Origin of the sequence: Vibrio ostreicida (genome assembly GCF_013074385.2) — a bacterium.
In the GTDB taxonomy this organism is placed as follows: Bacteria; Pseudomonadota; Gammaproteobacteria; order Enterobacterales; family Vibrionaceae; genus Vibrio; species Vibrio ostreicida.
Window position 1 is genome coordinate 139267 of the sequence record NZ_JABEYA020000004.1, and the last position, 57671, is coordinate 196937.

Sequence of the window (57671 nt, forward strand, 5' to 3'; positions counted from 1 at the left end):
GAGTCAGTGGCGGCCGATGGCGTCGCGACGTACACCGCGTCCAGCGACGACGGTGAGGTGTTTGTGTTGACCCTGCGCCCCGACGGCAGCTACACCTTTGCCTTGAGCGCGCCGATTGACCATGCTCCCAACCGCGACAGTCAACGCCTTGATTTTAGCGTGGTGGCCAGTGATCAAGACGGTGACACCAGCCGCATCACGCTGCCCGTCACGATTGGTGACGACGGCCCCACCATTCTCTCTATCGCACCATCGAGCACTTTTGTTGTTGATGAAGATGACACCGCGGTAGGCTCCGATCACTCCGGCGTGGTCGCGGTCGCTTCCGGCAGCTTTGAAAGCGCACAAGGTGCTGATGGTGTGGTGGCTTATGAATTAGTCAATATCTCTGACACTCAAGTGGGCCTAACCTCCAATGGTCAGACAATCATTATCTCGGAAGTCAATGGCGTTGCAGGGGCGACGACCTATCAGGGGAGGGCAGGAGGAGAATTGGTGTTTACTTTAGTCCTTTCTGATAAAGGTGAGTATACCTATACCCAAATCCAAGCCCTCGACCACGCGCTAAATAGTGATACGTTAACGATTCCGTTTGACGTCGTCGCGATTGATAGTGATAACGACGCCTCTCCAGCCTTTCGGTTGCCGATTGAAGTTATTGATGATCAGCCAACACTGAGCGGCACGTCCGGTGAAACCTCAGTGGATGAAGACGACCTCGCAGGCATAGGTTCAGACCGTTCAGAAGACACCTTCATCAGTGGAGACTTTGTTATTACCGAAGGGGCCGACGGAGTTGCTGAATATCGACTGACTGACGTAAACGACATACTCGATGGCCTGTCTGCAAATGGAGAATCTTTAGAGTGGGCAGGGGTGCAAACGAATGGTGCGTTACTGACTTACACAGCGATGACCGAGGGTGGCCATGAAGCCGTGTTCAAGATCACGTTCGATTCCCATGAAAATCGTTATCACTTTGAATTACTGAAGCCTTTAGATCACCCTGACGGTGCGAAAGATAACAGTGTCCAGATTGACTTCACGATTAAAGCCACTGATTACGACGGTGATGAATCAGACGTCATTACGTTGCCAATCACGGTTGTTGATGATGTCCCTCTGCTGACTGATCGCGCCATAACACGAGTAGAAGGCTCTGGTTTCAAGAAAGTTAATATGTTTGATACCGCCACCGACAAAGGCGCGGATGGCGCAGTGATAACCGAAATCTCAGGGACCACCAATGGAACGTCGGTGATTAAATTTGGCGGTGAAGGTGGCCAATATCTTGATAGTGTTTCGATCCAGTCAGGGAGTCAGACGATAACGGTTTATGAGGAATATGATGCAGGTAACGGTCATCGTGATAGTCGGGAGCTGGGTGAACTAAAAGTCCATTCAAATGGAGCGATACGTTTTAAAGCGGTTGATAATCTTGAACATGATGGTGACCAGTTTGAATTCAGCGTTGATGTCACAGCAACGGACAGTGATAAAGACACCTCAATGGCCAAGGTCGATTTGACCATAACCGATAAAAAAGCCACGGCAATCAGCCTCAAGGTGACGACATTCGAGGATGCTGGGCGAGATCCTTCGATAGATTATTCTCCTGACAACCCGAATGTGGTGAATGTGGTTAATGCGCACGACAACCAGAGTGGGATTGCTGATCTTGATCACCCCGCGCAGGTCTTGTTGCAAGTCAATCTGCATGATGCGGATAACAATGAGTCCATTGGCGGAATGACCATTAAAGCGGGCGAACATCACGGCACATTCTATTACTTTGACGGGCGTCAATATGTCGAGTTAGAGCCAAACAACCGAGGAAAAATATACTTTGATGGTGCGTTGATCGAACAGTCATCGATCATCGATGCCAATGGTGATCAGATCTCAACCATCAGTAACCTGTATTTTGTCCCCGATAGAAACTACGCGACGAACCAATCAGGTATCCAAGTTAACTACCAATTGGAAGTGGATAATAATGGTGTGCTCGACCACAAGATCAATTCGAGTTTTAATATTGAAGTTGAAAGTGTGGCAGATATTGCTAGTTGGGATGATGCTCATAGTACATATGAGTATGATTTGACTGAGGATGGCAGTAACCAGACGTTACAGCTTAGGGCCATGACACAAGACAACAGTAGCCCTGAAACACTCGTGTATCAGTTGACAGTGACACAAGGTTCAGGGGAATTTGACCTCCTTGATGCGGAAGGCAATGTCATCGCTCAGGCAGGGCCGGGTGTGTATCTTATAAGAGCGGAAGAGATCAATAGTGTTCAGCTGGATCCTAGGGATAATTTCTCTGGCTCAATCAAACTGGATGCCAGCGTCTACAGCTACGAAATGAACAACGCGCTCAGTGGTAAACAATCGGTAGTTTCCGAGACTCAGGCGTTGGTTTTTAATGTCACCCCGAGTGCCGATGACAGCCACTTTTCAGTCAATCGAATTGCCATTTTTGAAGATAATGCGGCGAGCCAAAACACCTTAGACCCAGAGACTGACCATCAGGTATTTAGTCTGGATAAAGTGATTACGCTTAATTCGACGCAAGACATAGACACGCCAGACGATACCTCGGAAACGTTATATATTCGTTTGTCAGATTTTACGGGCGAAAACGGGCAGGCTCTAACAGGCTTTGAAGTGCGCTGGGTGAGCACGGGTAACCCGCTTCCTGTGATCACCGATGATAACGGTCATCGTTATTATGAAATCGCCCAATCCGACTTGAATAAAGTTGAGATTCAACCGCCACTTCACTCAAATGAAAACTTTACGTTTGAAGCGACTGGTGTGGTCAAAGATAGCGCGATACTGGGGGATGGCTCTCAGGTGACGGACGTACGCGAAATGGGACCGAGCAAAACCGTTAATGTGTCGGTAAAAGGAGTCGCAGACAGCCCTTACATTCATGATGTCCCTGAAGTGCCTGACACGGGCGCGGAGATGGACACTTGGTACCGTCACACTGACGATAATGGTCATGCTGGTGTGCAGGCTATCATCAATGAAAACTCAAGCATTGAGCTGAGTTTTGCCGTTCTTTCTGGTGAAATAAAAGACGGCATTAACGATGATTCTGAATCCCTCACGGTCTTGCTCTCGGATATTCCCGAAGGTGTTGACGTTTACGACAGCAATGGGGGTGTGATTGATTTAGTGTACGTAGGCAGTGATGCTAATGGGCCCATTTATCAGGCGAACATTACTCAGGCGCAATATCGTTCAGGGATTACCCTAGAACCCTCTAAATATTCAACGGAAGACATTCGTATCTCAACCAAAATCATCGTGACAGAAAGTGATGGCCATGTCAGGGAGGTGGACGGTAGTCTCTTTATCAAAGTGTTGCCAGTCATTGATGGAGGGGGTGAGGACAATGCATATCACCGCACGGCTTCAGGCAATGAAGACAGTTTTATACTGGTTCCTTGGAGCTTGCCAAAGGCAGAGCATCCCGATAGCGCCGAGGACACCAATGGCCGTGATCATGAGTTTGTCTCTGCCATTACGATTTCAGGTTTCCCCGAAGATGTTGAGATTTTAATTGATGGTGTCGCTATTGCTGATTATACCGGTGGTAATGCGGTTTACAGTACGTCGACGAACACCTTATCCATTACAGGCCTAGATGAGAACACCAATCCGCCAGAGATTCGTGTGAAACCACCTGAAGACGCCAGCGTGGATATGAATTTAAACAGCCAATTAGTGTTACAAGAACAGGATGCGGACGGCAACGATGGCAGTGTCTATTCAAAAGAAGTCTCGGGGACGTTAACGCTTGTGGTGAAACCCATTGTTGAAAGTGACGGTACACTGCACGTCAAAGCCAATGGTGCCGCGGTCGCCTCGATTGATAATGCGGATGATGGCCGTATCGACTTTACCATTAACGACCCCAAGGGTGATGCGAATGTGATTGTTTTTGACGATTTGGATCCAAGCTCAGAGGAAGTGGTAACAAAGGTTGTGGTCCGTTTTATTGGTCTATCAGACGATGAACTGGATCAGCTTTTCGTTTCAGGAGCGCTTAATAATGGTGATGGCTCTTGGACCGTAACCGAGACCGAACAATTCAGTATTGTCGCTCCTGCAGGTTTAAAATATATCGATGAAAGTGGTCAGCAAAGCAGTACGTTAACCGTGGAATTTGTTGCTCAGGTTTATGACAAGGGTGATGAATTGGAGGGGGGCCCTGTTAGCCAGAAGTCGACACGTGTTGATTTGTCATTCCCAAGCGATCTGGCGGACCAACAGAGTAAAGCGGCAGTGATAGAGCAGGTATTGACACCAGAAGCGGTGATCACTGGCGTTGAAGATAATCATGTTGAGTTGAGTCAGCAGATAAACGGCGTGCTTAAGGTAAGTCTCGATGAGAATCATATCAGCAGCGCCGATCATGTTGTTGATCAGCTGACTCTGGTGATTGATCCGAACGATATTCCCTCTGAGGTGAGCGGACTCAAAGTGATTGGAGCGCAATATGATTTTGCCAATAACCTTTACTTGTTTGAGGCGACGGTAAACTCAGATGGAAGTCTTTCCATTCCTCATGGACTGAAGTTAGAACTTCCAGAAGATTACGCAGGTGATTTTCATTTGCCGGTCACTGTCGTCACGACCGATCAAAGATCTGGCGATGAGAATCGCGTTGAAGTGATGATTCCTGTCGCGGTAACACCCGTCGTTGATGTGGCACCAGATACAGGCGAACAAGGTCAGCCTCTTGATAGCAATGTCCAACCAGATGTGTCATTAAGCGCAACGACTGTTGAAAAAGGAACAGGCAAACCGCTGGATACACAAGGACTCGAAGATCAATTGATCAAGTTGGCGTTTGATATTGATTTGGCGGATGTTCGGAATCAGAGCGAGCAAGGTCAGGAAATACTCACTAAAGTTGAAATTTCGCTGTCCGATCCGAGTGAAGGGTATTTTGCTGATATTAACGGTGACCCCATTCAACCAGACAGCAGTGTGTTGGTGTTTGATTCCACCGATCCTGCGGCGATTCAGGCCGCCTTGGAGAGTGTGTATTTTGTTGCTAAGGAGAACTACCCTAGCGACAGCATTGGTAATGCCATCTCGTTTGTGGTTAAGGGCACCGTGGTTGATCAAACCGTGTTTGATAATACCGGTACCGACCAAGTGTCTAACACTGGCAGTGAGCGAACATTTAGCCACAATGTGGACGTCGACATCATACCAGTCTTGGATCCTGTCTCTATGCCGACAGAAACAGACAACATCGTGGTCGTGGGTGACGAGGACACCGCGATTTCGCTGACGTCTGCTGGGCATGGTTTGTCGATTGCGCTCAATGATACCGATGGCTCGGAGCAGTTCATTTCTGCACAACTGACTGGAGTGCCAGAAGATTTTGTCGTCACCAGTACCTCACTTGATTTTGTCGTCAAGAATAATGGCGGTGGTGATTGGGTCATTCAGTTGACAAATCCAAGTGTGAACTCGATAGATTTGTCGGCGATTGCAATTCGGCCTGCGGAACATTTTAGTGGTCGTGTGGATATCGGTATTACCGTATTCACGCAAGAGCAGATCCTGCAACAGCCAACCGCGCACCATGGTCAGTTCATTCTTGATGTCACACCGGTGGGCGATGTCGTTGATATTAATCCTAGTGATACGGCATCAGGCCTTGAAGGGGAGAATATTGATCTTGTAATAGAAGCGAGTGTTGTCGATAAAACGAGCCTTGTATCAGGCGATTCCGAGCAAGACCAACCAGAAACCTTGCTGATTACGGTAGACAAAGTGCCTGACGGTGCGATGATTTTCTATCCGGATGGTGCCACTTTGGCCACTAATATGGGCAATGGTAAATGGCAACTCAGAGTGGATGCTCAGGAATTGGATAAGATCGTCTTTAATTCCGGCGACCACAACAAAGGGACTTGGAATGAAAACAGCCTGACGATTACCGTGCAGTCAGTGGACAAAGATGCGGAGGGTAATGAATATTTGGGGCCAACGACGAATCAGAGCTTTGATGTGGCGATTGACGTCGAGGCAGTCAATGACCGTCCTGAATTTCATCATCTTGCTGATCTGCAAACGGCAGAAGGGACGAATGCGGTGATAAAAGGCTTCACGGTATCGGATGTCGATTCAAGCTTGGATGATCCAGAGGCAATATATACCCTGACCCTCACGGTCGACAGCGGCCAGATTTGGCAAAATACACTTATCGCTGCCAACCACTCGTTGAATGTTTCAGTGGACGGCTTGAGTCAATCGATCACTATCTCGGGCAAGGTCACTGATATCAACGCTGCTATTGCTCAGGACTTAGTCACCTTTAGGCCAGAAGAAAACAGCAATGATTTGATCGATACCGATGGTGTCAAAGTCACGGTTCATATTGATGACAAAGGCAATGTTGGTGTGACCGATGCGGCGAATCTGGACACAGCGAATACGAATGAATCATCGTTTGTTATTCATGTCTCAGAAGTCAACGACAAACCGGAAGCTGGCCATCTGGATTTGGGACAGCTTGAAGAAGAAGGCAGTCTGCAAATTACGGCGGCTCAGTTAATTGGGGCAAGCAAAGATATTGATGGAGATCAACTGACGATCACCGCCATCTCTGTTCCAGAAGAACAGGGTACGTTGACGCTCAACCTAGACGGGGTTTCTTGGACGTTTAAAGCGGCGGATGACTTCAATGGTGATGTGGCAATGAGCTACACAATTGAAGACCAAGGCACCACCAATGGTGAGAATGATTTCCTTGAGGATTCTGGTACGGTTTCCCTGAAAGTGGTCGGGGTTAATGACAAGCCAGATATTGACGTGGATGCCATCACATCTGAGATCAGTGAGTCGTCTGGACAACGCATCAGTGGCATTACGGTCAGTGATGTGGACTATGTTAATGCGTTAGCAAATGATTCGATGACAGTGATGTTGAGTGTCGACTTTGGCCAGCTTAATGTGATGTTGCCACAAGACTCATTAATCACTGCCTATCCGTCTTCAGGCGAGATCATTACATTAGTTGGTCCGCTCGGCGAACTGAATGCCTTACTCGACTCACCGTCGGCAGGGACTGGGGTCACCTTTGATGCTACACATGCAACATCAGATAACGTTATGTTAACCATAACAGCAACAGACTCAGGTAACCCTTCGGGTATGGTGATGTCTGAAACAACACAAAAATCCATTGCGATTACGCCTATCGCGAATACGCCAAGCCTTTCCTTGGCGCCGGATCATCACTTCGTGAAAAACATTAATGCTAGCCTAAGCGCGAGCAACAATGGTATTGCTCTCATGGGGGTGATCGCAGCCTTGACCGACATTAATGAAGTGTTGACGTTAGAGCTAACTGGCTTGCCAGCGGGTGCCTTGGTGAACACGTCTTCGGGAACTCTATCGCCTATCGATGGCAAGGTTGTTGTGCCTAGTGATGATATTGATAGCGTCTCTATCGTAGGCGCTCCAGAAGGTGCCCATACCATTCAAATGATCGCGGTATCCACCGAGACAGACAGCACATCCGCAAGTTCAGAACCGATTGATATTCGTCTGAATATTGCCAATGATCATAGTGATATTGATGTTGCTGCGTCGACGGAAGATCAGTGGTTGCTAGGCAGCGATCAAGGGGTTGAGCTTACTACAGGCGAGGGAGATGACCGGATTGAAGGGGGGAAAAGCGATGATACCCTGATGGGTGGCGCCGGCGACGATACTTTGATTGGAGGTCAGGGCAACGACATTTTGCAAGGGGGATTAGGGTCCGATATTTTAACGGGTGGAACGGGAGAAGATACGTTTGTCTGGCATGAAATCGAGGTGGGAGCAAAAGATACCATTACCGATTTTAGCATCGATGAAGGCGATAAAATTGACTTGCGTGAGGTACTCCCTGAGCTGAAAGACGCTAACGTCGACATGGAAACCCTGCTATCTCATCTTGACGCTAAACTGGTTGATGGCAATGATATCGAACTCAATATACATCCGAGTGGCGATGGAAATGGAGAGCAAACGATAGTGGTTGAAGATCTTGGCCAGCAGCTCGACTTCCATAGTATGGATTCTTCACAGATTATATCGACCCTGCTGGATCAGCATATTATCGTGCACGATCAATAATCGAGTGGGCTTATCAGTGACTACCCCGCCTTAGGAGGGGTGGTCACTTAATAGGCTGATATACCGAACTCTCTGAGTTTGCTCGGCAGGACTTCGTCGAGTTTTTCAATATCCTCCGCCTCAATTTCGATTAAGTCGAAGTTGTGGTCGTGATACACAGATTTCAGTGCTCGTTTCTCTTGTTCAGTGAAGTCTCCGTTGTCCTTTCCCCAGTAGTGTAGATAGACTTTGCCACTGGGAAGGTAAAAATCACTCAAGATGTTCTCTTCGATTGGCAGTTGCCGAGTATAAGCATGGGCAATATTGTTCATGTACAGCCAGTTATCGATTTTCAGTTCACCGACGGAACGTACATAATGGCCATCCAGTGTTCGATGCTTGGCTTCAAACTTCTGGCGAAAATTCGAAATAGAACGATCCGTTGCGTGAGAGTGAGCCTCTTGGCCAGTAAATTCCTTTACTGACTGTTTGAGGTGTTTGTTTCGGACAACAGAATCATGCCAGACAACAAAATGTTTGCCACTTTGCTTATCCAGTCGTTGAGAGCCTCCTGCTTTCAACCCATGGTAGCTGACTTTCCAACCCGAATGGGCTTTTTCTATCCAGCCTAATTCTTGAAACAATTGGTTGATTTTTTTTGCGTTCAGTTTGAAGCGTTCGCCGAGTTGGGTTGCGCTAAGTGGTAACGCACCGAGCGCACCAGCCTCAATATGAAGCTGTTCCGGCCAGACAATGAATTGCCCATATTGGTGATGCTGGGCATATTCGCCGCCACAACGTTCCCCTAGATCGGTTAAGATCCATGCCTCTTCCATGCGTTTGATATAGCCTGCCCGTTTTAAATCTTGAAAGAGTTGTTTAGCCTCCAGACCACGTAAGCGAGCCAACGCCGTTGTTGACAGTTTATCGGTCATCTTACTTCCTTTGATTGGCTTGTTTACCCCTAGTGATGATGACGCGACTCATGACATGCTGTCAATCATGCGCCATCACTCCAAAAGTCATCAGTTAGCAATGTGAGTGAAATATAGCCATGGAACAAGGGGCGATAAGGACTTGCTTTTGATCAATGGTTTGATGGAGTTTGTGATTGTCAGTATTACATATCATGACCCACTGCTGCTGGTTTTCACTGGGTAGGGAGAAACGAGCGGGGGCATTGGTTTGATTGATGCAATAAAAGAGCGAATCGCCTTGTTTGCCAATCCCTAATTGCAGAGCGACGGAACTCAGCCGATTCCAGTCATCATGTTCCATAAATGTACCGTCGACACGATGCCACGAAATTCGATTATCGTTTCGGCTGTCGCCACTGAATGCTTTTATAAATGGAACCATATAGGTTTGGCGAGCGTTTACCATATCCGCCAACCACGTTTTGAAGGCCACTTTTTGCGAGGACATTTGCCAACTCAACCAGCTCAATTCATTGTCCTGACAGTAAGCATTATTGTTACCCTTCTGACTATGTGAGAGGACATCTGCGGTTAAAATGTGTGGTATTCCGAACGCAAACAGTAGGCTTGCGATAAAATTTCTCTTTTGTTTTTCGCGCTTTTCGATAATGGTAGTGTGTTCAGTCTCACCTTCAACACCATAGTTATCTGAGCGATTGTCACCATGCCCGTCTCTGTTTTGCTCACCGTTAGCCTGATTATGTTTTTGTCGGTACGACACTAAATCCTGTAAGGTGAACCCATCATGATAAGTCACATAATTGACCGTCAGTTTAAACGGCCAATTGGCCGCACTGTAAAGATCACGAGACCCCATTATTCGTGTGGCAAACTCTTTTAGATACCCATGATCTCCGCGCCAGAAGCTACGAGTGACGTCTCTAAGTCTGTCATTACATTCATTCCAACCCCATGGGAAATTACCGACTTGATACCCATCTGGGCCGATGTCCCATGGTTCAGCGATCAGTTTCACTGTCTTGAGTATTGGGTCCTGAGCGGCCACTTTGAAAAAAGCGGCGTTGGGGTTGAAGTGACTGCCTTCGCGACCTAAGGTGGCAGCCAAGTCAAAACGAAAACCATCGATATGATACTCTTCCACCCAGTACCTGAGGCTATCCATCACCAGATTTAAGCTGGGCTGATGGGTTAAATCCAGTGTGTTGCCGCAGCCAGTATAGTTGGCATAGTGTTGTTCTTGCTTAAAGTAGTAGTGCTCGTCAAGTGCTTTGAAGTTAAAAATAGGCCCTTGTTCACCGCCTTCGGCGGTGTGGTTAAATACGACATCAAGAATGACCTCAATACCATTGCGATGCAGTTCACGAATGGCGGTTTTAAGTTCAGTCACTGCGTCTGATTCTGCGTATCTGGGATCTGGAGCCATAAAGACATAAGGGTTGTAACCCCAGTAATTGACCATATCCATACTCAGAAGATGAGGTTCGTGCATGCAAGCCGCGACGGGCAAAAGTTGTAACGTATTGATATGTTGTTCACGATAAAATGCCAGCATTGGCTCACTGGCCAAACCTAAATAGCGCCCTTTGAGATCACTTTCCACATCTGGGTTCAGCATAGAGACGCCTTTGACATGGGTTTCGAACAGGATCATTTCTTCACGCGGCCGATTGGGTTTTTCAACCTCTTGCCAATCGAAGTAGGTGTCTATGACGACGGATTTTGCTAATTCAAAACTCTGCTCTGGGCTAAAGGGGGGAGTGTAGATCAGCGACGTGTCTAATGACTTTGCGTAGGGGTCCGAGATCAAATAGGGTGTTTGGTTATCTTCAATTAAGTAGGCGTATTTTTGTCCTGCTTTAACCCCTTCAATGTGCGTGTGTCTGATGTCGCCGTATTCGCTCTCCATAGGAAAAGTGTCATATCCCCCCTCTTGATCAAACAGCACAAGTTGGATGTTTTTATTCGCAGGAGAATGGATCGAGAAGCAACAACCTTGGTGATTAAGGTTTGCGCCAAGCGGATAGGGGCATGAGGGTAGCATCGTCATTAATATTCTGCATGTGATTGAATGGCCTACACCTAAGTAAATATCTTTGCATCAAGAAGATCAAGCGCCTTTGAGTGAAATTAAAGTGTAATTTTTTTTCATAAATCGCTTAAGGTTGACCATGAAATTTGATCTTAGCGGTTTTTTTTACCCCCTTTTAGAATTATATTTCGCGCCCTCCGCCCAATATGTGTGACGTCATCTTCATTTATCGAATGCCACCAATTTTCTCATCCTTTCTCATCCCCCCAGAATAAGTGTTGGGTGGAGGACGTCAGCCTTTCCCCTTATCGGTAATCTTGTCATCAAATGAAACTGGCGATATCCAATGATTGCCTCGAGTTCAGCCTTTCTCACTTTTTGAAGACGTCGTTTACTGCCTTCTCATTCGACCCAAAGAGCGAGACACAATAAGAATAACCCCCTCAATGGAGTGAATGATGAAAAAAATGAGCGCAATTGCAGTTGCGGTGGCTGCGACAATGGCAGCGGGTTCGGTTTATGCCGTCGATTTTAATGGGTACTTTCGTGCGGGCACTGGAATCAGTGATAACACTGGCGGTGATGTCTCAGTCAATAAAAATGGCATTGGGCGTTTGGGTAATGAAAATGACAATTACTATGAGTTTGGCTTTTCTGAAGAGTTGGAAGCGGGTGAACAGACTTGGGCTGTCGAATCTATGCTGGCGAAAGGGGATGATAAAGGGTCATCTGGCTGGGAAGCCGGGGACATAAACGTTGCTCAGTTCGCCGTAAAAGCAAAAGGGTTGATTGCTTCAGATAAGGAAGCGACGATGTGGGCGGGTAAAACCTATTACCAAAGAAGAGATATTCATATCACGGACTTCTATTACCTGAACACGTCAGGGACAGGTGGGGGTATTGAAAACCTTTCTATTGGCAATCAAAAGCTTTCTGTCGCCTTGGTTCAGGACGGTGAGGTGACATCCAACAATGTAAAACAATCTGCGGGTTACATATTAGATACGCGTTTAGCCAATATTGGTCTCTGGTCTGATGCGTCTCTAGAGTTGGCCTTAGCCTACAATTTCGCAACAGAAACCGCCGATGGGACAGAAACCGCCGATGACGGCATGCTTGTTTCAGCTATTGTGCATCAGAACATGTCGCAAGGCTTCAACCAAACCGTATTGCAATTCGGGACCAATGGGTACGGTGTACAAGCCGCCAATTTTTGGGGGGCGGGTACTTATTATGCACGGGGCAATGAAACTTATAATGATGCGTCAGGCTTTCGATTGATTAACTGGGGGGTGATTAACCTTGGTGAACATTGGGAAATGGGGCATCAGCTCGCCTACTTAGGGGGTTCTGATATTGGAGGAACAGACTCGGACAGTAATTTCACGAATAACACGTTTGACATCGATCAGTTCTCCGTCGTGGTACGCCCAATGTACAAATGGAATGATACCATGCGAACCACCTTTGAGGTCGGAGTCAACCAAGGTGAGAAAATCAATGCCTCTGGCACGGCAACAGAAGATTTCGGCAACACCAAGCTAACCGTTGCACAAGGCTGGGCAATGGGTGACAGTTTTTGGGCACGTCCCGAATTAAGAGTTTATGGTTCGTACATTACCGATACAGAGAATGACAGTGCCTTTGGTACAGGGGAAGATTCAGAGTATGTAGTGGGTGTTCAAGTTGAGGCTTGGTGGTAAGTCATTCCAGCCTATTTCTGTCAGCTGAAAAGGGTCGGCTGACAGAAAAATAGTGGTTGTGAGTATCGAGCAAACGTTGTGAATATCTAGAAAACCATAGTTAAGGAAAGCAATATGTACTTTCGAACCCTTGTTTTGAGCGGTTGTGCCGTTTTGGTGGGTTGTCAGTCCGCCGAGCCAATTGAACAGGTTCAGACCACCCAGACAAAGCAGGTTAATTCGATTGCGGCATTGCAATCGATTAAAATGACGTTGCCCAGTCGAGTCAAGGTGGATGTTACACCTCAATCGCAGTCATTGAAATTGGATGGGATCAATGGCCCGGTCGCCGTGTTCGAGCTGCCAACCAATCGCGGAGAATTTTCACTGACCATTACCAGCTTTATCAAAGAAACGGCTTTTGTCCCTCGTGCCGTTGTGTTCGATAGAGAAGGTCGTGAGATAGAGCGTTATGGTGCGGAAATGTTCCAGTATAAAAAGCCTCGTTTTCACTTGGGGAATCGTTTAATGGCGGAGATAGATTTTTTCCCTCCGGTGGACTTAGATATGGCTTACCTCGTTATTTATGCGGATAAGGAGCAATTGAATGAGTCAACGTTTGTTATCCATCCAGCACGATTGGATGCTCAAGGTCGAGGCAATTATTTACCAGAGATGAAAGATATCGCTTTGCGCAACTCACCGTATGGCCAAATTGAAGTGGCCATGGATAGGAGCGCCCTTTTCAATCAGACGAACTCTGCCGATTCCAGTGCCGCTATACTCAAACCGGAGGACGCCAATATTCGTCAAGCACCACAGCTCCAAACTCAGCATTACTATCACACAGCGATAAAAGCGGCTGTAGAGTCCAATGACCTGAACAAAGCCATCGGTCTTTTGGATGAAGCCAAAACGCTTGGTGTCTCAGGGGCACAAGAGGTGTTTATCAAGGCGGTGAACTCAAACCATTAATTCTTTATTTACAAAAGCCACCGCTGGCCATCATCGTGAGCGGTGGCCTTTGGTATAAACGGCCGCTGAGCCTTGAGATCCTCGGTGGTGTTGATGATAAACAGACGGTCTTGATCTAATGAGTGGGCGTGTGCAGAACCCCATTCGCGGCCGACGAATAGCAACCCCAGTTTCATTCCTTTCTGTTGCCACTTTGCTCTGTTGTTCAGAGGTGGGTAACTTTGTGGTTATATCATTGGTTATCTGCCTGCGCGCAACAATCACTTTGAATAGAGTGTGACTTTCCAGTGAAGTACAGGCACTGATGTCCACTTTTTTATGGCGCGTTCTCATCGGCGATAACCGTAAAAACGCCTTTTCCCCTTTTCTTCGTTATTCACCCATACGGTGTTAGTTTTGATATCCAGAGCCAATGCGTTGGCGTCTTCTCACACCACGCCCTAACCCTTCATGGAATGATCCCTTTAGCCTTGTTGCATATTTAGGTGTTGATATGACTCATGCTCGAAAAGCTTTTTCCCTTAAAGAGTGTCATTTGTGCCTGAAAATCAGAGAATATCGCGGCCTTTTGTTGTTTAAATGTTGCTCTTTTTTGGGTTTTGTTAATATTACTACCACAATCTATTAATAAACTTGTATATTAGGTGGGCATCTAGCTCAAGTTACAATCTTGGCTGTTGCCATTGCTGTCGTTGAATAAGTCATTATCTAAAGGGACAAGAGAGATGAGAAATTTGGGTTTTAAGAAGTTATTGCTCATGTCGATTATCGCGCTGGTGGTGGTATCAGTGTCGGTGTCTAGCTACATAGCTTACGTCAAGCAAGAACAGACCTTGGTGGATTTAATTACTGTCTCAAATCAGAGCTATGTAAAAGGTCAGGCGCAAAAAATTTCTGGTCAGTTAGCGGAAAAAGTGGGTGGATTAGAAAAATTGGGCCAGTACTACTCTGATAAAGAAATCACAGGTTCGCGAGATGACTTTGTCGCTTTTACTCACATGGTGGCCAATGCGGCAAACCTCAACAGTTCAGTTTTGGCGTTTTCAAATGGTGATGCTTACTGGAACCAGACGGCCAAAACTTGGCCCAATCATAAATTTGATGGTGATGTCACAACCAGAGGGTGGTACAAACTCGCAAGGCAAAACGCGACGACGGTCATTACCGAGCCTTATGCTGGAAGTGAAGAAGGGGATTATTGGGTTTCCATCGTACGTAAAACACTGAGTGGGATGATTTCTGTTGACATGAAATTGGACTTTCTTAATGAGATTGTCAAAAGCACCAATGATATACCTGGTACTGTTGCGGTCATTTTAAACAACGATACCACCATTCTTGCTTCCTCGATGACGGACGTGAAAGCAGGCCATAAAACGTCTCAGTACCCGTGGCTAAATCGGGTGGGACAGGAAGCGATTGGTCAACATGATATTGTCTATGATGGCCAAGAGAATAACGTTGATAAACTGTTTTTCTCTCACGAAATCAATGTCGCTGGGAAAAAGTGGTACTTTGTATTGGGTATTGAGAAAGACATTGCGTTTGCTAACCTTACTTCGGCCAAGCAAGCCGCTATTGTAACGGCGGTCGTTGCAACTTTGGTCAGTATTATGATCGCCTTAGTGGTGATTCAGGTTTTGTATCGGCCCATTCTAGCGCTTAAAGAAACCATTGCAGGATTGAGTGAAGGCAATGGGGATTTGACACAGCGTATCACGGTGACCACCAATGATGATCTTGGACAAATATCGGAAGGCGTCAATAAGTTCATTGCTAGCCTTCAATCTATGATGTTGGAGATCAGCGAATCCGCCAATCAATTGAATGGCAGCGTGGCACGAATGAAAGAGCAGAGTGAGCGTAATTCGTCGATTTTACAGCACCATGTTCAGGAGACCGAACAAGTGGTAACCGCGATAGAAGAAATGAACTCTACTGCGGATGCCATGGCGACGGATGCGGCGAATACCGCTCAGTTGACACAGAAAGCCAACGATGCGGGCTCGGCATCAAAGCAGACCGTCACACAGGCACAGAATAATGTGCAGGATTTGGTCAATGATGTGAGCCAAGCGTCAGATTACGTCAATAAGATGGCCGCTGAGACCGATGGGATTAATACCATTCTCGGTGTGATTGGCGACATTGCAGAGCAGACCAATCTGTTAGCCCTCAATGCCGCGATTGAGGCCGCGCGGGCTGGTGAACAAGGTCGCGGTTTTGCCGTTGTCGCTGATGAAGTCCGTAATCTTGCTAGTCGAACCAAAGACAGTACCGAAGAAATTGAATCAGCCTTGGCAAGTTTGCTAAGAGGAAGCCAGTCGGTGGTAGATTCTATGGATTCAACCAAAGTCAAATGTGGTCAGACAGCCGATGGGGCCGGAGAAGTGGCGCAAAGCCTTGACGTAATGACGGATTTTGTGACCGATATCAATGATCTGAGTACCCAAATAGCCACTGCGGCTGATGAACAAAGTAGTGTGACACAGGAACTGAGCCGTAATATGAGCGCAATAAACGATATTGTTGGTGAACTGGATACTAACGGCCAGCAAGCACTGCAAGATGCACAAAGCATTGCGGATATTAATACCAATCTGACCACGATAGTGAATCGATTTAAGCTCTCCTAGCAAGAGGGTCGGAATACGATGCAAGTATGCACACGAGGTCGTCGTGTGCATTGACGACTGCGGTAAAAGATTAGGGTATGTAAGGGGCGTTGTTGATCAAATCAGCTTGAAGATCAACGACGCCATATATGACCAGCCATTCGCTTCTGACGGGCATACTTAGCCCTATGACTTTGTATATAGCGTTGACATGCGCCATGATTTCACCCACATGAGCGTTGTAGCCCCTCAAGCTCAGTGTACCGTTTGTTAGTCCTTTGTATCGCGGGATTTGCAAAAGGTTCAACTCACTTAGGCAACAACGCCACCCTAAAGTATAAAATTATCAAATACGGCAGTGACCTGTGTAAATAAATGGATGTTAATTAGTGCGTGAAATTCACTGCCGAGTGTAAATAATGAAGCATGTAAACTCAGTTATAGTAGACTCGCCTAAACAATGGTTTAGGACGTAAATATGATACTGACAGCGTTGATTGATAATACTCGATTAGATGAGAGAACAGATCTTAAGGTTGAAAGAGGCTTATCCTTTCATATAAAAACGATGGGGCAACAAATTCTTTTTGATGCGGGTAGCAGCAGTGCTTTTTGTGATAATGCCATTCTATTAAATATTAAAATAGAAGAGGTAGATGCCGCAATTATTTCGCACCGTCATCATGATCACTGTAATGGCGTCACTCATTTCCTTGATCGAAATTGTAAGGCACCGGTCTATTTCCGTGAATGTACGGAAACTGATTATAGGTTCAAGGCGTTTGGTTTCAAAAGTAACGTAGGCCTTGACAAAACACTATTAAAAAAATCGGGTGATCGCTTCATCTTCATTAATAAAATGACTGAGATACGACCCAATGTTTTTATTATTACAAGCTTGAGCCGTAAGTATGAACAGCCCAAAGGTAATAAATATCTCTTTACTGATTCAGGTGATGGCTGTAAACCCGACACCTTTGATCATGAATTACTTTTAGTCATCAAAGAAGAGGATGGTCTTATCATATTTACTGGTTGTGCTCATAGCGGAGTGCTCAATATGATTGAAACGGCGACTGAACAGTTCCCAAACACTAGAATTAAGGCTGTCGTCGGTGGGTTTCATTTGGTCGGATTACCTTTATTTAATAGCATTGGTGGAACAAAGAAAGACATTGAGTCAATGGGTGAAACCATGCTCACTTATCCCATCGATAAGTTCTATACTGGGCATTGTACAGGTATGAAAGCCTATCAAATATTAAAAGGCGTACTCGGTGATTCTCTTGAACACTTTCCAACAGGGCGCAGTGTGGTCATTTGATGATAAACAGGCTTACCGTGTTGAACCTAGCGATAAGGCTTAAATTTCCTTACCAAGCTTACTGGGTAACACTATCGAATGGCACAAGATTCTCAACCATTAGTGTTCAGAAACACCTTGAGCTACACGATCAATGACGTGCTTTGTTGTTAATCAAGATAGATCATCAATGATCCGTTCAGGTAAGGCCATGATAAGGTTTCCCCATCTCACTCAAAGCTTGTTGAGTCTCTAGCCAACCTAGTTTCAGAAAATACTGGCCCTTCTGAGGGGATTAGCCTGCCTTTCGACAGGCCTTTTTCCTTTCTTGTCATCTTGGTTTCGCAGGGAATGATATTCTGCCTATCCGATAAGGGGCTCAGCGAATATGGTCTGTGCCCTCGTTCGTTTTGTTTGAAATGGCGCATTTTTTGATGTTCTACCTTCCCGCATTACTGGGTGTCCATCACTGGCGTTAAATGGGTGCACTTGCTCAAGCGGGCCATTTGAAGTACCGCTCCGCCCAAAGCGATGGCGGCAAGTAGGAAACCATATTGTGTTAGGCCATAGTGACTGAGAAAAGCGATCACAACATAGCTAAGGCTTTGGACCATGGTAGCAAACATCTGTAACCCACCCTCAACTCGGCCTCTTTGTTCAATTTTTATGGTGTGATGCAGCCAGTTTGTTCGAGCGATTCTATTCATAGCGTTAAAGGTGCCAAAAAACAGTATAAAAATCATTAAGTAGGCGGGGGTGGCACAAAAGCTCATTCCCAAGAGCATGGCACAGGACAAGCCCATGGAATACAACATGGTGACTTGGAGGGGCAACAGTTTGAGTACTCGTGAAACCAACACGCCAGTAAAGAGCGAACCGATCCCGAAGGCGATATAATAGCCGGAAAACCAGCTTCCAGATATGCCCATTTCTGAGAACCAGATAGGGACGAGTTTGCTTAAAAAAGTGGCAACAGGGTAGCTGATTGCGGATAACATGACGAAGGCGTAAAACTGGGGGGTCTGGCCAAAAATGTGTTTGCTTTCTTTGATTTGAGCAATAGAAGAGCCTTGCTTGGGGGGCCGAAGCTGTTGTCTGTACGGCGTCAACAGGTAGCTTAATGTTGATAGGCCTGAAGCGAGAGTGGCAAAGGCGGAAAACTCTAGCATTCCCCATGTTTGCAACAGGACCACCCCGAGTGCCCCAGCACCTAATGTCGTCACTTGCATAATAATTTCTTGTTTACCTGAGATATCTGCATACTCGTGAGGGTCATAGTTTTCTTGGGTGAAGGCGTTGTTTGTCTGCCAGCCCAGATTACTTGATATCCAGAAAATCAACTGGGCTGAGCTCAGTAGCCATAAGGAATCAGCACCAAACAAAGTCGTGATTAAAACCAAACCAGCCGTGATGGCTTGAAGTCCCTGAACCAAGACTAAGATGGACTTTCGTGAACGCCTATCGATTAACACTGAAAAGACTGGGGTAAGGAGAAAAGACATCAATGTACAAGATAAGGCGAGTAGAGCGACAAAGGCGCCTCTTCCTGGTGTGGTTAACATGATCCAAGGTAATGCCATCATAAACAGTCCTGATGACATGCCATCAAAGAACCGACCACTTAGGTAGGGAATCGTTCTACTTTTTAACCTTGCCAACATGTTTCTTGTCCTTATCTGTGCATACGAATGTCCGACACTCTAAAACCTAAACTTAACTTGAGGTAAAGCGTTTTTTTGAGGTATTCTAGAATGGCGATCAACGGCGTTGTTTTCTCAAACAGGCGTATCTCGATAGTAATCATTCAATTAAGGAAACGAGCTTATGGAAATGTCCGTCGGGCAAGTGGCTAAACGGGCGGGAATCAAGGTGTCTGCTTTGCATTTCTATGAGCAGAAAGGCTTAATTTTCAGCTGGCGAAATCAGGGGAATCAGCGTCGTTATCATCGTAGTGTTATTCGGCGTATCGCGGTGATTAGAGCGGCTCAAGAAGTGGGGTTAACGCTTGACGACATTGCCCAGAGCTTGTCTGAGTTGCCTCAGCATCAGGCGCCAAATCGTGAGCAGTGGCAACGCATGGCGGTTGGCTGGCAAGACAGGCTTGAGCATCGAATGCGTCAGCTCAGTGCGCTTAAAGATAATTTGGGCGGATGCATAGGTTGCGGTTGTTTATCCTTGGACTCATGCGTTCTGTATAATCCAAAGGATATCCGAGCAGAGACATTTAAAGGCAAAACCATGCTGACCCACCCAGAAGAATGGTCAACCCAAGGACAAGGCGAAGGTAAGCAGTAAAGGTAAGGTAAAGAGACTGAAAAAATTACCAAATAACACCATTGACGCTACGTTTTGGGGCTCGATATGGAAACGTTCAGCGAAAAGGTAGTTCATCACCGCCGGAGGTAGCATGGTAAATAACACCATCATTTGCAGTTGGTTGGCTGGCAAAGGAACCCACAGATAAATAAGGCCGAATGCAACGGCACCTGTCAGCAGTGACTGAACGGTGCAGGCTATGCCTATTTTTAAACCGCTTGTGCGCATGTGACACATCTGGGCACCGAGTGAAAGCAACATCACCGGTACGGCGGCTTGTCCGAGTAAAGCGGTTGCCCGATACAAGGGTTGCCAGATCTCAACATTGATGAGATTAAGAGTGAGAGCGGCGGCGGCGGCCAGAAAAATCGGCATACGAAGAACGTGTTTGAGAAGATTCCCAGAGCTAAGCAGCGCCAAGCCCAAACTGACGTGAATACAGGCAGAAATCACAAAAAGCAAAACAGCGGGCGCGAGGGCGCTGTCACCAAACGTATAGGTAAACAGTGGGATAGCAAGGTTGCCGCTGTTGCGAAACATATGAGGTGGGCCCCACGCTTTAAAGCGCAAACCCAATAGTCTGCATGTCGGCCACATCAAAATACCAGGCAGCAATATGGCAATCAGAGCAGCGCTGAGTAAAGGCAATTGCTGTGTGTCCAGCGGCATAGTGACCAGTGATGAAAATACCAAAGCAGGCGTGAATGCGTCCATATTGATCCGATTGATCGGACGAAAATCAGGGTTTAGCCATTGACCAACCAAAAAACCGACTAGGACTAACGCAAAAACAGGGAACAGAATTCCAGCAATCTGATCAAACATAATTCTCTCAATGACGGGTTCTTATCTTCAATCTATCCTATTTATCTGTGGAAAAATAGCCTATTTTCGGGCGACGGTGGCGGACCCAAGACAAACTTGTTATGGCATTGGGTTTTCATGTATTGTGACGAATACTTGCTTTGACGTTGATCTCTGTGTGTCGGCCACCGTAAGTGTAAAGATGAGGCAAACCTGCATCGAATTTCTCAGGTGGGTAGACTATCTTAAAGGCGATTATGAAAGATAAAACGTTTAGTAAGGCCCAGTTATTGGCGCTAGATACGCGGAAACGAGCGCATCTCGTCAACAGCTTGTCGGGGTTTAAAAGTGCCAATCTCATCGGAACAAAAAGTCGGTCGGGACAGGTCAATCTAGCCATTGTCAGTTCTGTCATCCATTTGGGTTCCAATCCACCTCTACTGGGTTTTATTTCTCGTCCTCCTCAGAGCGAACGCCATACGCTAGAAAATATCAACGAAACGGGTTGTTTTACGATCAACTCTGTTCATTCAGAGATCGTGAGTGCGGCCCATCAAACGTCTGCGAGATACGCGCGAGATCAAAGCGAATTTGATGAAACGGGATTAACCCCCTATTTCTGTGAGCCCTTTTTTGCGCCGTTCGTACTCGAAAGCCCGATAAAAATCGGACTGAAGTTGCGAGAGCAAACACAACTTTCATGTAACGGAACGTCCCTGATTATCGGTGAAATTGAGACTCTACTGCTGCCCGACCATGTGGTCCAGCCTGATGGTTATATTGATATGGAGGCCATGGATTTGGTGACTATTTCAGGGTTGGATAGCTATCATGTGACACAAAGATTGTATCGACTGAGCTACGCCAAAACGTCGTCTGAGCTTCATCCGCTGACTCGCGAAGGAGACCCTTCCTCATGGGCAGCAATCAAAGCAGAAATTGACTAACGTGATGTTCAGAAAGCGTACACGATTCCCTATGTAGTGAAGTAGAGTGTCACCGCGCGAGCCCATCATTGGATAGCATAATTTAGGTCAATAAATGACTTTTATATTACTATATCCTATGTATAATCATGCGCTTTTATAACTTATCTATCAGTTATTGGAGTCGTCATGTTTAAAAGCTCTAGCATTAGTGTGATGGTCCTGATCGCACTTGCAGGTTGTCAGAGCACAGAAAAATCTGTCAGCAAAGATCAATACAACCTCAACAAACCGTCGGGCATTGAAGTCAATGAAATGACCTTTAGCGTAGACTTTGCTCAGCCAGAGACCTTAATCACATCCATCGATTACGTGTCAGTGCAAGAATCCAAAGGTCAGGCTCAATACTTGGCATTGAAAGAAAAATGGTCAAAAGATCAGATTGAAGCTCGGAACAAACAATTAGGCTCTATGTACCAAAATGGCACCTTTATTGTTCGTGTTTACGGTGAGACGATTAACTCTGTTAGCCGTGACTTTTATCAGGTTGACTTAATTCAGCAAGGCGACGTTATTCAAACCGGCGTTTTTGACGCGGTTGGAGATGTGCCAAGTATGGATTACCCGTCGCGACTGTGGCGAAACGATTCAAAACTGGCGACTTACGGTCTAGATACCAGCCAACCATTTAATATTCGAGTGATGTTTGGCGATCAGATTGCGAACTATCAGTACTCGCCAGAGCTTAAAGGCTAAACGCAGCCTTTTGCCACTCAATCATCAACGATATGGGAGAGTGGTTGCTCTCTCCAAACATCATGGATTGATGTTTAAACACATCCATTTTGTGCAAAAGATCTTATTTTTCAAATTAAAAGCATTTGTTGGATTCTTACCATCCTTTCATTCGCACGGTGACAAACTGCTAATCTCCTCACTGAACGGGTTAAACTGGGGTAATTTTTCGATCGGGTTGAGCGGTTAACTGTGATCTAGATTCGCTTTTTCTTACTCATCCCTCTTTTCTACGCCTTTACAATGAATTTTGTAGGATGAGGAAAATAATGGCATTGAAAAGATAACGTTAGCTTGTTGCGATGTGATGAGTCTAAGACGCCACCTCGCTGTCTTAAACTTAAGTCTCAATCAGGTACAATAATGAACATCAAGCTAACAAAACTGAGTCCTTTGATCGTTATTTTCGGCTTTCTTACTGGTTGTCATGATGCGTTAAAATTCAACGTGGCGGGCGAGCAAATTGAAAACGCCATACAGTGGGGGAATCGTTCAGGTCATCGTGCAAGAGAAACGCATTCACTACTTAATCAGGCGTTAACGATGAGCGAGGGTCGTGCCATGGCGTCGGTTACTCGGCCTCAACACGCTGTGATTTATTATCGCAGAGACGATGGGGACTACCGTGGTTGGGGGCTCCACTTGTGGAATAATCGTCCCTGTCATGCGGCTGCGGCGGAGGCTCTGCAAGGCGTTGACTGGGAGAGCCCTTATCATTGGCAAGAACTCGACCCTTTATATGGTGCGAAATTTGTGGTTCCCTTGGACTCATCTCAGGGGAGCTGTCTGAATTTTATTGTCCATAAGGGAGACGACAAAGCGCTCGGCGCTGATGATTTGAGAGTCGAGTTCGACAAGGGCGATACAGTTTACACTCGCCATGGCAGTGCTGAGTTTACGTATTCAGAGCCAAGTTTAAAGCTCGCAGGCGCAGCCGCGCATTGGTTAAGCCATAACGATGTTGCTTGGTTTGAGCATGACGATGCCGCCAGTTATCAATTTTGGAGCCGTAAAGAGGGTCATGGAGAATTCAGTGATGGGGAACCCTTTCACCGTTACGATCTAATCTTGGCCGGTAGAATGACTCATTCAAACTTTCCCCACCTTAATGGTCGAGCCAAATTTTTTCTCAATGTTGACGCTGATGTAGCGAAAAACTTGTTAAAGGGCCAGTTGATTGCGGTGGCTTTAGATATCAATGGACAGCCTATTTTGGCGACGCGAATTCAGATACCGGGGGTGGTGGACGATCTTTATACGGCAGGAGAAAATGATGCTGATGAGGCGAGACTGGGCAGTTGGGTAGAAGGAGAACAATCCCACTTTGCGATTTGGTCGCCGACTGCGCAAGCGGTTGAGCTGTATCTATACGATCAAGATAAAACACGACTGACCCGCTCACCTATTGTTATGACACAAGATAATGCGACTGGGATTTGGCATCATCAAGCTTCGTCTGGGTTAACCAATGTGTTTTACCGCTACCGGATTAAAGCCTTTCATCCGCAAACGGATCAGGTTGAATGGATGATGACAACCGATCCTTATTCTCTGTCTTTAAGTACCTCAAGCTTATACTCACAACTGGTGGATCTTGACGATCCGCAAAGCAAACCTTTGGGGTGGGACGAGCATCAGATACCCACGTTGGCCAAACCTGAAGACCATATTATCTACGAATTACACGTTCGCGATTTTAGCCTGAGTGATAGCCAAGGGCGGCCAGAAAATAACGGTAAGTATTTGGCATTTCTCGAACAAGAGCGAGACAGCGTTCAGCACCTATTGGAATTGAAAGCGGCAGGATTGACCACGATCCATTTATTGCCGACTTACGATCTCGCCTCAATCGATGAAGAACAAGGAAAGCGCGTCAATTTGAGTGACAGTGTGGGCAAACTCTGCCGGATCAATCCGGATGCAGCGCTGTGTTCAGGTGGTGTATCTCAGGAGGCGACTCTCGTGTCTTTATTGGCGCAAGCCGACCCCGCGAGCGGTGATGCTCAGTCAATCATGGCTGACATCCGGCCATTAGACAGCTTTAACTGGGGTTATGACCCGTTTCATTACACGGTACCTGAAGGCAGTTACGCGACCTTCAGTGATGGGGTTTCAAGAATTAGAGAGTATCGCCAAATGGTACAACAGCTTCATAACATGGGCTTTCGCGTGGTCCAAGATGTGGTGTACAACCATACCTTTGCTTCAGGGTTGGAGGCTAAATCGGTGCTCGATAAAGCCGTGCCAGGCTACTACCATCGCCTAAACCCTTTGACTGGAGACATAGAGAATTCAACGTGTTGCGATAACACGGCGTCCGAACACCGTATGTTTGAAAAACTGATGGTTGATAGTGTGGTCACTTGGGCAAGGGATTACAAAGTCGATGGTTTTCGTTTTGACTTGATGGGGCATGTGATGAAATCCAGCATGCTTGAAGCTTACAAAAAGACCAAGCAGGTTGATGAAGATACTTGGTTTTATGGGGAAGGGTGGAATTTTGGGGAGGTGGCAAATGGTCAGCGAGGTGAGCATGCCACTCAGTGGGCAATGGCAGGTACTGGCATAGGGACTTACAACGATCGTCTGCGTGATGGTGTACGTGGTGGTGGTCCATTCGACAGTGGCGAGGCGCTATTGAAAAATCCGGGTTTTGCCAATGCAGGAACCCGGTTTAGCGACGCTCTCAAGTCGAAAATGGACCTGATTCGCTATGGGATGGCTGGCAATTTGCAAAACTACCTTCTTACCACCTATATGGGCGAGCGAGTTTATGGGAGAGATTACGTTTATGGGGGACAGGGAGCGGCTTACGCCCTAGATCCACAGGAATCGATCAATTATGTTTCCAAGCATGATAATCAGACGCTTTGGGACTTCAATCAGTATAAAGCAACAGCGAGCGTGACACCCAAACAACGAGCAAGAATGCAAGTTATTGGCCTTTCAACCATATTACTGGGTCAAGGCGTTCCTTTCATCCATATGGGGTCTGAACTCCTGCGTTCCAAGTCAATGGAGCGTGACAGTTATGATAGCGGCGACTGGTATAACAAGGTTGATTTTTCCAAGCAAGGCAACAACTGGAATGTGGGCCTACCTCGTGCGGATAAAGATCGAGCGAATTGGCCAGCGATCCAATCCATTATCAGTAACCCCAACACTCAAGTGAGCGCTCAACATATTGAGTGGACAGACAGTATGGTTAAAGATTTGATAACGATCCGCTCACACTCGCCCTTGTTGCGCTTGGGCAGTGAAGATCACATCCTCAAACGGGTCCGTTTTCATAACACTGGCCAAACAGCGCAACCAGGTCTGATCGTGATGTCTGTCGATGATGGTGTGAGTTCCGGTCAAGACCTTGACCCTCAGTTTGATGCGGTCTTGGTTGCGATCAATGCCCACCTTGAGGCACAGACAATCACTATCCCGAACGCGGAGCATTTTACTTTGCATCCGGTACATGGGAGCTCTTCAGACGCAGGCCTGAAGCAAGCCAAATTTGAACGTGGTGCATTCCGTATTCCCCCCCTTACCGCAGCCGTTTTTGTGCAGCAACAACATCGCACTCAGGGGCAGGGAATGCTGTCTGACTAAATGGCGTGAGCGGCAACCGTTGCAGAGGAGCGCGTGCTGATAGGGGCGTGCTCCACAGGCGAGAAAGACGCCGCGCCCGCGCTTCATTGCGAATATCGTACTGATTTATAATGCTTAATTCTAATAGAGTTGGATTGCTTTTCTAAAAATTATCCAGAGAATTCGACGGTGCCTGACTGGAAAGAGGATTGACTTTTTTATAGAATCCGACTAATTGTTAATATGCAAACTAACTCTTATTGATATAATAAATAGCAACGTCAGGAGCTGCCCATGGTAGACCAAATAAATTTTTATGAGCCCGATGAAGCGTATGGATTTCTTTCAAATTTCTGTCACGCACCCATCGATGTTGATGGCCATATTTGGCCAACGAGTGAACACTACTATCAAGCTCAAAAGTTCTCAGATCCTCTTATAAAAAAAGAGATCCAACACTGTTCAACGCCCGATTTGGCTTTTTCGTTGAGCCGAAAACATCAAGATAAAGTTCGTTCTCAATGGGAGGACGAGCGTCTTAACGTGATGAAGTTTATCGTCACTGAAAAGTTTACGCAAAACTCTCAACTCGCTTTCCAACTGATTGAAACAGGAGAATCCTTACTGATAGAGCACTCTCTATATGATGGTTTTTGGGGGGATGGAGAAAATGGGAGGGGAGAAAATCAACTCGGTAAGATATTGATGGATTTACGAACGCAGCTTCGCAACAGTGAGCCGTACAATCTGGTGCAGTTTGTTGATAGTGCGAAACTGCCCACCAAGTGGGGTACGTTTCATATGTATGGGTTCTTTGAGGAAAAGACAGGCAAAGAACACCTCGCTTTGGTCTACGGAGATTTGAGTTCGGTCAAGGACCCGCTGATACGTTTGCACTCAGAGTGTTTGACAGGGGATGCGTTGTTTAGTCAACGGTGTGACTGTGGTTTTCAGCTTGACCGCGCGTTAAAAAATATTGCTGAAGAAGGGACCGGAGTCTTACTGTATCTTCGCCAAGAAGGCCGGGGTATTGGTCTTCTCAACAAGATACGAGCGTATCATTTGCAAGATGATGGAGCAGACACGGTTGAGGCTAACGAGCGTTTGGGCTTTGCTGCCGATTTGAGGGATTATCGTTTTTGCAAAGGGATGCTCTGTTATTTGGGGGTAAAATCGGTGCGTTTAATGACCAATAACCCATTTAAAGTTCAGGCTCTAGAACGAGCAAATATTCATGTTGCGGAGCGAGTCGCACTTCAGGAAGGTTGCAACCCCGATAATTTGGACTATTTAAAAACCAAAGTGGCTAAATTAGGCCACCTTCTTGATGAAGAATTCATCAAGTAACCCATAGGGAAAACCTTCACTGTGGCGACAGAATCGCGACAGTGAAGGTATGACCGTTTCAATCTACATAAATGGGTAGGTGTTATTGACAACCTACCCGTATTGCCTAAATATACTTGGCGATGATAGTGTCCAGTTTACCTTGAGTTTTTAATTCTTTTAATCGTTGATTAATAAAAGCTTGGACCGACTTATCCATTTCAGGTGAAAATGCCAAGTGAATAGGGTAATCCGGAATCAGTTTACTCAAAGAATGTTTATTGAATTGGCTGTCATCTTGCTCGAGTTTTGATAGGTTATAGGAAATCCGTGATTCCATTTCAACAAACGCCAGTTCGCCTGGATTTCGGTTCAGGACGCGAAATGCAGATTGGTAGGTCTTGACGCGCATTTCCGTCATGTCACCGTTGGCAAAATAAGGTTTCAATTCCGGATAATCAAACCCCATCAACAAGACAATGACTTTACCATTCAGATCTGAGATGTCAGAAAAATTGACTGGATTTTTGCTACTCGAAAGAAGCGAGTGCCTTACGGTATAAATGGGTACATCAGATAAATTTTCTGATTGAACCTTTCCCCATTTCGGGCTGCCGTAAGTCACCCAGTTTTCAGCATCTCCACGCTCAAGAATGGAAATCATTCGGTTGAATGGGTAAGTATGGTAGTTAACGTCGTAATCACTGTCTTTGAAGACTTCAGCGACAATATCGCTGACGATACCTGAGTGCGAGCTCCCTTTCGTTTCAATTTGAAACGGTTTGGCTTGCTCAGAGATAACATAATAGTTGACGTCAACAGAATCGGCGAAACACGTAAGGGAAGTGAACGCACTAAGCAGGGTAATTTGTTGTTTCCAATTCATTTTGGCTCCACATTTACTAATCTTTTAATCGGGCTATATTTATAGTAGTAGGCATTTAATTAGAGTCTAGTTTCATATGAGAAGTGCGGACAAAGACAAACCATACCTCAGTATTAACAAACAGTTGGTGACCGCTGTCGTAATACTCAGTGTTATCCTCGCACTAGCAGGAACAATCTACAACTTGTATCAAAACTTTAAGCAAGATTTGACCAATCTTGATGTTGTTTTGAACAACATCAAACACAGTCAGCTCCCCAGCCTTACTGCAAGTCTGTGGGTTGAAGACAGAGGGTTACTCAACGCGCAAGTTGAAGGCTTGATGACCTTACCCGGTGTCGACTTTGTCTCCATCAAAGATCAAGATACGGCCATCATAGAAAGAGGCCAAAGATTGGCGAGTGATCATATCACGCAAGTTTGGCCAATGGAGTACGCGGTAGGAGACAAAACGTATTTGTTGGGCCACTTGACGGTCCAATCTGATCTCACGCCCGTATACAGTGATCTGTGGCAAACGTTTCTCCATCTTCTGCTAGCAGAAAATGTACGTACGGTTGTGTTCGTGACGACGATGCTATTTCTGGTCTGGCATTTGCTCATCAAACCCGTTGTTTTGATGGCTGAAATGGTGACGGATTTTGAAGATAAAGATAAATTAGGCAGAATCACACTGCCTCGACGTTGGTTTCAAGACGAAATTTCCTGTTTGGCGGACAAATTTAATCAATCAAATGAACATATTGAACAACATTATTTTGATTTGTCAGATGCGAAAGATCAGGCTGAAATGGCCAACAGAAGAAAAAGTGAATTTCTTGCCAATATGAGCCATGAAATTCGCACTCCAATGAATGGGATTATTGGGGTCTCTTCACTTATGGAAGATCTTGACCTCAATGAAACCCAGATGAATCACTTGCGGATGATCCAGCAGTCGTCTGAAGATATGTTGGTGATCATCAATGATATATTGGATATCTCAAAAATTGAAGCGGGCCGTGTAGAACTGGAAATGATTCCATTTGATTTTCAAAGTTTAGTCTCTGAACTTGAGCAATTATATCAAATAACAGCAAACAGAAAACAATTAAAGATGCTGGTGGAATGTGACGAAATGGTTCCTAATCAGTTGGTTGGCGATCCGATTCATCTTAAGCAAATCTTCAATAACTTACTCAGTAATGCGTTTAAGTTCACGCATTTTGGTGCGGTAAAATTGCAGATAACTTATGAACCTCAAGTGCTTACCGTTGAAGTCTCTGACACGGGCATCGGTATTCGTGAAGAGAGCGTTTCAATGATTTTTGAAAAATTTCATCAGGTCGATGGCAGTACCACCCGAGAATACGGAGGGACGGGTCTTGGCCTCGCGATTACTAAGAATTTGGTGGAGTTAATGGGCGGCCATATTAGCGTTTCCAGCCAAGAAGGCATGGGCAGTCGTTTCCGCTTCTCAATACCGTGTCAACCTGCCAATGTACCCAAAGAGCCGACGGTCACTTGGCAGCCGATGGTTGTTCAGCCGATGGTCGTCGATGCGCCGCTGACTCACTCGAGTGACGGCACTCAGATTCTGGTTGTCGAAGATAATCAGGTTAACCAAACCGTGATGATACAATTGCTGAAAAAGCTCAAGTTACAGTGTGATGTGGCAGAAAATGGTAAGGTCGCATTAGAGTTATTCAGTCAGCATCATTACGATGTGATTCTCATGGATTGCCATATGCCCGTTATGGATGGGTTTATTGCCACTCAGAGAATTCGGAAACTGTCCGATTGGGGCCAACGCGTACCGATTATCGCAGTGACGGCGAATGTGTTAGAAGAAGACAAGCAGCGCTGCTTTGCCGCGGGAATGACGGACTTCATCGCGAAGCCTCTCAAATCCAATGCCTTGAAAAACATGCTGGGTCGCTATATTGATTTGGCCGTCGAGCAAGCCCAGTCATCATGAGCCTTGGTTGTCCGTCATCAGATCCATCGTACTTTGCGCAGGCCAGCCGATAATGTGAGGTTGTGAACAGTTTGGCATTGCTTGGCTGACCAACCTTCTGGTTCACAAGGCGCTTTCGCCTCCTTATTAGTGAAAACTGATAGGCAAGTAGAAATCCAACTCAAATTGCTCATCTTCATTGAGGAAATGGTTCTTGTGGTAGTGAGCGTACGCTGGTGTTGAGCCTAGCTTAAAGCCTGATTCGGGCAGCCACTGCTCCAGTATCTTGCTAATGTGAGGCAACAGATCACCATAGGTACCATTTAAACGAAACAGAGCATGAAGCCCTCCGGGTATGACCAACTGATTCACCACCCCTCTGACTTTAATTGGCGTCTCGATTTCAATACACGCGACATAGCGGCATTGCGTCAGCTCGACTAGGGCGGGATTAGAGTGATGCAACCCGAATTGAATCGATGGATTTCTTTGCTCACTTTTGGCCCAGTTTGTCAGCACTCGCCACACATTTTTTACCGTTCTGCTATAGCCGACATGGCGCATATACGCCACTAGGCGATCGGGCGCATTAATGATCTTAGGGGTGGGTAGAGGTTTGAGTGCGACTCTTCGATAGCCCGCGGCGATTTCAGGATCTTTTAAGTACGGTTTGGCCGTATTTTGTTGTTCATGCTTTCTCCATTGCCCAGGAGAAACGGCAAAAGTGGCTTTGAATGCCTGGCTGAAGGATGAAACTGAGCTAAAACCGCTTTTATTCGCAACCTCTAATACGGACGACTGTGGGTCAAACATTAATTGATTGGCCGCGTATTCCATTCGTGTTCGCCGAATATACTGATGAATCGATTCCCCCACAACCTGCTTGAATATTCGATGAAAGTGCTGCTCCGAATAAGCGGCAATATCCGCAAGGGACTTGGCCTCCATGGGTTTCGCGATATCTTTGTGAATATAGTAAAGGACGTCATTAATACGGATGTTGTGCTGTTGGCTCATTCAAAAATTAGCATAAATGGACATGATGAACAGCATAAATGGACATGTTGATTTGTGCAATCAGTTATACACTTGCTTGGTGCCCGAAAAGACGGCATGTTAATTTTCTTATTCAGGAACCCTTATGGAAATCGCTCGCGCATTACAGCAAGTCCCCTCTTCTTACATCCGTGAAATTCTTGCTGCGGCCTCGGATGAAAATGTTATTTCACTGGCCGGTGGGTTGCCTGATAAAAGTACCTTCCCGATCGAGTTGATGAAACAGACCTTAACCGATCTTGCGTCCATGCCTGAGGTCTTTCAATACGGTGCAACAGCGGGTTATCAGCCACTCATCGATTTCCTTCATGAGTACTTTTCTCTGCCTTCATCTCACGGTGCGATGGTCTGTACTGGTTCACAGCAGGGGCTGGATTTAATTGCACGAGCTTACGTGAATCCGGGTGACCAAGTGGTGATGGAAGCCCCGAGTTACCTTGGTGCAATGCAGGTATTTGGACTCGCTGGAGCTGATATTATCACGGTGGAGCAAAACCAAGCTGGGCCTGATTTGGATTCGCTTGAGGCGTGTTTTGCTCAACAATCGCCCAAGATGTTTTATGCGGTGCCTGATTTCCATAATCCGACAGGGGTGTGTTGGACTCTGGAGACGCGTAAAAAAGTTGGTGAACTTTGTCAGCGATATAATGTGGTGCTCATCGAGGATGCGCCGTATCGTGAGTTGCGTTTTTCGGGTGAGGCCCTGCCACTTGTCTCTGATTTTTGTTCAATGCACTCGATTGTATTACGTTCGTTTTCTAAAATCGCGTCTCCTGGCTTGCGAATTGGTATTGTCAGTGGTCAACATCGTGATTTAGAACCCTTGATAAAAATTAAACAAGGTGCGGATTTGCACTCCAGTATCCCAATGCAAGCCTTGCTTTTGGGCTTACTCAAACACCCAGAGTTTGAACAGCATATTGCAACGGTTAGGGCTTTATACCAGACTCGTTTCGAGGTGATGTTAACTCAACTTAACCAACAATTACCGGTGGGGTGTGAGGCTAAGCCTGTTGAAGGCGGAATGTTCATTTGGTTGACTCTACCGCCATGCGATACTTTTGCTGTCGCCAAATTATTGCTCAAGCAAGGGGTGGCTGTGGTTCCAAGCCCGGTATTTTATCCTGATGCCAATCAGGCCAGAGCCGCATTAAGGCTCAACTTCACCAATGCCACCCCACAAGAGTTAAAAATTGCCATTGAACGCCTAGTGGCTGGGCTTAACCATTCTATTGAACAACCTGAATTGGCGAACATGTAATTGGCTCCCCCCACCTCTATTGCAAGGCATCGCAATAGGGGTGTTTTTTCTCCTCTAAGCCTTTCCCACCGACAATGGTCATCGTGCGCACTTCTATGTCCGACTTACTCGCGGCGAGGGTGATTGGCGGACGCGAATTGAGAAACTCGTTGCCTAATTCACGGTCCAAGATCGGGGCCAACCGAGATTACTCCTCTACTTCTATTGATAGCTGTGTTAGCATTTAGGTGATGTACCTCACAAATCATCATTGAAATGTGAGATAAATACATGCTATTTGCTGACAAATAGCCTTAACAGAAGTGAATTTTTGCATGTCTAATATGACTCAGGCAGTGAGCCGAACGACCCCTTGTTCTGCTGACTATTCTGACGGTCCATCTACCCTGTCAACATCGGGTGTCATTCATAAACTACAACTTAATAACCCGGTTTTTTGGCTTAGCGGCAGTTTTCTGATGGGCTTTGTCTTATTGGCAATGTTCAATACGCCAATGTTAACCGAACTCGTCCAAGACGGTTTTTCTTTTTCCGTAAAGTACTTCGGCGCCTATTGGCAAGTATTGTTACTGGTCAATTTTGTGATTGGACTTTATTTGGCGATCTCGCGTACCGGGTGTGTAAGGTTAGGTGGGTTATCATCGCCGGATGTGACTGGTTTTAAATGGCTTTCCATCGTTCTTTGTACCTTGCTTGCAGGCGGTGGGGTTTTTTGGGCCGCGGCTGAGCCCATTGCTCACTTTGTATCAGCGCCACCTTTTTTTGGTCAAAGCTCGCCCAAGACGGCGGCGATCAATGCGTTATCACAATCTTTTATGCATTGGGGTTTTTTAGCGTGGGCGATCTTAGGCTGCCTGTCGTCTATCGTTTTAATGCATCTTCATTATGACAAAGGTTTACCACTCAAACCACGAACGTTGGTTTATCCGGTGTTTGGGGATAAGGCGATTAATGGTTGGCTTGGTGATGTGGTTGATGCTTGTTGTGTGATCGCCGTGGCGGCGGGGACCATTGGCCCAATTGGCTTTCTTGGTTTACAAATCAGTTATGCATTGAATACCCTTTTTGATATCCCCGATACTTTGATGACACAGGCTTCTGTGGTGGTGTTTGCGATGTTGGCTTACACCCTTTCTGCGTTGAGTGGTGTGAGTCGCGGAATACAAATTATCAGCCGCTATAACATTATACTGTCTGTATTTTTGATAGGTTTTATTCTGGTCTGTGGCCCGACAAACTTTATCGTTGATGGATACCTTCAGGGTGTTGGGCGGTTGGTGGACAATTTTGTTCCAATGGCTTTGTTTCGTGGTGATACAGGTTGGTTGAGTTGGTGGACGGTGTTTTTCTGGGGATGGTTTATTGGCTATGGACCGATGATGGCCATTTTTATTGCCCGCATTTCCAGAGGGCGCACCATCAGACAACTTATTTTGTCGATCAGCATCGCCGCTCCCTTAATTACCTGCTTTTGGTTCAGTGTGGTTGGTGGAAGTGGTCTGGCGTTTGAATTGAATCATCCGGGCTCAATTTCTGAGGCTTTTGAAGGGTTCAACCTTCCGGCCGTATTGCTTGCGATCACCAGCCAACTGCCTTTCCCTACGGTGATTGCAGTGTTGTTTTTAATCTTGACCACGACTTTCATCGTGACCACGGGTGACTCGATGACCTATACCATCAGTACCGTGATGACAGGGGAAAAAGAGCCGAACGCAATCATTCGTGTTTTCTGGGGGGTTATGATGAGCGTCGTGGCGATTGCGTTGATTGCTCTTGGCGAGGGTGGTGTGTCGTCGTTACAATCTTTTATTGTGATCACGGCTGTGCCGGTGTCTTTTGTGTTGTTGCCTAGCTTATGGCAAGGGCCGAAAGTGGCGCACCAAATGGCCATCGATCAAGGCATCACCAAACCAGACTCATTATAGACAATACCGGGCTGGGATCATTTTCGGCCCGGATCTCTTCAGCGTTCTTTCCCCAATCCCACCAATTACCTGATGACACTGGACGGATTCAGTGTTTCAGATGCCACCTTTTATCTCTCGCGGTCATTCACCTTGACCATCCTTTCTCCTAGATAACGGATTTGCAAATTACAAATAAAATCGCAATATGCAACCATTATATGCATATAGTGGCTATTTGTGTGGTGTTGTTTGCAACAGAGGTCTAAATATGGCGTTTTATAGATTGGCACGTTATTTGTAAAGGTAATGTTAATATCGACATTTTAGCTTGGGGCCATTCCGCGTAAGGCTATTGAATTGTCTGAATATTATGCCATAGGTGAATGCAAGGCGCTGCGTGATAATGTGGACTACACTCTTATGGTACCCCAATGGCCCAAACAGTGGCGACAAAAGAACAGCAATTGGCATAACACCCGAAGCGACAGAGGCTAGCCATGGAAATGATAGAACTTATCTACGTCAGTAAAGCGACCAACAGGTTTAATCAAGAGCAACTGGAAGCACTTTTATCGACGGCCCGTAAGAATAACACATCTTCAGACATTACAGGTTTGCTGCTTTACGATGGTTATGGGACCTTTATCCAAGTGCTTGAAGGGCCAGAAGATCAGGTTGAAGCGTTATTTAATAAAATAAAAAAAGATTCACGCCATGGCAATGTCAATCGAATAGGCTTTCATCGCATCAGTGGTCGAAGCTTTTCCGAATGGAAAATGGGTTTTAAAGTTTTAGACCAACATTCGGGCTCGTCAGTGACGGGTTATAGCGATTTTTTAGCCCACAGGGAAGACCCAGATTACTTGGTCAACAATCAAAGTTTTGCATTACGAATGGTCAAACACTTTGCCCAAAGCACGGAGAGAGGTTAGTTCATGTTATCTAAAATAACGATTGCTCAGAAAGTTTACTTGCTCGGCCTGATGCAGTTGCTTGCCATGCTGATTATGGGTGGGTTTGCTCTGCAACAAATGAACAAAATAGGGATAGAATTGGTCGATATTGCTGAAGAAGATATTCCTTTGACACGCATGATGACAGTACTTGCCGAGCATCAACTTGAACAGGCGATCTTGTTCGAACGGGCTTTGGTCAAAGCGATTCGGGTTGAACAAGGGCTGGAATTGATGAGTAACTTCAATGCTGCAAAAGACAAAGTTCATAATTTAACCGTTAAAACCAACAAAGAAATTGTTGAGGTTGAAGAATTTATTCAACAGGCTATCCCAAAATTGCACTCTCAAGCGGCAGTGGATGAATTTAAAGGGCTACTCAGTAGTCTCAAACGGGTTGAAAAATCCTACTTAACGTTGGTTTCTGAAGTAGACGAAGTGATGGCGTTTGGTAGCGCGGGTAAGATTAACGAGATGTTGGACTTATCGAAAAAAGTGGAAGCCCATGAGGATGAGATAGACCATGCGCTGATCGCTATATTGGATGAGGTTCAAGCCTTCACGCTGGCAAGTGCACTTCAAGCAGAAGCAGATGAAAAATTCGCAATTAAGTGGATGACAGTGATTGCGGGGGTCTCCATCGCGTTGGGGGTTATCATGCCGATACTGATCAGCCGTGCCATTCGTACACCTCTGCTCGTGCTGATTGACAGGCTCAAACAAGTCGCGGACGGAGACGGAGATTTGACGGTTAGGTTAGATGCGTCATCGCGTGATGAGACTGGGACCGTCGCGGGGGCATTTAATAAATTTCTTGGTGTTCTCATGGCAACCATTACCAAAATCAATTCTCAGGCTGAAGAACTGGGCGAGTCCTCTGAGGTTGCAGTGGCCGCGATGCAACGGACGTTACACAATGTTGAAAAACAGCGCTGCGATATAGAGCAAGTCGCCACGGCCATCAATCAGATGAACGCCACCACTCAAGAGGTCGCCAACAGTACGGCGAATGCGTCATCCGTTACCGACGAAGTGAAAAAGCGGGTGATGGAAGGCCAGCATGAGGCGGAAGAAACTCAGCAAGTCATTCAGGAGCTCGCCAACGAAGTGACGACGTCATCCGGTGTTATTGAAAACCTCGTCTCTGAAACCAACAACATTGGACAAGTGTTGGAATCAATTCAAGGTATCGCTGAGCAAACCAACCTATTGGCCCTCAACGCGGCGATTGAAGCAGCACGGGCTGGTGAAACTGGGCGTGGTTTTGCCGTGGTTGCGGATGAGGTACGTTCACTGGCTCAACGCACTCAGGAAGCAACGGTGGATATTCAGCAACTGGTCGATCGATTACAGTCTGAGGCACGTAATGCGGTCACCAGTATGAAGAAGGGGACAGACACCGCTAAGCTCTGTTTATCCAAGAGTTCAGAGTCTGCCAACACCTTCTTACTCGCGGCTGAATCGGTGAGCCAGATCGCTGGCCTCAATCTACAAATTGCGGCGGCTGCGGAGCAGCAATCAACCGTGGCACAGGATCTAGATAACAATCTGACCAATATTAAAACGTTGGCCGAAGAAACGGCCCAAGAAACCAAAAACACGGCTCAAGCCAGTGAAACCATCGCCATGAATGTGATTGACTTGCACAAAAACCTGAATAAGTTTCAGGTCTAATGCTCGTGCCCTTGCCTTCAGGCGTTTTTGTATTTATGTAACAGCGGTAGTGGGATATGGCAGTAATCATCTGGATAGAGAGTCAGCCGGTCTTGATGGACACTATCGCTTGGGACATAGCGGGATAAGGGCAGCACCTCAACTTGAATCTTACAGTTATTCGGCTGGCGTCCAATATACGCTTGTGCGTGCTCAAGATGCTTAGGGTTTAGGCTATAAACGCCAGAACGATACTTCTCACCAATGTCGTCACCTTGTTTGTTGATGCTGTAGGGATCAATAATTTCAAAAAAATAATCCATAAGCTGGTCAACAGAAACGGCTTGAGGATCAAAACGTGTGAGGACACATTCCGCATAACCATCATAGTGATCTAGCCGATAATAGCAGCGGCCATTCGCTCTTCCTGCCTGTGTTGACAACACGCCTGGGAGGTGCCTGATAAACTCCTGAACGCCCCACAAACAACCGCCAGCAAAATACATTTCTTCCATTTTAATGCCTCTACCTATGTGCAGGCCTCAATTAAAGCAAAATAGGGCTTAAAGTGCTACGAACATTGGTGGTGAAACTGCTGTGATTCAAGCTTAAAACAGCACCAGCCGGATGAGCATTGACACGCAGGCCAGTGCCGTCACGCTCGCAAGCCATAGTAAAATAAACCAGCTCAACTGCTTCATCAATGGTAGCCCTCACCGTGCTTCAATTTACCTCTGAACACCCAATAAGAGTAGGCACTATAGGCAATGATCATGGGTAATAAAAACACGGTCCCAGCCAGCAAAAAAGCGAGGCTGGAATCGGGGGCGGCGACTTGTCTGTAAGTGAGTGAGAACGGCACCAGATAGGGGAATGTACTGACCGCAAATCCAATGGCGGACACAACAAACAAACCGATAGCGAACCCATACGCTCTGAGGGCCTTATGAGCTAAGAGCGATGAAAAAAGCTGCCAAATACAGTACCCTGCTATGATCGGAATCATAATAAAGACCAACGCATTGGGTAGACTAAACCAGCGTTCAAAGATCACTGAACTGCTCAGAGGTAGCCACAGGCTAACAACAGCAATGCATGAAACCATTGCTATCCCCCAGCGCTTGGCAATGGTGTAATAACGGTTAACCAGATCTTCTGGGAGTTTGATGATTAACCAGCAGGCCCCCAACAGAACGTAAGCACAAATAAGAGCCAGAGCACAAAAAACACTCAATGGGCTTAGCCAGTCAAACCAGCCGCCAGCGTATGCTCGTCCTTCAACCTCAATCCCCTGAAGCAAAGCCCCAAGCATAATGCCTTGCATTGCGGTCGCCATCAAAGAGCCGAGAAAGAAGGCGCCGTCCCACAAAAATTTGCCCCGCTTGGTACGGAATCGATACTCAAAAGAAACGCCTCTTAAAATCAACCCCAATAACATGAGAATCAATGGGCCATAAAGGGCTGGCATGACCACCGAATAGGCGAGAGGAAACACGGCAAACAAGCCGCCTCCGCCGAGAACCAGCCAAGTTTCGTTGCCATCCCAAACCGGAGCAATGCTGTTCATCATTAGATCACGTTCATTTTCACTGAGTGCGCTGGGATACAAAATACCAATCCCTAAGTCAAAGCCATCCAGCACAACGTAAATCAAGACGGCGAGTCCAATGATGCCATACCAAATTAATGCGTAATCCATGGTGTCGCCCCTTAACTTAAGTGATTGGAATGAGAGACCGGTGGGCTGTCTGTCCCGTCAGGTAATCGACTATTCAGCGTTTGCTCATAACGGGTTGGCGATTTGCGCATCAAACGCAGTAAATAGAAAAAGCCAGCGCCAAACACGACAAAGTACACCAAAACAAATGCTGTCAAAGAGACGCTGATTGCTGCTGCGTCTATGGGGGAGGCGGATTCGGCCGTGGTTAACAATCCGTAAATCGTGTAAGGCTGGCGGCCCACTTCAGTGGTGATCCAGCCGGCAAGAACCGCAATAAAACCAGCGGGCCCGAAGGCAATACACAAGCGGTGGAACCAAGGTGTGTGATAGAGCGCCTGTTTTTTTCTCAACCAAAGGCTCCACATTCCAATGAATAACATCCCGAATCCAATACCCACCATGATCCTAAAACTCCAAAAAACAATCGTGACAGGCGGGTGTTTGTCAGCAGGAAACGCATCGAGCCCTTTGACTTCTCCGTCCCAGCTATGGGTTAAGATCAGGCTGCCAAGATGGGGAATGGCCACTTCAAAATCCACCCGTTGCTCCTCATCATTGGGCAAACCGAATAAAATCAAGGGTGCCCCCTTGTGAGATTGGTAATGGCCTTCCATGGCGGCAATCTTAGCGGGCTGGTGCTCAAGGGTGTTGAGGCCATGAAAGTCCCCTGCCAATATCTGGATTGGGGTAACAATGGCCGCCATCCACATGGCCATAGAGAACATCGTCCTTGCCAGAGGATTCCGAGGAGCACTGAGCAGATGGTAAGCGCCGACGGCCGCGACAACAAAGGCCGTTGTAAGATAAGCAGCCAGTAACATATGAACGAGCCGATACGGAAACGAAGGGTTAAAGACAATCTCAAACCAACTTTCGGGGATAAACTGCCCAGCGTCATTGATAGAAAAGCCCGCCGGGGTCTGCATCCAACTGTTCACAGACAAGATCCAAAATGCCGAAAGAAAGGTGCCGAACGCAACAACGCACGTCGCCGCAAAATGCAATTTTTTCCCAACGCGCTCCATCCCGAATAACATAACGCCAAGAAACCCAGCCTCGAGAAAAAAGGCGGTAAACACCTCGTATCCCATGAGAGGGCCAAGTACCGGTCCAGTCTTGTCTGCGAAGACGCTCCAATTGGTTCCGAATTGGTAACTTAGTACGATGCCACTGACGACGCCCATCCCAAAACTGATGGCAAAGATCTTGATCCAGTACTTGTAAAGTTGAAGAAATTTCTCATCATTTGTTTTCAACCACAAACCTTCCAGAACCGCCAAATAACTGGCTAACCCGATGGTAAAAGCGGGGAAAATAATGTGGAAGGAGACTGTAAAAGCAAACTGAAATCTCGCTAAATCGACCGCTAACGTTTCCATAGCACACTCTTATTGATGACCGTAACTTTCATACGGTTCGGAATGCTTGGTTGTTCAAAAAATCATCGCTTTCGAACTGTGCCAAACCTGCTCAATGATCGTAGTAAAAGTTACACCACTTTGCTTACAAACACGGACGAAAATATTATGAGCATTAAAAAGCGTATTGAGGGCATGGCGCCCGCCTTTGAGCCCGGCGGAAAATATCAAAAATTTTACCCGCTCTATGAAGCGGCGGCGACTATCTTTTATACGCCAGGAATGGTGAATCGTGGTAAAACGCATGTTCGTGATAGCATTGACCTCAAACGCATCATGATCATGGTTTGGCTCGCGACCTTTCCCGCGATGTTTTGGGGGATGTTTAATGTGGGCAATCAAGCCGTGATGGCGCTGATGAGCCTCCACTCCTCTCAGGAGTTAGTGTCGGTCGTGGCGGGCAGTTGGCGACTGTCTCTGGCTTTTGGCGACGTATCAGGGCTGTTGAGCGCTGGTTGGGCGAGTAAAATGCTGCTCGGTGCAACCTATTTTTTGCCTGTCTATGCCACGGTATTTATTGTCGGTGGATTTTGGGAAGTTCTGTTTGCCGTGGTAAGAAAACACGAGGTTAACGAAGGTTTTTTTGTCAGCTCAGTATTGTTTTCTTTGATACTTCCACCGACCATACCGCTTTGGCAAGCAGCATTAGGGATCACGTTCGGCATTGTCGTGGCCAAGGAAATTTTCGGGGGGACTGGCCGTAATTTTCTTAACCCTGCTTTGGCGGGTCGGGCCTTTTTATACTTCGCTTATCCGGGCAATATGTCCGGTGGTGCCGCATGGATTGCCGCAGATGGTTACTCAGGGGCGACCCCTTTGAGCCAATGGTATGAGGGGGGAAATAGCGCCTTGATCAACAACATGACCAACGAGGTGTTGACTTGGACTGATGCGTTTGTCGGCAATATCCCCGGTTCAATGGGAGAAGTGTCGAGCTTGCTGATCATGGTGTCCGGTGCTTTGCTGATTGCCATGCGAATTGCATCATGGCGCATTGTGGCAGGTGTCTTAGTCGGCTTGGTGTTGACATCCACCTTGCTCAACGTGATTGGTTCGACCACTAATCCCATGTTTTCCATGCCGTTCTACTGGCACTTTGTGTTGGGAGGCGTTGCTTTTGGTACCTTCTTTATGGCAACAGACCCTGTGTCTGCGGCCTTTACGCACCGAGGTAAGTGGGCATATGGGATTCTTATCGGCGTCATGACCATTGGTATCCGTGTCCTCAATCCGGCGTATCCCGAGGGGATCATGTTGGCTATCCTCTTTGCCAATTTATTCGCCCCATTGTTCGACTTTATGGTTAAGGAAGCGAACATGAAGCGCAGGTCAAAACGCTATGTCCGGTAGAAATGGTCACCCAAAAGATCGCAGAGAAAAACGGTGTGTCGTCTGTGAAAGACCGTTCACTTGGCGGCGAAAGTGGCGGCAATGTTGGGAAGACGTGAAATTCTGTTCTCAGCGCTGTCGACAACAGAAGTTACCAAGGTAAGTCGCGGCCGTCATAGGAAAGAAAACGACCGCTGTCCTTTGGCTGCGCGTGTTCAATCAGGCTAAGGAGATCTCGGGCGACGTTGTCAGGTTTAAACAATTTACCTGCAGGGACATTGCTTTGAAACGGTCGTGATAATGGCGTGTCTGTCGTACCTGGGTGAAGCGAGAGCACACAAGCTTTGGGCATGGTGCGCGCCCATTCAATACTCAGTGTTTTTAAGAGCATGTTAAGCGCCGCCTTAGAGGCGCGGTAACTGTACCACCCCCCTAACTGATTGTCAGAAATGCTGCCAACGCGGGCGGAAACGGTTGCAAACTTAGGATGGGTGCTGGCTTTTAAAGCGGCCTGACAATGTTTCGCGATCAACAGGGAGGGTAACGTATTGGTCGACATATTTTTCCAGAAAAAGTCAGCACTGAATGATCGTAGATCTTTTTCTGGTCCGGATTGGGCCGTATGCAGCAGGCCGATAGCATTGATGACACAGTCTAAATGGTCAAACGTCGCCATCAGCGACTCGATTTGAGGTTCGTTGGTTACGTCGACCTGATGCCATGTCATATTGGTGGGTGACGTCGTCGGTTTACAAGAGCGGTAAGTGGCGTGGAGTTCTATATCAGGATGCCTTTTGGCCAGTATTTGACACATCGCGAATCCAATACCGCCATTGCCACCAAAAATTAAAATTTTCATTATTTTCTCACCAATATCATGACTAAAATTAATACATATATAAATATTATGTATTGTTTTACGAACGTGTCGCTGAATGCGTTTATTGCTTACTCATTTTTATTAATAAGTATTTTTCCTGATTGATCTAATGTTTTAGTGCCTGTTTTTTGTGACTTATTTCACGATAATAATAAAGATTAGTGCTGTTTCTTATATAAATCACAGAGCTATTAAAAATATCTTAATCTATAAGCTAGCTTTATATTAGCTATATTTCTTAAGCAGGGGTGTGGAGAGCATGCCAGTGGTTCAACCTAAAACGATCGCTTATGGTGTGCTGTGTATTTTCGTCACAGCGTTTGTCTTTATGACGATAATATCTGAGGAACGCGAGACCACAATAACCAAAGTGAGGGTTGGGGTCACATTAACGCCGTTAGCTGCGCCTTTTTTGATTGCAGAGCGGTTGGGGTTGTTTGAACAATTTGGCCTCGATATCACTCTCTATCCTTGTGCCAGTGGTATTTCATGTACCCAGTTGATGTTAAATCGTGATGTTGAGTATGCGACGGCCTCTGAGTCTGTGGTGATGTTTCAAAGTTTTGAGCGAAACGACTTGGCGTTGCTGGTGAGTTTTGTTGAGTCGAATAATGATGTGAAATTACTGACGCTCAGCCCTTCTGGTGTAGAAGGCGTTAGGGGGTTGGAGGGCAAAAGGGTTGGTGTGGTCAAAGGCAGTGCCAGCGAATTTTATTTTGACTCTGTACTGATCATTAATGGGCTAAAACGGTTAAACGTCGACAAAGTGTATCTCCAACCCCATGAGCTGCTTCCTGCTTTACTCTCATACCGTGTGGATGCTATTTCTGCTTGGGAGCCTTTGGGCTACAAAGCCGATATGCTTTCTGCTGCCCCAGTTCACAACTTGGGAACGCCTGGCATTTACCAACAGTCATTTAACTTGTTGTCGACGTTATCTCATTTAGAGTTTGCCGGTGATGAAGCGAGGCGATTGCTTCAGGCACTCGATGCGGCGGTGGAGTGGATCAATACCCATCCGGAACAAGCTCTGAGAATCATCACCCATCGGCTTAATATACCACTCAATCAAGTTCAGTGGTCTTGGCAAGACTATGTCTTTCGTCTGTCTTTGGGCAACTCTTTGTTATCGAATTTGCAGCTCCAAGCCCGTTGGGCGCATGAGAGCGGATTGGTCACCAGTGATCCACCGGACTTTCGGGACGTTTTCTTTCCTTTGCCGTATCAACAAATTGTCGCGTTGCGGGAGTAGGTGATGTTGAACTCTCTGTCCAAAAAACTGTTTGTGCTATCAACGACCACGTTGGTGTTGACGTTATTCATTATTATCTCCTTCTCTAAAGTGGCCTTTGAGCAGAAACACACTAAGTCAGACTTGGATCAGGTGATTGACTTGCAACTTTGCGTGGATTTTCTGCGTAGCCAGCTTTGGGTATTCATTCAATTCGGTGACGAACCGAGTTTAGTTCAAGTTGAACGGGCACAAGCTGAACTGGACACAAAGCTTACCGCGTATAAAAAAAATACCCCGCAGCTCGCTAATATTCAACGGATGAACCTTGGTCTGAATGCGTTGCTCAACAAAGAAAAACAAGTGTACTTTTTATCTATAAACGGGCTCGAAGATCCTGTCTGGCCTCACGATATCAGCGCTAGAGGATTGCTGCACTCCAGATACAATATGATTGTCCAGAACATGACGGAAGAGCTTGCGTATGTGCACCAGTCCGTGTTGAATCGCAACGCCACAAGTTTGCATCAGGTTATGATCTTTGCGGGCACATGGTTAGTGATCTGCTCAGTGTTAGTCAGTGTGACAGCTTGGCTTATCTCATTCCGTTTCAAGTCGGGTGCGCAGGCAATGAAAAATGCCATTATGAGTGTTGCCAAAGGAAAGTTGGACTCCAAAGTCCAAGCTGTAAAAATGGATTCGGAATTCAGCGACATCGCGCGATTCTTTAACCAAATGACGGTTTCACTGCGCGAGTCCACGGTCACTAAGCGGGAACTTGAAGAAGAAGTCTTGCGTCAGACTCAACAGTTGGAACATAAGCAGAAGCAGTTGATTTTTCTATCAGAGCACGAGCCACTGACGAATTTATACAATCGCCGTGCTTTTGACAAAGCCTTAGAAAACTCAATTGTTAAAGCGAAGCGGACTCAGTGTAAGTTAGCCCTGTTTTTTATTGATTTGGATGATTTTAAGTCGATCAATGATTCTTTCGGCCATGATGCGGGTGATGCGATTTTGATTGAAGTTTCCCGACGAATCAGCGCGGTCACGCGAGAATCAGATTTTGTTGGTCGCTTTGGAGGGGATGAATTTGTCATCTGTCTCGATCTTCTGCACAACTTTGACATTGTATCGAAAAAAGCAGAGCAGCTGTTGGATACGATTAATACGCCGATTGTGTTCAACGGGAACACACTTAAGGTCGGAGCCAGTATCGGTGTCAGTTACTTTCCTGACCAAACTCAAAACAAAGACGCGCTGTTAAGCATGGCCGATGAAGCCATGTACCGAGCAAAAAAAATGAGTGGTTCGGCGTGCTTTGATGGGAAAACCGCTGTTTGCAAAAAAGGCGCCAATTCGGTTCGCCTGACGACGATTAATGATTGAGCGAGTTTAAGCGGTCTTTTGACCGTTTTCGTCTCTGACCCTCTGTAGTTTCACCCTGATAGGTCACCTGAACGCTGGTTGTGCTGCGGTCAACGGTGATGTCTGATCGAGCATATTATTGTTCATGGCCGACATTTATTAGGGTGCCTATTTCATATTCCTACCTGAGCTTACTCTGTGACTTCAATCATAAAATCTATATGAATTATTGTTGTCATGGATATATAGTATTCTTTTGATGTCAAAGTGATACTCGCTCGTACAATTGAAGATTAACCCGTTGTGTGACGAAGATGATAATGAAAATAACAGGCTGTTGTTCAAATAAGGGATGTGTATGAAATCTAAGCCGTTAGCTTGGCTGCTTCCTATTCTTATTCTGATAGGCGCGTATGGAGCCTATGCAGCTATTGCTGCAAGTGGCGCTGAAAATGCGCAATCCAAACCCGAAAAGAAACCGTTTAAAGTCACCGTGTCCGCCTTCAAGTCCAGTGATCACAAAGTACTCATCACGAGTCACGGTGAATTATTACCCGCTGAAACGACTCAGCTTTCTGCCCAAGTCTCGGGTGAGGTGACCGGATGGCACCCCAATTTTGTTGCTGGGGGTGTCGTTAACCGAGGAGAAACCCTATTCTCGATTGAAAATGACAACTATCAGGCAGCGGTTTTGCAAGCTGAAGCCCAGCTCGCTAGTGCTCAGTCAGCTTTGATTGAGGAAAAGGCGAGGGCTGAAGTGGCCAAACGTCAGGCAAAAAAGCTGCCTGCCAAACAGGTAACGGAGCTGTATTTGCGCCAACCTCAGGTGCTAAGTGCAAAGGCTCAAGTGAAATCTGCGCAGGCCGCGCTAAAGCGGGCGCAGCGAGATCTCGATAACTGTAAAGTGGTGGCGCCCTATGACGCATTGGTTGTCTCTAGGGATATTGGGGTTGGCCAGTATATTGCCGCTGGTGCGCACATTGCGACGTTGAACAACATCGAGGCAGGCGAAATACACATTCCTATCGCGGGTTTCGACCGCGTCTTTTTACCACAAGACTATGCAGGGACGCCCGCGACCATTCTCCAGAGAGGGCTCGTTGAGACGAAACGTGAGGGTGTGATTAAGCGTGATTTGGGGATCATTGATAGTTCAACTCGAATGATCAATATGGTGGTCGGTGTGGAGGACCCTTATGCGCTGGACTCTAAAAAAACACCGTTAAAGTTTGGTTCCTATGTCGAAGTGCAATTTGTCGGAAGAGAGCTGAAACACATCTATCGTTTACCGCAGGAACTGGTCAATAACCGTCGCGTCTGGGTTGTCAATGACAAGAGTGAGCTTGAGCCACGAATCGTCAACGTGTTGAGGGCTGAGCAAGAGTTTATGCTGATCAATGAGGGCTTAACCGACGACGACAAGATTGTTTTGACCGTACCTGAATATCCACAAACAGGGATGCGCGTAGACGTTGCCATCATTGAGAACGCATTAGGCGAGTAGGATCACAACATGGATGAATCAAAACAAAAAGGGCTGATTGCGTATTTTGCTCACAATCCGGTTGCCGCCAACTTAATCATGGTCTTCGTTCTGATTGTCGGAACGGTCAGTTTCTTCTTTATTCAAAGACAAATGTTTCCCAATATTGAAGTGAACTACATTAATGTCAGTGCTCAATACCCGGGAGCGTCACCGCAAGAGATTGAAGAGAGTATTCTCATCAAGCTTGAAGAGTCACTCAAGGACGTAACAGGCATCAAAAAGGCGATATCCACGGCGTCCCGAGGCAGCGGTGCGATTGAAATTGAAGTCGACGTCGATAGAGACATCGAAGATGTGCTGGACAAGGTCAAACAAAAAGTCGATTCGGTCTCTAATTTCCCCGCCGCCATGGAGCCTATACAAGTCTATCAGTTTGAGTTTCGACAGGATGTGATAGAGATGGCTCTGGTCGGGGAACGATCTCTTCTAGAGCTTAAGCCCATCGCCAAACAGATTGAAGATGAGTTACTTCAGCTCAGTAATGTGGCTTTGGTTGATCTGAGCGCACCAGAGTATGAGATTGCCATTGAAGTGGAACCGAGAGTATTACGTAAATATAACCTGACGCTCAATGATGTTACTTTGGCCATTCAACGGTATTCCGCCAATTACTCTGCCGGTGAGGTGCGCACCGACGCAGGAATGATTTCGGTTAGAATTGAGAACCAATATTACAGTGGGGAAGAATTTCGCGATATACCCGTAAAAATAGGGGCGAATGGAGGCAAGGTTTTACTTCAGGATATTGCGACGATCAAAGATGGGTTTACCGAAGAGGACCGTTATTTTAAGTATTCGGGGGAAAATGCGATTTATTTGTCGGTGAAGGCAACCAAAGACCAAAATATGGTGTCGGTAGCGCAAGACGTTAAAGCTTACATCGAGCAAAAGAATGCAACACTGCCTTCAGATCTCAAGATAAAAACCTTAGTTGATATGACTTACTACCTCAATGCGCGACTCGATATGATGCTAAAGAACTTGCTTCAGGGCGCTTTGCTGGTTGCGTTAATGCTGAGTTTGTTTTTGCGAGTTAAGCTCGCCATGTGGGTCATGATAGGACTCCCCGTTTGCTTTCTGGGCGCGGTGATGCTTATGCCTGCGCTTGGTGTCAGCATCAATATTGTTTCCCTTTTTGCGTTCATTATGGTGTTGGGGATCGTCGTCGATGATGCCATTGTCATTGGCGAAAGTGCGTACTCTGAGATTGAAAAGCACGGCGGAGGGGTTGATAACGTTGTTCGGGGGGTGAAACGCGTTGCGACGCCTGCCACCTTTGGTGTGTTGACCACCATTGCTGTATTTGCCCCTTTCCTCATGTCAAAAGGGATTGAGCGGGCGTTCTTTTTCGGCATCGCTGCGATTGTGATTTTATGCCTGATCTTCAGCCTGATTGAATCTAAACTGATCCTGCCGTCACATTTGGCTCACTCAAATTTCACACCAATCAAAGAAGGGAGTTGGAGAGACAGGTTTAACCGTCGCTTCTTCCGCTTGGTTAACGGACCATATAAACAGGTAGTGGCGTTCTGCACTGTGTGGCGCTGGAGTGTCTTTGCTGGGTTTGTGGCCTTATTAGTGATAAGCATTGCGTTGGTGATGGCAAATTATGTTCGTATTATACCGTCGCCTAAAGTGCCCCATGACTTTCCGAGCATCAAATTGGTCATGAACGATAATGTCTCGAGTGAGCAAACCATTGAGGCCCTTAAACTGATTGAAAGTACGGTATTGACTATTGACCTTGAGATAGAGCAGGAGACTGGGCAAAAGATGGTCAGGGATATACTGACGTTTAATCAGGGGCGTAAGGAAGGTCGATTGGTGATCCCGTTGGTGGATGAAGAGTTAAGGCCCTTCAATACCTTCGAACTGGCGAGGCGCTGGCGTGAACGAATACCCAATATCCCCGGACTCAAAAAGCTGACGGTCTCAGATAACGTCAATGATAACGAGAAAGGTGATGAGTTTGGCTTTTTACTGTACGGCTCAGATATTGATACCTTAAATGCCGCTGGACGAGAATTGCTCGTTGAACTAAGACAGCAACGCGGTTTGTTCGATATATCATCTTCGATTGATGCTGGTAGCCAAGAAGTGCTGCTATCCCTATCCCCAGTGGCTTACGACTTGGGTTTAAATTTGTCCGACATTGCTTTGCAGGTAGGCGGCAGTTTTTATGGGGGCGAAGCTCAGCGAGTGCTGCGTGATGGCGAAGAAATTAAGGTTATGGTGCGTTACCCTCAGCTGACCAGAGAAGCGTACTCTTCACTTCGTTATGCGGTGATTACCACGCCCGAAGGGAAAAAAGTCATGTTGGGGGATGTCGTGAGCATTAACCAAAAGCCAGGCGTCAATAGCATTCGTCGCGAGGGAGGCTTTCGGAGTGTTTACGTCTATGGTTCGATTGATGAAGAGCAAGTTGAGCCCAATCAAGTCGTTGAACAGGTTCGTCAGGAGATTATCCCAGATATATTGTCTCACTATTTGGGTGTCAAAAGCGAGCTCGGAGGAAGTATTGAGGAGCAACAAGCGCAGCAAGATGAGCAAAAAATCTTCTTCATTGCTGGGATGATTATTGTCTATATGCTGCTGGCTGTTCCATTGAAAAGTTATACTCAGCCTTTGATTATTATGTCCGTGATCCCGTTCAGTTTGACCGGGGCGATTTGGGGGCACTACTGGTTTGGCATTGATCTGAGCATGATGTCGACGTTTGGTTTGATTGCCGCCGCTGGTGTGGTTGTGAATGATTCTCTGGTCATGACAGATTACGTGAATCATGTCAGGGCAAAAGGCGTTGACATCAAACAGGCCGTGATTGAGGCTGGCTGTGCGAGGTTTAGAGCCATCATCCTGACGTCAATCACAACCTTTGTGGGCGTTTTGCCGATTATGTTTGAAACGAGCTTACAGGCTAGGTTTGTGATCCCGATGGCGGTTGCACTGGGTTTTGCTGTGTTGTTTGCAACGTTACTGACGTTAATTTTAGTCCCGTGTTTGTACTTGATGCTGGATGACATAAAAGGTGTCTTTTCTTGGTTGGGTCAACGGGTTAAGCGCAAAAAAGTTAAGCCAGTGGCCGAGTAAAGGTCGAGAAGAAAGGGCATGTTGTGCCTTTTCTTTCTTCAAGACTGGCCTCTGTTATTGACCTCATAGGTTGGCCTAACGGATGATGGCTTTATTTTATCGCTCTGGTACGAGAAGGCGCAGAAATGGGATAAAGAAAACCCGCACAGAGGGCATATTGTGCGGGTAAATGAGGGCAATAATTTAGATTTTTTTTAGTTTGGAGGTCGCTGGTTAAATATCCATATCCAAACTGTTACATTTTCTTCGCCGAGTTAAGCAGAAGTTTGCATCAGTGTAACCAACGCTAATTAAACTAACACTAATGTTACTTTTGGTTAAATTATAATTTTGGAATCATAAATTCCATTTATGAAATAGCTATGATTGTAGAAATAGACCTCTTGACGACATACAACAGGGGTAAGTTGAACATGGCTGCTATGGGGTGACTTGCCAACGTATTTTTTGACCATTGCTGAGCAACGCCAGCATCGAGTAGCTATCCATACTGACGCCAGCTTGCTGAGTGGTGCTGTTGGTGAAATTAGCAATGATTTTGCTGCCATCACTGAACACGCTTTGCTGAATGAGCCCATTCTCATCAAGCCATACTAGGTCAATGAGTTGCTGGTCCCAAAGTTGTTGGTGAACGGGTGAAAAACCTTGTTGATAATGCGCCAGAGCCTGAATTCTTGGGCTGTTGACTGAACTCGCTTCATCACGGCTTAAATGCACCATCGCTGGGGTGTTATACAGCATTGATGTCAGATCACGCTGAGTTTTTACATTGCTGAACTTAAGGCTGTCGCTGTGCCAATGGTGGCTGTTAATCACTTCATCATGGAACACCGCTTGATACATTGGAACCCGATATCTAGGGTCAAACAACAAGGTTCTATACGGTTCATTTACCTGCGCGGATGTAAAGAAAAAATCCGGCTTGTGGTCGGGGTACCAGCGCCCGAGAAAGTAGGGTGAGCTGGTGTCTTGCTTCATTTCTGCGTCAGTCCAGCCAAAACCAACGGTTTCTAATCCATGAGCGAAGGCAATCCCACTGGTGGTGAGGCTGTTGCCATCTTCTGAACCCAATACGAGATGATGCTGCTTCGCAATCCAAGCCATGCGTTGATTAAACGCATTCAGCATCGCTTGCTGATCGCTGTTATCGCGGTAATCTTCACGGGCCATAGCGGTTGCATCGACATCAAGGAACAGGCTATTGAAATGCCCGTAGTGCACGATATCAAGAATACGTTGTTTAACGTAATTGATCTGGCAATTTGGATTGAGGTAAAACCCTTTGCCCCGAAATCCTTTTTTCTTGTGGCCATCGGCCATTTCGATGGCGCACTCATTTCGCATGGGATCCGGCAGTTGAGCGGTCAACCAGCTATCGTTGATGCCTTGAGGGATCGCGGTATTGTAAGAGTCGTAAGTCGCGACTAAGAATCCAGCGTCTTTGGCTTTATCGACCACTTCGGGTTGGTAGAATGCGGGCATCCAATTGTCTAGCCCGAGCCACAGCTTGTTCAGCCCAGCTGAAGTCAGGTTGTCTACCATGTCTAAAGTCAGCGCCTGCCCCCAGCGTTGTGAGGCAACAAGATAGTCTGATGCGTGAGCCTTGAGCCATTGTTTTTGTTGTTGAGCTGATTTGTATTGCGCTGCGATGGTGTTGTTGTTCAACGTTGGTCTAGGGGTAGGGTAGCGAAGTTGGAGAGAGGCATTGATCGAGTTGACCAAACGCTGTTTTTCGTAAAACGTGATTGGGCCAGAGGCCGAGCCTAATGACTTGAGTACGGATTGAGAGATCGACAAACCTGATTGCTTGAGATACCAGTGCTTGAGTCCTGACCAATCGATAACGTCTAAGGTGCTGATGAGACCCCGTCCGAACACATACACTTGGCTGGCGCCGATCAGTTTCTCAATCTGAGGATTGGCTTTATGTTGTTGACTGAGAGGCTTAGATTGTTGGTTATCGATCCGCCATTGCCGATAGTGTTTGGCTCCGTCAATCCAGTGGTCACCCAAAGTTATGCGGACGGTAAAAGGTTGTGCTTGATTGAGGGGGGTAAACTGGTGCTGTGCTGACATACCAATGTGTGGCTGAGCACGAGTAAAACCAAGGGTATTATTGGTTGCCGTGATTAACTGATAATTGATATAGCGGTGGCCCTGTTGAATGGTCCAGAATGGCATTTTTAAGTCTTGGGTCGTGTTTGCACCATGGTGGTTGTCCACCAGATAGCGTGCCCAGAGTGTGTTGTTAGTGGGAATACGCATACCTTCGCTAAAAGGTAAGAATAAGGTGTCGGTTTGTTGGTTGGCGAGATGAAACCACTCGAGCACCATTGGGTGAGCGCGCCGGATAGCCGGTTGTTGTGGAGCAAGGAAGCTGATTAATAACGCGTTTTCATCTAGGGTTGCTGTCGCTTTGATGCCACTGGGGCGTAATTGCCACGTCGCGTTGTTTGCATCATTGACGATCGGATGGTAGGCGGTTTGCTTCTGCTGGTTGACGTTGAAATAAGGGGCGTTAACCAACAGGCGGTTCCATTCGATATTGAGCGTGTTTGGATCAAGTACAATACGATGCTGGGCGTTGCTGAGAACAATCGGGTTGGCGTGGCTAGATACGGCCATCAATAGCGCCAAGGCTATGGCCAAACCAAGGAAAATACGCTGGTAGGCTTGGTGAGGTCGACAATGGAATCGGGGATAAATCATAATAAACTCGTTCAGTAGATCAAGCGTCTATTAGAGCGGTAACCGATGGCCCAATTGTCACCTTATTGTCTCAATCCGTTGACGGTTCTGATGGGATAAATGGGATGGCCACACGGTGGATATATTCTATTCTTATCCCTTGTTGGTACTCATAGATGGTGACAGCCGCGCTTAAGTATTTAGCTTTAGAGGGAACTTGCTTGGGAGGGGGTGCGTTGAAGGTCAAAATTGGGAAACGGCCCCCCAACATTTGATAGTCTTTATCGAACCATTGCCACGAAGCTAAAGCTCCAGAGCATGTGTCTGAATTTTTGGGAGGGGTAATGTGAATACGTTGCGCCTCTTGGTCTAGGGTTAGCCAACTTTGGTTGCTTTGTATGGCAACGATGATTGGGTACATCTCATCGCCAAGTCTCAGTGAATAGATACCCGATTCAGGTCGGCTGAGTAAATCGTTGGTCTCGAGCTCTTGATAGTCAGACAGCTTTAAGAGTTTACCGCTAAGTAAAACGATGTCTGTCGGTGATCGTAACTCCAGTGGCATCAATTTGCTTGAGTGCTGCGCTGAGATTTTTATTTGATAGCCCTGTGATGATAAGCCAACGCGTTTTATTAAACTGATGCTGAGGTTTAGGGGTTGGTGACGTCTGTGTTGCCCTAACTGCTGACCACATTGAGACTGTCGCAGAATTTCTTGCTTGACCGGTAACCAATATCGGCTGTCGAGTGCGTGTTGGCGCAGCGCAATGTGTAACTCTTGCCATGCCAGTTGAGGTTGTTGATTCAATAAGGCCTGATAGGTCCGTGCCAAAGGGGTGTCGGTAAACCAAGCGCTATGAGTGGCAACGCTGATGCTCATGGCGATCATAAAGGTCGACACGGTTAAATACATACCTTGCCCTTATTAAGTCGATAGCCAACACCACGATGGGTTTCAATGTTTAGCTTAGGTAGCTTCTGGCGTAAGCGCAGAATATGGTTGTCTATGGTTCTGGTGCTGGGGAAGGCTTGATAGCCCCAAACTTTATTGAGTAATTCGTCTCGATGGAACACTCGGCCCTGATTTTGAATCAATAATACGAGCAATTGAAACTCTTTAGGTTTTAACGTGATAGAGTGGTTGCCGATCAAGGCTTCTCGCTTGGCGAGATCGATTTCAAGATCAGCGTAGCTGAGTTTACAGGCCCCGATAGGACGCAGCTGACTGACCACTCGAGCAAGCAGTTCATCGTTAGAGAAAGGTTTGGTCACGTAGTCCTTTGCTCCTGCCATCAGCCCTTCGATTTTTTGCTGAGTGTCGGTTTTTGCCGTTAGTATGATCACTGGTAAGCCTTTAAGGAGTAGCCAGTGTGGCAGGTGATGGAGACTGTCTCCGTCTGATAAGCTTCGGTCCAAAATCACAAGATCGGCTTTAAACCAGTGTTTTTCAACGTGCCCTGCCTCTTTGACCCACAGGCAACGGTAATGGTTCATTTCAAACCAGCGAGTGAGCCCCTCGCCCAGTAACGGATCATCTTCAATCAGCAGTAGTGTTTTCATAGTGGCAGTTCCAACAGGCAGCGAGTAGGGTGGCGACGCACGTGGAGCTTTCCTCCCATCAGAGTCATTAAATGGGCAACAATGCTTAAACCGACGCCCATATTTTCATTGCGTGAGGGCGGGTGAATTCGTTTGAACCATCGATGAGCGATGTTAGGGAATTGCCCGTGGTCTTTAATCTCAATGCGCAGTACCTCAGAGAGTGTCGCGGTTATCTCAATCGGGCTACGGCCGTGTTGTTTGGCGTTTTTGATCAGATTATCAAGGCAGATGGATAGCCAATAGAATGGCAATGTCAGTTGTTTGTCTTGGTTCAGTGTGTATTCGAGGCCGTGTTTTTCGCACACATGACTCAGCCAATTTTTGACTGATGCCGTTTGTTTGAGTAATGCGTCTTCACCATGGGCACTTAAATAGACCTGGCTGTTTTCAGTGAGCTGAAATAAACGCTGGTGATCAGACATCAATCGCCACACGGCGTCTTGAGTGACGACCGGCAGTTGATCAAACTGTTCGCGGAACATTTCAACAGTTAAGCCGAGGCTGGTGATGGGTGTGCGCAGCTCGTGAGTTAGCAATTGCAGAACAAACTGTTTTTCTTTGTTTTGTAGGCGTTTTAGATAAGCGGTCCTTAATGCCATACAAACAATGGCTATGGATAAGAGGGTGATCACTATCATCATCGCGGGAGAGCGAGGTTTGGTATCGCTGACGCAGAGGTTGCTGTAATCTAACACACAGCGGTCGCCTCTCAGGGTTATTCCCAAGTTGTCAGCAATGGGCCGCCATATTTGCTTGGATAATGCTTTCCACCCTTGTTCGCTGCTTAACCACAACGTTTCTTTTTCCAACCAAGCTTGATAACCATTCAGCAAAGCGTCACGTCCCTGACCTGATAAACCAGATAGAGATTGGTGTAAAGGGTGCTGGGCATTGTGTAGGGTTAAGTAACGTGTTAATGCCGGGGTTACGGGTAATTCTGGGTGATGGATGAGGTACCGATCAGCAAAACTGCCGCCGGCGGGGTGCAGGAGAGGATGGCGGGCAAACCAGTCAAGCGGTATGGTTTTTCCCTGACAAAGCCGAGTTTCGAATTCCACGGCATAGTGTAAGTCGGGGCTGAGGTCTGCTGGGGCCGAGCAAGCACTTACCACGAGAGATAAGGATTCAATCTCTTGCCAGCTCACTTTATCAAAATTAGGGTATTGCGCGTCATCTTTAAGCAGAATACTGGGGAACTGGCTGAGTTGTGCTTGGCTGACGGTCAATGGAACGGCCTGCCAACTTTGCTGATAAAACGTCTGCCATCTTTGTTCTAGGTCCTGTGCACCCTGCGCGGCAGGGAGGTAAAACATCCAGTACAATAGGCATCCATAACGGTACATCGGCTAAGTGGTCTCTTTACACGTATCATCTTTGATGATTTTAGCGGCTTTTGATTCAGCTGTGTAACCCCATTGTCAACATTATTCGATTTGAGACCTTGCTGATCGTGGTTCTATGGCTGGGATGCTGGTGTTGCAGTTGGCGCAAGCGTGGGATGAGAGTGGGTGATTTGTTTGTCGTGAGCTCCGATAATATTTTGATACTCGCCTGATTCGATGAGTTGGTTTATTCCGCTGTGGAGGACGGTGTTAAGGTGTTTACTGCGTTCAGAATTTTCTCTGGAAAACATCAAAAACATCGCCCTTTCTATGATCGGTTTAGGGTGAACCTCGATCTGATTCAGTTGTGTGGCAGACAGCAGAGTGCCCAACATATAAGAGCCTCGCTCGACACTGGCAGGGTAAGCGTCAATTCTTTCTTTACCGAGTTTGATAAAATTAGATTGATCCGTGTTCGCGATGTCGAGCGTGACTCCGTGAGTTTTGAGTAAGCGCGTGACTTCATAGTCCTGTGTTGCACCAATATGAAACTGATTGAGATCGCCGATATTTCGCCAATTAAACTGGCTGTTTTGATGATAAAAAAACACGATTTTTTGAATGAAAAGAGGAGATGAAAAAATAAACAACTCTTCGCGCTCACTATTTTTGAACCAAGGGAAGGTTCCATCGTAACGGCCAGTTTGGCCATAGCGGTAGGCTCGACTCCAAGGGTGATAGTCGATGGAGACACTGTAACCCTGCGTCGCAAAGGCTTCTCTGACCAAAATTTCGGCAACTTTCAGCTCGGGATCTCGTTGGCTGCTCGTATAGGGCTCCCAGTCTCCAACAACAAAGCGAACGCTTTTATCGTCAGATTGCGCAATACTTAATGGTGAGATAATCAACAGGCAAACCAACACAAAAAGCTTAATCATCGTTCTTCCTTGGCATTTCCCCATTTTAAATCTAGATGACTATTCGTCATTTAAATAGTGCCGCGGTTAAATAATCACTATTGATGGCATTTTTGTCACTATATCGATGAGTCGATTTACCATCCAGTCAAGGGGGCTTGGAATAACAATTAGGTTTTTTGCTGTGATTCTGTTGTGGTGATGTCCTTGGTTTTTCTTTGCAAGTTTTTATAACTTGGCACAAACTCCACCAGAGCCGCTTCAATTTCTCGTGGCTTGAGGGGTTTTGCTAGGAAACTGTTCATTCCTATCTCCAAGCACCTTTGTTTATCTTCTTTGATAATGTTCGCTGACACCGCAATGATAGGGACAATCGCAGCCCAGCCTTCCAGTTGACGAATTTTTTGAGTGGCCTCATAACCATCCATCACCGGCATGTGGCAATCCATCAGAATGACATCGACTTCATTTTTCTGACAATACTCAAGTGCTTCCAGCCCATCGCTGGCCATCACGACGTCTAATCCAAGCAGGTTTAACATCACGTCAATGACCTGCTGATTGACGTCATTATCTTCGACAACTAATGCGCGAAGCCCAGTATTGTATTTTGGTCTCAGATTGATCATTTGAGTGCCCGATGTGTCTGGGAAGGAGACTAAATTGGGTTGGATGGGCGCGAGGTCTGAAGCTGAAGTGGCTGCAACAGACACTTGCACGGGGATGGAGAAATAAAATCGGCTACCCATACTGACTTCACTAATAACGTTAATTTTTCCGCCCATGGACTCGACGATTTTCTGACTAAGAGCCAGCCCTAAACCTGTTCCACCGTATTGTCGGGTTGTGCTACTGTCGGCCTGATTGAATTTATCAAAAATGACATCGAGTTTTTTCTTATCAATACCGATACCTGTGTCTTTGATTTCGAAATACAGTTCATCACCGTTTACGGTTTGCATGGCTCTGACGTTGAGCGCAACATAACCACGTTCGGTAAATTTAATTGCATTATCAATCAGGTTATTGAGGACTTGTTTGAGGCGTATGGCGTCTGCTTCAACCTCGACCGGTACCGATGGATCAATATGGCAATCAAACAAGAGCCCTTGTTGCTTAGCGCGGACTCCGTATTCTCCCGCTTGCTTGGCAATAAAGGCTTTAAGAGCCAGTGGGGTCGGGTCTAACTCAAAACTTCCGGCTTCTATTCTGGCGAAATCTAGAATGTCATCAATGATGTCGAGCAAGGTGTGTGAAGAGGCAAGTAAGATATTGATGTAGTTGACTTGTACTTCGCTGGGCCGTGTTTCTTTGAACAATTCAGCCACCCCAACAACACCATTCATGGGTGTACGTATCTCATGGCTCATATTGGCAAGAAATTCACTTTTCTTTCTATTGGCTATTTCAGCATTCTCTTTGGCCCTCACTAATTCATGATAATTGGTCTGTAACTGTTCCACGCAATGGTTGTATTTATTCGTTAG

At 46.5% G+C, this 57671-nt stretch carries 38 protein-coding genes and 1 pseudogene (1 of these 39 running past the window's edge); 21 read left to right on the forward strand and 18 right to left on the reverse strand.

The window, feature by feature from the left end:
- Window positions 1–6 precede the first annotated feature (6 nt).
- The gene (locus HLM86_RS08755; protein ID WP_367947043.1) at window positions 7–8154 is read left to right on the forward strand and encodes a T1SS-143 repeat domain-containing protein; all 8148 of its coding nucleotides are present in this window, start codon (window positions 7–9) and stop codon (window positions 8152–8154) included.
- Between the two features lie 47 nt (window positions 8155–8201).
- Here the strand turns inward: HLM86_RS08755 and HLM86_RS08760 are convergent, their stop codons facing one another.
- On the reverse strand, window positions 8202–9068 hold the full coding sequence (locus tag HLM86_RS08760; RefSeq protein ID WP_170882612.1) for a glycerol kinase: 867 nt from the start codon (window positions 9066–9068) through the stop codon (window positions 8202–8204).
- Between the two features lie 94 nt (window positions 9069–9162).
- Window positions 9163–11118 (reverse strand): glycogen debranching protein GlgX, encoded by a 1956-nt coding sequence (glgX, locus tag HLM86_RS08765; RefSeq protein WP_254868784.1) that lies wholly within the window; start codon window positions 11116–11118, stop codon window positions 9163–9165.
- A 440-nt stretch (window positions 11119–11558) separates the two neighbouring features.
- Here glgX and lamB point away from each other — a divergent pair, with 440 nt between their 5' ends.
- From lamB to HLM86_RS08790, 4 genes are all read left to right on the forward strand, one after another.
- Window positions 11559–12803 carry a maltoporin LamB gene (gene lamB / locus HLM86_RS08770; RefSeq protein WP_076590194.1) on the forward strand — a complete coding sequence of 415 codons (1245 nt, stop codon included), beginning with the start codon at window positions 11559–11561 and terminating at the stop codon, window positions 12801–12803.
- A 114-nt stretch (window positions 12804–12917) separates the two neighbouring features.
- Complete coding sequence (locus HLM86_RS08775) at window positions 12918–13757, forward strand: MalM family protein (protein ID WP_076590193.1); 840 nt, start codon at window positions 12918–12920, stop codon at window positions 13755–13757.
- Window positions 13758–14482: 725 nt separating this feature from the next.
- The gene (locus tag HLM86_RS08780) at window positions 14483–16393 is read left to right on the forward strand and encodes a methyl-accepting chemotaxis protein (RefSeq protein ID WP_170882613.1); all 1911 of its coding nucleotides are present in this window, start codon (window positions 14483–14485) and stop codon (window positions 16391–16393) included.
- A 457-nt stretch (window positions 16394–16850) separates the two neighbouring features.
- Window positions 16851–17696 (forward strand): MBL fold metallo-hydrolase, encoded by an 846-nt coding sequence (locus tag HLM86_RS08790; protein ID WP_076590190.1) that lies wholly within the window; start codon window positions 16851–16853, stop codon window positions 17694–17696.
- Between the two features lie 431 nt (window positions 17697–18127).
- Here the strand turns inward: HLM86_RS08790 and HLM86_RS08795 are convergent, their stop codons facing one another.
- Window positions 18128–19336 (reverse strand): MFS transporter, encoded by a 1209-nt coding sequence (locus tag HLM86_RS08795; protein ID WP_170882614.1) that lies wholly within the window; start codon window positions 19334–19336, stop codon window positions 18128–18130.
- Window positions 19337–19499: 163 nt separating this feature from the next.
- Between HLM86_RS08795 and soxR the strand changes: the two genes are divergently transcribed.
- Window positions 19500–19970: a redox-sensitive transcriptional activator SoxR gene (soxR, locus tag HLM86_RS08800; protein ID WP_170882615.1), complete on the forward strand. Its 471-nt coding sequence runs from the start codon at window positions 19500–19502 to the stop codon at window positions 19968–19970.
- Here the strand turns inward: soxR and HLM86_RS08805 are convergent.
- The gene (locus tag HLM86_RS08805; protein WP_076590187.1) at window positions 19938–20816 is read right to left on the reverse strand and encodes an AEC family transporter; all 879 of its coding nucleotides are present in this window, start codon (window positions 20814–20816) and stop codon (window positions 19938–19940) included. The genes soxR and HLM86_RS08805 overlap by 33 nt on opposite strands.
- Window positions 20817–21052: 236 nt before the next feature.
- Here HLM86_RS08805 and HLM86_RS08810 point away from each other — a divergent pair, with 236 nt between their 5' ends.
- The 4 genes and pseudogenes from HLM86_RS08810 to ribA all read left to right on the forward strand — a co-directional run bounded on the left by HLM86_RS08810 (window position 21053) and on the right by ribA (window position 27442).
- On the forward strand, window positions 21053–21742 hold the full coding sequence (locus tag HLM86_RS08810) for a flavin reductase family protein (protein WP_076590186.1): 690 nt from the start codon (window positions 21053–21055) through the stop codon (window positions 21740–21742).
- A 168-nt stretch (window positions 21743–21910) separates the two neighbouring features.
- Window positions 21911–22477, forward strand: a complete 567-nt coding sequence (locus tag HLM86_RS08815) for a hypothetical protein (protein WP_170882616.1) — start codon at window positions 21911–21913, stop codon at window positions 22475–22477.
- Between the two features lie 606 nt (window positions 22478–23083).
- Window positions 23084–26113 (forward strand): annotated as a pseudogene (gene pulA / locus HLM86_RS08820) (pullulanase-type alpha-1,6-glucosidase); the annotation flags it as partial.
- A gap of 276 nt (window positions 26114–26389) precedes the next feature.
- Entirely contained in the window at window positions 26390–27442 is a 1053-nt protein-coding gene (gene ribA, locus HLM86_RS08825) for a GTP cyclohydrolase II (protein ID WP_076590184.1), read from the forward strand.
- A 106-nt stretch (window positions 27443–27548) separates the two neighbouring features.
- Here the strand turns inward: ribA and HLM86_RS08830 are convergent, their stop codons facing one another.
- Complete coding sequence (locus HLM86_RS08830) at window positions 27549–28307, reverse strand: substrate-binding periplasmic protein (protein ID WP_170882618.1); 759 nt, start codon at window positions 28305–28307, stop codon at window positions 27549–27551.
- 76 nt (window positions 28308–28383) lie between these two features.
- Here HLM86_RS08830 and HLM86_RS08835 point away from each other — a divergent pair, with 76 nt between their 5' ends.
- Complete coding sequence (locus HLM86_RS08835) at window positions 28384–30264, forward strand: ATP-binding protein (protein ID WP_170882619.1); 1881 nt, start codon at window positions 28384–28386, stop codon at window positions 30262–30264.
- 126 nt (window positions 30265–30390) lie between these two features.
- Here HLM86_RS08835 and HLM86_RS08840 read toward each other — a convergent pair whose 3' ends face one another.
- Complete coding sequence (locus tag HLM86_RS08840) at window positions 30391–31260, reverse strand: AraC family transcriptional regulator (RefSeq protein WP_170882620.1); 870 nt, start codon at window positions 31258–31260, stop codon at window positions 30391–30393.
- Window positions 31261–31384: 124 nt separating this feature from the next.
- Between HLM86_RS08840 and HLM86_RS08845 the strand changes: the two genes are divergently transcribed.
- A complete protein-coding gene (locus tag HLM86_RS08845) occupies window positions 31385–32560 on the forward strand; it encodes an aminotransferase-like domain-containing protein (RefSeq protein WP_170882621.1) in 1176 nt (391 codons plus the stop codon).
- A 16-nt stretch (window positions 32561–32576) separates the two neighbouring features.
- Here HLM86_RS08845 and HLM86_RS08850 read toward each other — a convergent pair whose 3' ends face one another.
- A complete protein-coding gene (locus tag HLM86_RS08850) occupies window positions 32577–32741 on the reverse strand; it encodes a hypothetical protein (RefSeq protein ID WP_170882622.1) in 165 nt (54 codons plus the stop codon).
- Between the two features lie 133 nt (window positions 32742–32874).
- On the opposite strand from HLM86_RS08850, the gene HLM86_RS08855 reads away from it, so the two are divergent.
- The 3 genes from HLM86_RS08855 to HLM86_RS08865 all read left to right on the forward strand — a co-directional run bounded on the left by HLM86_RS08855 (window position 32875) and on the right by HLM86_RS08865 (window position 37094).
- Window positions 32875–34485 (forward strand): BCCT family transporter, encoded by a 1611-nt coding sequence (locus HLM86_RS08855; protein ID WP_076590179.1) that lies wholly within the window; start codon window positions 32875–32877, stop codon window positions 34483–34485.
- A 479-nt stretch (window positions 34486–34964) separates the two neighbouring features.
- Window positions 34965–35399 carry a BLUF domain-containing protein gene (locus tag HLM86_RS08860; RefSeq protein WP_076590178.1) on the forward strand — a complete coding sequence of 145 codons (435 nt, stop codon included), beginning with the start codon at window positions 34965–34967 and terminating at the stop codon, window positions 35397–35399.
- Between the two features lie 3 nt (window positions 35400–35402).
- Complete coding sequence (locus tag HLM86_RS08865) at window positions 35403–37094, forward strand: methyl-accepting chemotaxis protein (RefSeq protein ID WP_170882623.1); 1692 nt, start codon at window positions 35403–35405, stop codon at window positions 37092–37094.
- Window positions 37095–37111: 17 nt separating this feature from the next.
- Here the strand turns inward: HLM86_RS08865 and HLM86_RS08870 are convergent, their stop codons facing one another.
- The 4 genes from HLM86_RS08870 to HLM86_RS08885 all read right to left on the reverse strand — a co-directional run bounded on the left by HLM86_RS08870 (window position 37112) and on the right by HLM86_RS08885 (window position 40172).
- A complete protein-coding gene (locus HLM86_RS08870) occupies window positions 37112–37588 on the reverse strand; it encodes a peptide-methionine (S)-S-oxide reductase (RefSeq protein ID WP_076590177.1) in 477 nt (158 codons plus the stop codon).
- 93 nt (window positions 37589–37681) lie between these two features.
- Window positions 37682–37774 (reverse strand): DUF2474 family protein, encoded by a 93-nt coding sequence (locus HLM86_RS20425; RefSeq protein ID WP_076590176.1) that lies wholly within the window; start codon window positions 37772–37774, stop codon window positions 37682–37684.
- Window positions 37774–38772 (reverse strand): cytochrome d ubiquinol oxidase subunit II, encoded by a 999-nt coding sequence (cydB, locus tag HLM86_RS08880; RefSeq protein ID WP_076590175.1) that lies wholly within the window; start codon window positions 38770–38772, stop codon window positions 37774–37776. Before cydB ends, HLM86_RS20425 begins: the two co-directional genes overlap by 1 nt.
- Window positions 38773–38783: 11 nt before the next feature.
- Window positions 38784–40172 (reverse strand): cytochrome ubiquinol oxidase subunit I, encoded by a 1389-nt coding sequence (locus tag HLM86_RS08885; RefSeq protein WP_170882624.1) that lies wholly within the window; start codon window positions 40170–40172, stop codon window positions 38784–38786.
- Window positions 40173–40319: 147 nt separating this feature from the next.
- Between HLM86_RS08885 and HLM86_RS08890 the strand changes: the two genes are divergently transcribed.
- Complete coding sequence (locus HLM86_RS08890) at window positions 40320–41561, forward strand: NADH:ubiquinone reductase (Na(+)-transporting) subunit B (RefSeq protein ID WP_076590201.1); 1242 nt, start codon at window positions 40320–40322, stop codon at window positions 41559–41561.
- Window positions 41551–41703 (forward strand): DUF2256 domain-containing protein, encoded by a 153-nt coding sequence (locus tag HLM86_RS08895; RefSeq protein WP_076590173.1) that lies wholly within the window; start codon window positions 41551–41553, stop codon window positions 41701–41703. Before HLM86_RS08890 ends, HLM86_RS08895 begins: the two co-directional genes overlap by 11 nt.
- Here the strand turns inward: HLM86_RS08895 and HLM86_RS08900 are convergent.
- Entirely contained in the window at window positions 41692–42399 is a 708-nt protein-coding gene (locus HLM86_RS08900; protein WP_076590172.1) for an SDR family oxidoreductase, read from the reverse strand. The genes HLM86_RS08895 and HLM86_RS08900 overlap by 12 nt on opposite strands.
- A gap of 280 nt (window positions 42400–42679) precedes the next feature.
- On the opposite strand from HLM86_RS08900, the gene HLM86_RS08905 reads away from it, so the two are divergent.
- From HLM86_RS08905 to HLM86_RS08920, 4 genes are all read left to right on the forward strand, one after another.
- On the forward strand, window positions 42680–43672 hold the full coding sequence (locus tag HLM86_RS08905; protein WP_076590171.1) for an ABC transporter substrate-binding protein: 993 nt from the start codon (window positions 42680–42682) through the stop codon (window positions 43670–43672).
- 3 nt (window positions 43673–43675) lie between these two features.
- Window positions 43676–45040, forward strand: a complete 1365-nt coding sequence (locus HLM86_RS08910; RefSeq protein ID WP_170882625.1) for a diguanylate cyclase domain-containing protein — start codon at window positions 43676–43678, stop codon at window positions 45038–45040.
- A 337-nt stretch (window positions 45041–45377) separates the two neighbouring features.
- On the forward strand, window positions 45378–46523 hold the full coding sequence (locus HLM86_RS08915; protein WP_076590169.1) for an efflux RND transporter periplasmic adaptor subunit: 1146 nt from the start codon (window positions 45378–45380) through the stop codon (window positions 46521–46523).
- Window positions 46524–46532: 9 nt separating this feature from the next.
- Window positions 46533–49655, forward strand: coding sequence for an efflux RND transporter permease subunit (locus HLM86_RS08920; protein ID WP_170882626.1), 3123 nt, complete (start codon window positions 46533–46535; stop codon window positions 49653–49655).
- A 420-nt stretch (window positions 49656–50075) separates the two neighbouring features.
- On the opposite strand, the gene HLM86_RS08925 is transcribed toward HLM86_RS08920, so the two are convergent.
- From HLM86_RS08925 to HLM86_RS08950, 6 genes are all read right to left on the reverse strand, one after another.
- Window positions 50076–52364, reverse strand: coding sequence for a glycoside hydrolase (locus HLM86_RS08925; protein WP_170882627.1), 2289 nt, complete (start codon window positions 52362–52364; stop codon window positions 50076–50078).
- A gap of 70 nt (window positions 52365–52434) precedes the next feature.
- Window positions 52435–53256: a DUF2861 family protein gene (locus tag HLM86_RS08930; protein WP_076590166.1), complete on the reverse strand. Its 822-nt coding sequence runs from the start codon at window positions 53254–53256 to the stop codon at window positions 52435–52437.
- On the reverse strand, window positions 53247–53903 hold the full coding sequence (locus HLM86_RS08935) for a response regulator transcription factor (protein ID WP_076590165.1): 657 nt from the start codon (window positions 53901–53903) through the stop codon (window positions 53247–53249). The genes HLM86_RS08930 and HLM86_RS08935 overlap by 10 nt, the downstream gene beginning before the upstream one ends.
- Window positions 53900–55258: an ATP-binding protein gene (locus HLM86_RS08940; RefSeq protein ID WP_245798253.1), complete on the reverse strand. Its 1359-nt coding sequence runs from the start codon at window positions 55256–55258 to the stop codon at window positions 53900–53902. The genes HLM86_RS08935 and HLM86_RS08940 overlap by 4 nt, the downstream gene beginning before the upstream one ends.
- Window positions 55259–55401: 143 nt before the next feature.
- Window positions 55402–56205 (reverse strand): substrate-binding periplasmic protein, encoded by an 804-nt coding sequence (locus tag HLM86_RS08945; RefSeq protein WP_076590163.1) that lies wholly within the window; start codon window positions 56203–56205, stop codon window positions 55402–55404.
- 149 nt (window positions 56206–56354) lie between these two features.
- Window positions 56355–57671: the 3' portion of an ATP-binding protein gene (locus HLM86_RS08950; protein ID WP_170882628.1), read on the reverse strand. Its footprint extends 621 nt past the window's final position; 1317 of the gene's 1938 nt are visible here — the last part of the coding sequence; the start codon falls outside the window, past its right edge — the gene reads right to left on this strand; its stop codon occupies window positions 56355–56357.

Coding starts and splice junctions, on each gene's coding strand:
- HLM86_RS08760 (WP_170882612.1), bottom strand. CDS start 9,068: ATGACCGATAAACTGTCAACAACGGCGTTGGCTCGCTTACGTGGTCTG.
- glgX (WP_254868784.1), bottom strand. CDS start 11,118: ATGACGATGCTACCCTCATGCCCCTATCCGCTTGGCGCAAACCTTAAT.
- lamB (WP_076590194.1), top strand. CDS start 11,559: ATGAAAAAAATGAGCGCAATTGCAGTTGCGGTGGCTGCGACAATGGCA.
- HLM86_RS08775 (WP_076590193.1), top strand. CDS start 12,918: ATGTACTTTCGAACCCTTGTTTTGAGCGGTTGTGCCGTTTTGGTGGGT.
- HLM86_RS08780 (WP_170882613.1), top strand. CDS start 14,483: ATGAGAAATTTGGGTTTTAAGAAGTTATTGCTCATGTCGATTATCGCG.
- HLM86_RS08790 (WP_076590190.1), top strand. CDS start 16,851: ATGATACTGACAGCGTTGATTGATAATACTCGATTAGATGAGAGAACA.
- HLM86_RS08795 (WP_170882614.1), bottom strand. CDS start 19,336: ATGTTGGCAAGGTTAAAAAGTAGAACGATTCCCTACCTAAGTGGTCGG.
- soxR (WP_170882615.1), top strand. CDS start 19,500: ATGGAAATGTCCGTCGGGCAAGTGGCTAAACGGGCGGGAATCAAGGTG.
- HLM86_RS08805 (WP_076590187.1), bottom strand. CDS start 20,816: ATGTTTGATCAGATTGCTGGAATTCTGTTCCCTGTTTTTGCGTTAGTC.
- HLM86_RS08810 (WP_076590186.1), top strand. CDS start 21,053: ATGAAAGATAAAACGTTTAGTAAGGCCCAGTTATTGGCGCTAGATACG.
- HLM86_RS08815 (WP_170882616.1), top strand. CDS start 21,911: ATGTTTAAAAGCTCTAGCATTAGTGTGATGGTCCTGATCGCACTTGCA.
- ribA (WP_076590184.1), top strand. CDS start 26,390: ATGGTAGACCAAATAAATTTTTATGAGCCCGATGAAGCGTATGGATTT.
- HLM86_RS08830 (WP_170882618.1), bottom strand. CDS start 28,307: ATGAATTGGAAACAACAAATTACCCTGCTTAGTGCGTTCACTTCCCTT.
- HLM86_RS08835 (WP_170882619.1), top strand. CDS start 28,384: ATGAGAAGTGCGGACAAAGACAAACCATACCTCAGTATTAACAAACAG.
- HLM86_RS08840 (WP_170882620.1), bottom strand. CDS start 31,260: ATGAGCCAACAGCACAACATCCGTATTAATGACGTCCTTTACTATATT.
- HLM86_RS08845 (WP_170882621.1), top strand. CDS start 31,385: ATGGAAATCGCTCGCGCATTACAGCAAGTCCCCTCTTCTTACATCCGT.
- HLM86_RS08855 (WP_076590179.1), top strand. CDS start 32,875: ATGTCTAATATGACTCAGGCAGTGAGCCGAACGACCCCTTGTTCTGCT.
- HLM86_RS08860 (WP_076590178.1), top strand. CDS start 34,965: ATGGAAATGATAGAACTTATCTACGTCAGTAAAGCGACCAACAGGTTT.
- HLM86_RS08865 (WP_170882623.1), top strand. CDS start 35,403: ATGTTATCTAAAATAACGATTGCTCAGAAAGTTTACTTGCTCGGCCTG.
- HLM86_RS08870 (WP_076590177.1), bottom strand. CDS start 37,588: ATGGAAGAAATGTATTTTGCTGGCGGTTGTTTGTGGGGCGTTCAGGAG.
- HLM86_RS20425 (WP_076590176.1), bottom strand. CDS start 37,774: ATGAAGCAGTTGAGCTGGTTTATTTTACTATGGCTTGCGAGCGTGACG.
- cydB (WP_076590175.1), bottom strand. CDS start 38,772: ATGGATTACGCATTAATTTGGTATGGCATCATTGGACTCGCCGTCTTG.
- HLM86_RS08885 (WP_170882624.1), bottom strand. CDS start 40,172: ATGGAAACGTTAGCGGTCGATTTAGCGAGATTTCAGTTTGCTTTTACA.
- HLM86_RS08890 (WP_076590201.1), top strand. CDS start 40,320: ATGAGCATTAAAAAGCGTATTGAGGGCATGGCGCCCGCCTTTGAGCCC.
- HLM86_RS08895 (WP_076590173.1), top strand. CDS start 41,551: ATGTCCGGTAGAAATGGTCACCCAAAAGATCGCAGAGAAAAACGGTGT.
- HLM86_RS08900 (WP_076590172.1), bottom strand. CDS start 42,399: ATGAAAATTTTAATTTTTGGTGGCAATGGCGGTATTGGATTCGCGATG.
- HLM86_RS08905 (WP_076590171.1), top strand. CDS start 42,680: ATGCCAGTGGTTCAACCTAAAACGATCGCTTATGGTGTGCTGTGTATT.
- HLM86_RS08910 (WP_170882625.1), top strand. CDS start 43,676: ATGTTGAACTCTCTGTCCAAAAAACTGTTTGTGCTATCAACGACCACG.
- HLM86_RS08915 (WP_076590169.1), top strand. CDS start 45,378: ATGAAATCTAAGCCGTTAGCTTGGCTGCTTCCTATTCTTATTCTGATA.
- HLM86_RS08920 (WP_170882626.1), top strand. CDS start 46,533: ATGGATGAATCAAAACAAAAAGGGCTGATTGCGTATTTTGCTCACAAT.
- HLM86_RS08925 (WP_170882627.1), bottom strand. CDS start 52,364: ATGATTTATCCCCGATTCCATTGTCGACCTCACCAAGCCTACCAGCGT.
- HLM86_RS08930 (WP_076590166.1), bottom strand. CDS start 53,256: ATGTATTTAACCGTGTCGACCTTTATGATCGCCATGAGCATCAGCGTT.
- HLM86_RS08935 (WP_076590165.1), bottom strand. CDS start 53,903: ATGAAAACACTACTGCTGATTGAAGATGATCCGTTACTGGGCGAGGGG.
- HLM86_RS08940 (WP_245798253.1), bottom strand. CDS start 55,258: ATGTTTTACCTCCCTGCCGCGCAGGGTGCACAGGACCTAGAACAAAGA.
- HLM86_RS08945 (WP_076590163.1), bottom strand. CDS start 56,205: ATGATTAAGCTTTTTGTGTTGGTTTGCCTGTTGATTATCTCACCATTA.